The following is a 54,477-nucleotide window of genomic DNA, read 5'->3' on the forward strand; positions in this document are numbered from 1 at the left end:
AAACCCAAACCCAAACCCAAACCCAAACCCAAACCCAAACCCAAACCCAAACCCAAACCCAAACCCAAACCCAAACCCAAACCCAAACCCAAACCCAAACCCGAACCGGAACCCGAACCCGAACCCGAACCCGCCCCCCAAAAAACCAACGAGCCCCCCCATGCCCATATCCCTGCTACTCCACACCACCCACCTCGAAACCACCCGCACCCACTACCGCGACACCCTGGACTTCACCCTGACCGACACCGCCCAATCGACCCTCACCGCCACCCTGCAGGACGCCACCCTGGTATTCACCGAACAGAACCTCTGGCAGCACCCCATCGGCTGCTCGGGCACCTTCTACCTGATCGTCGAAGACGTCGATCGCTACTACCAGCAAGTCAAGGACCGCGCCGAAATCGCCTGGCCACTGCAGAACATGCCCCATGGCTCCCGCGAATTCGGCATCCGCGACTGCAACGGCTACTACCTGGCGTTCAGCCAGCACCAGGCCCGCTGATCAGCCGCCAGCAAAAGGCCGGGCAGGGGGCCTAGACTCGAGGGACCCCGCCCAGGAACCCGCGCACATGACCCCCAAGAACAGCATCTGCCTCTGGTACGACCACGACGCCGAAGAGGCCGCTAACTTCTACGCCAGCACCTTCCCCGACAGCCACGTCACTGCCGTGCACAAAGCCCCCGGCGACTACCCCTCGGGCAAGGCCGGCGATGTGATCACCGTCGAATTCACCGTGATGGGCATCCCCTGCATCGGCCTCAACGGCGGCAAGGCCTTTACCCACAGCGAGGCATTTTCGTTCCAGGTGGCTACCGACAGCCAGGAAGAAACCGACCGCTACTGGAACGCCATCGTCGGCAACGGCGGCCAGGCAAGCGTCTGCGGCTGGTGCAAGGACAAGTGGGGCCTGTCGTGGCAGATCAGCCCGCGAGTGCTCACCGATGCGGTGGCCAGCCCCGACCGCGCAGCCGCCAAGCGCGCCTTCGACGCGATGATGGGCATGACCAAGATCGATATCGCCGCCATCGAGAAAGCCCTCAAGGGCTAAGCGGCCCACCACTGGTCCGATTCATTGCGGCAGGCCAATAAAAACATATTTTGATGCTTAAATTACCCTTGTCGGTCCATCCATTACGAGGGTGTCGTCATGAACATCAAGATTGCCGCATTGCTGCTGCTCGCCCTGTGCGCACAGCCGGCCTGGAGCCAGGCCACTTCAACTGCTGCGCCCGCCGCAGAACCTGCAGCGCTGAGCACCCGCCTGGCCCTGCGCGGCCTGTGGGTCGAGCATGTGTTCTGGGTACGCAACTACGCCATGGCCAACCAGGCCGGCAACAAGGCCCAGGCCGATATCGCCGCCAAGCAGGTGGTCAGCAACGCCACCACCATCGCCAACAGCCTGGCGCCCTTGTACGGCCAGCCCGCAGCCGACCAACTGTTCAAGCTGCTGGGGGGCCACTGGGGCGCGGTGAAGCACTACAGCGACGCCACCGTGGCCAAGGACAAGGCCGGGCAGCAGGCGGCGGTCAACGAGTTGTCGGCCAATGCCAAGGCCATTGCAGCGTTTTTGTCCAAGGCCAACCCCTACCTGCCTGAGCAAACCCTGATTACCTTGCTCAGCGCCCACGGCGGCCATCACATTGCGCAAATCGACCAACTGGCCAAGGCCGACTACGCAGGCGAGGCGCAAACCTGGCAAATGATGCGTGAGCACATGCTGGTGCTGGCCGACGCCCTGGCCGGGGCGCTGGTCAAGCAGTTCCCCGACAAGTTCTAGGAGGCGCGCCATGCTCGAAGGTTTGGGGCGCACCCAGCGCGACCTGTTGTACGCCCTGTTGCACCAGCCGGGCGGCATGAGCATCGACGACCTGGCCCAGGCCCTGGCGGTCACCCGTACCGCAGTGCGCCAGCACCTGGCCGCGCTGGAGCGCGACGGCCTGGTGCAGCGTGGCGCCACCCGCCCCACGGGGCGGCGCCCCGAACAACTGCACCAGCTCACCGACCAGGCCCGCGAGCTGTTCCCGCGCCAGTACCCGCTGCTGGCCAACCTGCTGATCGAGCAGGTGGCCGGCCTGCTGGGGCATGAGGCGCTGCTGGCGTTGCTGCAGGGGTTGGGGCGCAAGCTGGCGGCAGACCTCGAGCACACCGTGGTGGACGAGGCGCGTATCGTCCAGCACATGAACCAGGCCGGCTATGAAGCGCAGGTGTTCTTCCGCTCGGCGGGCGAGCCGCAGATCGTCGCCCACAACTGCGTATTCCACCACCTGGCCAAGGTCCACCCGCTGGTGTGCGAGCTGGACCTGGCGCTGATCGGTGCCTTGGGTGGCGGCACCGCGCAGCACCTGGAGTGCATGCTGCGTGGTGGCCAGGTATGCCGCTTCGCCCTCAGCCCTGGGCAGCCGGCTGACGGGTCGCGTGCCAGCACAGCAGCGACCCCAGGGTAACCAGCAACGCCCCCTGCCAGAACTGCAGGGCCAAGGTGGCGCCCAGCCACAGTGCGGCAAAGCCGGCCGACAGCACCGGGGCGAAGTACGAGGCAGTGGCCAGCAGGGTCAGGTTGCCGCGCAGAATGCCGATGTTCCACAACGCATAGCCGCCGGCAATGGCCAGGCCCGCGCCCAGCAGTTCCAGGCTGGCCCGCGTGTGCGGGGCAGGCAGTACTTCATCGCTGAAGGCGTACTTCACCCACAGCACGGCGGCAGTCAGCAGGAAAAACAGCACCACGTGGTTCTGCCCGTTGGCATAGCGCCGGGTGACGTTGCAGTACAGCGCGAAGGTCACCGCGCAGGCCGCTGCCAACCCGTAGCCCAGCGGATTGGATGCAAGGTTGCTGGCCAGGCTGTCCAGCGACAGCCCGTCGGTGCTCACCACCCACAAAATGCCCAATAGCGCCAGGGCCGTGCCCGGTACGATGTACCAGCGCGCCGGCTGGCGGTTCATCGCGATCGCCAGCACCACGGTCAGGCTTGGCCACAGGTAGTTGACCACCATCAGCTGGATCGCCTGGCTACTGTCCAGGGCATAGCCCAGGGCCAGCGACAGGCAGATTTCGTAGGCGACGAACAGTACCGAGCCACTGACCAGGTAAAACGGCGTGGCCTTGCGCAGCCGCGGCTTGCCCAGCAGGGCCACCAGCAGCAGGGCGCCGAGGGTATAGATGAGCGCAGCACCGCCGATGGCGCCGAAATGCTGGCTGACGCTGCGGATCATGCCCGAAGCGGTGCTCCACAGCAGGATGGCGGCGAGGCCGCAGAAGGTGGCATTGCGCCCGGTGATCTTGGCCATGTTTGAGTTCGCGAGGAAAAGGCGCGAAGTCTAACGCGGTAGACAGTTTGTATACCATAGGCCGGGCGCATCCCTGCGCTCCCACAGAGGCGTGCATACCCCTGTAGGAGCCGGCTTGCCGGCGATAGGCCGGCAAGCCAGGTGCATCTTCAGAAGCTGTACTTGGCCGTCAGCATGAAATTGCGCGGGTCGCCAAAGGTATCGCCGCCGTAATCCACCGACTCGGAGATCGACGAGTAATACTTGCGATCGAAGATGTTGTTGGCGTTCAACTGCAGGTCCAGGTGCTGACTGACCTGGTAACCGGCCATCAGGTCGGTGACTGCATAGGCGCCTTGCTCCAGGCGGTAGTGGTTGATGCCATCCTTGAGCAATATGTCGTTGTACATGCGGCTCTGCCAGGTCAGGCCACCGCCCACCCGCAGTTTTTCCAGCGGGCCCTGGAAGCGGTAGGTGGTGAACAGCTTGAACTGGTGCTCGGGGGTGTCGCTGTTGAGCGGCTTGTTGATGTTGCCGGGGTTCTTTTCATCCTTGATGGTGTGCACGCGGGCATAGGTGTAGCCGCCACCGATCTGCCAGTTGTCGGTCAGCGCGCCTTGCAGCTCGAAGTCGATCCCCTGGCTGCGCACCTCGCCTGACGCCTCGTAGCAGGTCAGTTGCGGGCAGTTGACCACACCCACCTGGACCTGGCGGTTTTCCTGCTCGATGCGGAACACTGCAAGGCTGGCGTTGAGGGCGCCATCGAAGTACTCACCCTTGATCCCCACCTCGTAGTTCTTGCCGACGATCGGGATGATCGGCGTGCCGGAGGCATCGCGACCGTCCTGCGGGGTGAAGATGTCGGTGTAGCTCAGGTACACCGAGTGGTGTTCGTCGAGGTCGTAGATCAGCCCGCCGTAGCGGGTCACGTTGCGGGTGACCTTGTAGTCGCCACTGCCATCACCGTCGTGCTGGTCGTAGTCGTACCAGTCCAGGCGCCCGCCGAGGATCAGCTTGAGCGGGTCGGCCAGGCTCAGGCGGGTGGTGGCGTACACGCCTTCCTGCTCGATCACGTACTGGCTGTTGCTGCTGTGCAGGAAGTTCGGCTTGCCGCCGTTGAGCGGGTAGTTAGGGTCGTACGGGCTGTAGTCGCGTTGGTTCATGTCGTAGAGGCGCTTGCTGGCGCCGACCACCAGTTCGTGGCTGCGGCCCAGGGCCTGGAACGGGCCGCTGGCGAAGGCATCCACGCCCAGCTGGTTTTCGCGGTGGGCCGACTGGTAGGCCGTGCGGCTGAGGTCATTGCCCGCCCAGCGCGACTGGTACGAGCCGCGGAACAACGCATTCTGCTCGCTGTAGGTGGTGTTGACCTGCAACTTCCAGTCGTTGGCCAGTTGCTTGCGCACTTCGGCGAACAGGGTGTTGATCTCCTGGTCCTTGTTTTCCCAGTCGGTGGCCGGGTTATACGAGCGCGACAGGTCCAGGTGGTGGCCGTCGAGCCCGACCGGGATCGCCCCCCAGAAGAAATTGGTCTTGTCCTTCTGGTGGGAGATGCCGAGGGTGAGGGTGGTGTCGTCGCTCAGGTCCGCTTCGGTTACCGCATAGAACAGGTCATGGTTCTCGTCCTGGCCGTCGCGGAAGCTGCGGCTGGGGTTGTACGAGGCCACCACCCGGCCGCGCAGGGTGCCGCTGTCGTTGAGCGGGCTGGAGGCGTCGATCTCGCCGCGGTAGTTGTCCCAGCTGCCGAGCGCGCCGGTGAGGGTGACCTTCTGTTCGGCCAGCGGGCGCTTGCGCACCAGGTTGATGGCCGCCGACGGCGTGCCGGCACCTGTGACCAGGCCGGTGGAGCCGCGTACCACTTCGACCCGGTCGAACATCGCCAGGTTGGGCTGGGCGCCGACCACCCAGCCGGTGTAGGCGCTGGGGATGCCGTCGTACATGATGTTGTCGACATCGAAGCCACGGGCGGTGTAGGTCTGCCGGCCCGGGCCGTTGGACTGGTTGAGGAACAGCCCCGGCGTGTACTTGGCCACGTCGTTGATGCTCTTCATGTTCTGGTCGTCCATGCGCTGGCGGGTGATCACCGTCACCGCCTGGGGCGTTTCGCGCATGGTCAGTGGCAGTTTGGTAGCAGTGGACATGCTGCCGGTGGTGTACGACTGCGACCCTTCGGTAGTGCTGCCCAGGCTGCTGTCGTTGATGGCGGTGGCACCCAGTTCCATCACCGCAGGCGCTTGGGCCTGCTCTTCGGCGAATGCGGGTGGCAGGGCGGCCATGCAGATGGCCAAGGCCAGCAGGTTGGGCGTGAAGCGCTGGGGGGAAGGGCAGAGGGACATGCCTGGAAGGGTCCTTATTGCTAGTGCTTATGAGAACGATTAGCAATAATTTTGTCAGGATTTGTCAGTTTGTAACAGTCTGTATGGATATTAAGTTGACATTTTTTTCACATTTACCCACTCGTTTGAATGGCCATTTGCCATTGTTTTCGCAAGGGCTCAAGATCGCAAAGGGCATGCCGATACTGGGTAGATGGCAGCATATTCATCGCCAGGAGGCCGGTAATTTCATGAAGATCAGCGCTATTTCACCCCATTGTAGTGCCTCGGTCGAACAGGTACTCGAAGCCGTCAGCCTTGCGCCAGGGCAATTGATCGTGTTGCCGGGAGTGGCAGGTAATACACCGCCACCCGAAGCTGTTCAGGAGCGCCTCAAACCCGGCGCCTGGGCATACGTCGAGAGCTGGGCAGGTTCGCGCAGCGCAGGCAAGCCCAAGGGGCCGTCTAAGCGGGCGACACCCGACAAGCGAGGCACAGGTGAGGGCTGGGACGCGCCGCGAGCATTGCTGGTTTCGGCGGCCGAACAGATCGAACTGCCTGCGCAATGGTTCACCAGCCGACCGCTTCAGGGTGACTTGCAGGCGCTTCAGGACAGCCTCGCAGCACGCACCCATGTGATTGGCGGACGAGAGGTGACGTTTCTGTTGTGCGGTGAGATCAACGGAATCGACCTCAACGGTTGTCTGCGCTACGGGCAACCACTGCAATGCCCGGTACTGATCAATCCGGCGCATACCACCATGGGCCGTTGGCATTTGTTGAACCAGAAATTCGCTGCGCTTTCCCGGCAAGGGGTCGTGGTGCATGTGGCCAACAATGATCGGGCAAGCCTGGCCGCGACGACCGGCTTGCGCATCTATCACCATGGCAAGCGCATCGAACTCGATAGCTGCCACGAGTTGATCAGATCCTGCACTTACGAGGTGTGATGGCATGGGGTGGTTGTGCTTGCGTCCCGGTCAGCTTCCTTGCGGTCGGCTGATACGTTTACCAGGTTGCAACCCCACCTCCAGCGCCTGCCCATCGCGCTGTTTGCCCTGCCGGGCCTGGCCGACCAACTGTGGAATCAGCGGCCCCTCCGGCAGGTTGCGCCAGAAGCGCCCGGGCAAGTGCTGGCGCAGGGCATCCGGGTTGAGCCTGGCCGGGTTGAAGGTGTGCCGGTAGTAGGTCAGCCATAGCTCTGCGCCGGGGTCTTCGGCGTTGCGCGCCCAGTCTTGCCAGGCGGTTGGGCACTGGCGCCGGTAGTCGAGGGTTTGCCCGTCGTAGCGGATACCGTCGCGGGGCGTGGCGATCAGCCAGCGCTGGCGGCCCAGGCGCTCGGCAAAATGGCCGCTGGCGCTGTCGAGGATGTCGTGGGCCGGTTCGTGCCAGGCAATCAGGTCCAGTTGCAGCGACTCGGCCAGCGCCTCTGGCAAGGGCACGAAACGCACGAAGGCATGCAGATGGTGGGCTTCGCGGCCCACCTGGCGGATCCGCCGCTGCAGCTCGCTGCCCAGTCGCTCGCCGGCCAGCATGGCAGTGCGGTCGCCATGGGCGACCCGCCACAGCACCTCGTACAAAAGGTTCCAGCGCTGCTCGCCACGGTAGCGACCGGCTTGTTCCAATTGAGCGAGCAGCTCTGCCGGCACCCGTGCGCGGAACGGGCCGGGCCCCTCAGGCAAGGGCGTGACCACCGCCAGCAGGTCGCCCATCGGGCCTTGGCCCCAGGTGACCTCGGCCGGGTCGATGCCATGCCCGAGCAGGGTGCGCGCCTGGTTGCGCCAGGTGGCAAAGCAGTCGTCACAGTCGAGCGCGATCACCCCCACAGCCCCATCTGCAGCGGGGCCTGGGGTTCGCGCAGGCGCTCGCGCAACAGGCCGCTGCGCAGCTCCGCCTGGGCCGGGCGGTAGTCACTGGTGACGATGAACGGCCGGGCCTTTTCCAGCACGCAGCGCAGCTGGATCAGGTCGTCGTAGCGGATGCGCCGCTCACGACGCAGCGCCACCATGCGCTGCACGCTGCGCAGGCCAATGCCGGGGATGCGCGCCAGCAGCGCGGGTTCGGCGCGGTTCACATCCAGCGGGAACACCTCGCGGTTGGCCAGCGCCCAGGCAAGCTTGGGGTCGATGTCCAGCGCCAGGTTGCCCACCTCGCCCAGCAATTCACCGGCCTTGTAGCCATAGCCGCGCAGCAGGAAGTCGGCCTGGTACAGGCGGTGCTCGCGCAGCAGCGGCGGGGCGGCAAGGGGCACGCTGCCGGGGCTGTCGGGGATCGGGCTGAACGCCGAGTAGTACACGCGCTTGAGGCCGTAGCCCTGGTACAGCGACTCGGCGTTGCGCAGTAAGGTGCTGTCGTCGGTGGCGTCGGCGCCGACGATCACCTGGGTGCTTTGCCCGGCCGGGGTGAAGCGCGGCGCGCGGGGTTCGCCGGCCACTGCCTGCTGGCCCTGGTGAATCACGCCCATGGCCTGGCGAATGGTGCTGGCTTGTTTTTCCGGGGCCAGGCGCTTGAGGCTGGCGTCGGTGGGCAGCTCGATGTTGACGCTCAGGCGGTCGGCCAGGCGCCCGGCTTCTTCGATCAGCAGCGGGTCGGCATCGGGGATGGTCTTGAGGTGGATGTAACCACGGAAGTTGTGCTCCTCGCGCAGCAGGCGGGCCACGCGGATCAACTGCTCCATGGTGTAGTCGGCCGAGCGGATGATGCCGGAGCTTAAAAACAACCCACTGATGCAGTTGCGCCGGTAGAAGTCCAGGGTCAGGCGCACCACTTCCTCGGGGCTGAAGCGTGCCCGCGGCACGTTGCTGGAGCGGCGGTTGACGCAGTACTGGCAGTCGTAAAGGCAGAAGTTGGTCAGCAGTACCTTGAGCAGCGACACACAGCGCCCGTCGGGGGTGTAGCTGTGGCAGATACCCATGCCGTCGGTGGCGCCCAACCCGTCGCGCCCGCGCGAGCTACGCTTGGGCGCGCCGCTGCTGGCGCAAGAGGCGTCGTACTTGGCGGCGTCGGCGAGGATGCCGAGTTTGGCGATCAGTTGCATGGTGGGCTGACTCAGAATACTGAATATTCATACAGTATTTCAGGCTGTGCCTGATGGCAAGTGGCGGAATCGCAGCGTGGGAGCAACTGTCTTGCTCAATGGCGAAAAGCTGGCGCGGTCCCTGTGGGAGCGGGCTTGCCCGCGAAAAGGGCGACACGGTGTATGGCACGGGCTTTGCCCGTGTTCGCGGGGCAAGCCCGCTCCTACAGGGATCGCGCAGGCCTGCTGAGCTGCGCGGTGCCTGTGGGCTTGCCCCGCGATGGGGCCCTGCCAGGTAATCCACGTCATCCGTCAAACCCGAGCATTTCAGTCAGCTAAGCTACACCCCAGGCGTGATGCCCGATCATGGACAATCGCAAAGGGAGCACACATGAACATCAATAAAAAAACCTGGGCGCTGGCCACGCTATGCCTGGCCATGGGCTTGAGCACGGCCCAGGCCGCCGAAAGCAAAAAGGTCGACGTGCTGCTGGTGGGCGGCGGCATCATGAGCTCCACCCTGGCGGTGTGGCTCAACGAACTGGAGCCGGGCTGGTCGATGCAGATGGTCGAGCGCCTGGACAAGGTCGCCGAAGAAAGCTCCAACGGCTGGAACAACGCCGGCACCGGGCACTCGGCGCTGGCCGAGCTCAACTACACCCCCGAGAAGGACGGCAAGATCGACATCAGCAAGGCGGTGGAGATAAACGAGTCGTTCCAGGTCACCCGCCAGTTCCTCGCCTGGCAGGTGCGCCAGGGCGTGCTGAAGAACCCGCGTTCGTTCATCAACACCACGCCGCACATGAGCTTCGTTTGGGGCGATGACAATATCCGCTTTTTGAAAAAACGCTACGAGGCCCTGCAGCAGAGCCCGCTGTTCAAACCCATGCAGTTTTCCGAAGACCATGCGCAGATCGCCAAGTGGGTGCCGCTGATGATGGAGGGGCGCGACCCCAACCAGAAGCTTGCGGTCACCTGGACGCCCATCGGCACCGACGTCAACTTCGGCGAGATCACCCGCCAGTACGTGGGCTACCTGCAAACCCGGCCGAACTTCGACCTCAAGCTCTCCAGCGAAGTAGAGGACATCACCCGCAACCAGGACGGCAGCTGGCACGTCGAGTACAAGAACCTCAAGGATGGCAGCAAGGCGGCCACCGATGCCAAGTTCCTGTTCATCGGCGCCGGCGGCGCGGCATTGCCGCTGCTGCAGAAATCCGGCATCGATGAGGCCAAGGACTACGCGGGCTTCCCGGTGGGTGGCTCGTTCCTGGTCACCGACAACCCGGCCATCGCCCAGCGCCACATGGCCAAGGCCTACGGCATCGCCGCCACCGGGGCGCCGCCGATGTCGGTGCCGCACCTGGACACCCGGGTGCTCGACGGCAAACGCATGATCCTGTTCGGGCCGTTTGCCACCTTCTCCACCAAGTTCCTCAAGGAGGGCTCGTTGCTGGACCTGTTCGCCAGCATGTCGGTGCACAACAGCTGGCCGATGGTGCGGGTGGGTGTGCGCGAGTTCGACCTGGTGAAGTACCTGATCGGCCAGGTGCTGCAGTCTGACGATGACCGCTTCGCGGCCTTGCAGACTTACTTCCCGCAAGCGAAGAAGGAAGACTGGCGCCTGTGGCAGGCCGGGCAGCGGGTGCAGATCATCAAGAAGGACGAGAACCAGGGCGGGGTGCTCAAGCTGGGTACCGAGATCGTCGTCGCCAAGGACGGCAGCATCGCCGGCCTGCTGGGCGCCTCGCCGGGTGCCTCGACCGCGCCGCCGATCATGCTCGATCTGCTGGGCAAGGTGTTCAAGGATAAGCTGGCCACGCCCGAATGGCAGGCCAAGGTGCGGCAGATCGTGCCTTCATACGGCACACGGCTGAACGAGCACCCGGACAAGGTCGAGGAGGAATGGCGCTATACCAGCGAGGTATTGCAGCTGGCAGCGCCCAGCGAGGTGGCGGCGCCTTGAGCCATGATGGGTGGCTCCTGCCGGGTTGCGCGGTCCCCTGTAGGAGCCGGCTTGCCGGCAATGGCGTCATCACCGACAACACAACAATAGCCGTGAGGTTTCAGGAAGCGCGCTTGCGCGAAGCGTGCGGCCGGCCGGCGTAGCTGGACTGTTCGATGCGTGAAAAAGCCTTGATGGCGTGTTCGTTCAGAAAGCTGTCGTACTGGCTGGAGTTACGCAACTGCGCGAGCTTCTCGTCGGCAATGGCTTTGAAATGAGCCACGGTGGCGCTGAAGTCACTGGGTTTATCGGTCATTTCGCTATTCCTCATGATTGAGCGCAGCGTAGCCACGCGTCAGGTCGTAGGCAAGGCCGATGCCCTTGACCTGCCTGAAGCCGTCCAGCCCGTAGGCCGCGCGAGCCTGGGACAGCGGGTCCCTGATAACCACCCACTGCAGCCCCAGCATCAACGCATAGTAGCGTACAGCGCTGAGGCACAGTGGTGCCACATATCCCTTCGTGGCCAGGTGCTCGTTTGGGTTGCGTTGCAGATAGAGCACCATGATGCGGTCTTTGCTGCCCAGTGGCGAAGCCCAGCACAGACCGGCCAACTGCTGCTCATGCCACAGGGCGATATCCAGCGCGTTGCAGTGGGCTTGGCGCGCCTTCCAGCCTGGTACTCGTTCCCAGCCGAAGTCATGGGGCGCCGGGTGCCAGTGCTCATGGGCGGCAATGGCATAAGCGTCGATTTCGCCGATATTCAGCGAGCTGGCCAGGTGTGGAGCTTTGTCCCTTATCTCAAGCAACGCTTGACCGCGTGCGGCCTGCTTGAGCGCCGTCAGTTCGGCGAGTAGCCGTTCGTCCATCACATACCTTTTGAATGCAAGTGAAACAGGTGTGTGAAGGCTAGCGGCAAACGTTCTCACGCAGGCCTGTGAATGGCGCGGGCCATTTCACTGCTTTGCGTCAGAAAAGTCTGAGTGCGCCGTGCTGCGTATTGTTTGCCGCCTCAGCCCTCGCAAACCTCTCGCCGTACCCACCAGCGCCAGCCCAGCCGGGCCATGGCAATCCCCCAGTTGGCAACGGCCAGCAGCAGGATCAGTTGCAACAGCGCCGGCATGCCGGCTTGCACGATCACCCGCCCGGCCAGCCACGGGAAGCCGAACACCCCCACGAAGTACGCCAGGCTGAACAGCACCAGCGCCTGGGCCATGTGCCCGGCGGGTGCCTGGTTGGCGGCCTGGCCGTTGATCACCGAATAGGTCAGGCCATAGCCGACCCCCAAGGTCACCGCCGCCAGCAGGTAAGTGGCCGCGCTATGCACGGTGAAGCCCAGCATCAGCACCGCCAGCACCATCAGCCCGCTGAGCACGCAGGCGCTTACATAGGGGTCGCGCTTGACGATCAGCCCGGCCACCAGCAGCCGGCAGCCGATGGCGGCGCAGGTGAAACCGAGGAAGAACAGCGAATAGTCCAGCAGCCGCAGCGCGGCGTAGCTGGTCTGAAAGCTCGACAGCCCACCGAAGATCGCGCCGCCCAGGCCGACCATGATGATCGGGAACAGTGCCGGCGAGGCCATCACTTTCAGCACCGCAGCGGGGCTCAGCTTGCTCACGCTGACCGGCCCCTGGCCAGCTTGGGCCAAGGGAGCGGCCAGTACGCGGAACAACAAGCCACCGAGCAGGCTGGCGCCGGCGGCGGTGAGAAATGCGCTTTCCAGCGGCAAACCCAGGGCTTCGAAGGCGCGCCCGGTCAGCGGCCCGCTGCCGATACCAGTCATCATGCTGCCCGACAGCAGGGCGAAGTATTTCATCCGCCGTTCAGGCTCGATGGTCATCGCCACGACGATCGGGCCCAGCGTGTAAAAGGTGCCCCAGCCCAGGCCCAGCAGCAAGCCGAACGCCAGCAGCAGGTTGCCCTGTGCCGGGGCCCAGGCGAACCCCAGGCAAGCGGCGGCCAGCAGCAGGGCACTGCCGGCGATGGTGCGCGGCGCGCCGATGCGGTCGCTCAGGTGGCCGCAGCAGATCACCGCGACGAAGGTACTCAGCATGGCGCTGGAAATCACCAGGCCGGCGTCGGACTCGCTGCCGCCATGGGCCGCCAGCATCTTGGCCAGCAGGAAGGTCGCCCCGTAGGACAGCGACAGCAGAAAGCTTGCAAAGCAGAACAGCGCGAACAGGCGCTGGGAGGAGGGCGCAGGCATGGGGCTTCTCTTGTTATCGGCAGGGCAGTACCAGCTATACCAGAGCGAGAAGCCGTTTGCGTATGAAGATCAAGGACTTGAGGTTAGCCCCCGGTCACCTTAAAGGGCCTGGGGCTTTTTCAGCCCGGTCCACAGCAGAATGCCGGCCCCGGCCATGATGGCGATATCGGCCAGATTAAACACGCCGGTGTGCAGGGGGCCGAGGTTGAGCACCAGGTAGTCGACCACATGGCCGTCGCGAGTCACCCGGTCGATCAGGTTGGACAGCCCGCCCATGGCGATGAAGTACGCAGCGCCAGCCTTGAGCGGCGTGGCCTGCCAGTGGCGCAGCGCCCAGACGATGGCCCAGACACACACCACGCCCACTGCTGCCACGAAGATCAGTTGCTTCACCCAGGGCGACAGGCTCGCGCCCAGGCTGAGGAAAGCGCCCGGGTTGAGGCTCAGGGCCAGGTCCAGCCACAGGTGCTGGTTGCCGAATACGTAGCTGTGGCTTTTCAGCCCCACCAGGGCGATCAGCTTGACCCACTGGTCGAGGAGAATGAAGGCGACACCCAGGATCAGGGTGAGGGTACGGCTGGAGAGCATGCTGGCATTTCCTTCGCGGTGCGGGTGGGGCGGGCGGCGAAGATAGCGCAGGCGGGGCGGGACTTAAAGCCCGGTGGCGGTTCGGGCAGGTAATCCTGTGCTGGCCTCTTCGCGGGCAAGCCCGCTCCCACAGGGACCTCACGGCGCTCAGGCCTGAGGCTAGTTTCTGGGGCTGCCTGTGCTGGCCTCATCGCCGGCAAGCCGGCTCCTACAGGGACAGCGCAGGTTTGAGGCTCATGCGATCCCTGTGGGAGCGGGCTTGCCGGCGATGGGGCCGGGCCTGAAAAAACAAAAGGGGCGCCATGCGGCGCCCCCTTCTTCATACCGCTGATGATCAGGCTTCAGCGTCCCACGGACGGTCGCCTTTTTCATCTTTCACGCGGGTCGGCAGGCCCATCACGTCCAGCGCCTTGAGGAACGGCTCGGCCGGCAGCTCCTCGACGTTGACCATGCGCCCTGCATCCCACTCACCACGGGCCACCAGCAGGGCGGCCGCTACTGGCGGTACGCCGGCGGTGTAGGAGATGCCCTGGCTGTCGGTCTCGGCGTAGGCTTCTTCGTGGTCGGCCACGTTGTAGATGAACACCTCGCGCGGCTGGCCATCCTTGGTGCCCTTGACCAGGTCGCCGATGCAGGTCTTGCCGGTGTAGCCCGGGGCCAGCGAGGCCGGGTCCGGCAGCACGGCCTTGACCACTTTCAGCGGTACCACTTCCAGGCCTTCGGCGGTCTTCACCGGCTGCTCGCTGAGCAGGCCGAGGTTCTTCAGCACGGTGAACACGTTGATGTAGTGCTCGCCGAAGCTCATCCAGAAGCGCACGTTCGGCACGTTCAGGTTCTTCGAGATCGAGTGCACTTCATCGTGCCCGGTCAGGTACAGGTTTTGCGAACCCACCACCGGCAGGTCGTCGGTACGCTTGACCTCGAACATGGTGTTGCTGGTCCACTGACTGTTCTGCCAGCTCCACACCTGCCCGGTGAACTCGCGGAAGTTGATTTCCGGGTCGAAGTTGGTGGCGAAGTACTTGCCGTGGGAGCCGGCGTTCACGTCCAGGATGTCGATCGAGTCGATCTGGTCGAAGTACTGTTGCTGCGCGAGTTTCGCGTAGCTGTTCACCACACCCGGGTCGAAACCGACGCCGAGAATGGCGGTAATGTTCTTTTGTTGGCACTCTTCGAGGTGTTTCCACTCGTAGTTGCCGTACCACGGCGGGGTCTCGCAGATCTTGCCCGGCTCTTCGTGGATGGCGGTGTCAAGGTAAGCGACACCGGTATCGATGCAGGCACGCAGCACCGACATGTTGAGGAAGGCAGAACCGACGTTGATCACGATCTGCGATTCGGTCTCGCGGATCAGCGCCTTGGTTGCCTCGACATCGAGGGCATTGAGCGAGAAGGCCTGGATGTCGGCGGGTACCTTGAGGCTACCCTTGGCCTTGACGCTGTCGATGATGGCCTGGCATTTGGAGATGTTCCGTGACGCAATCGCAATACGACCCAACTCGTCGTTATGCTGTGCGCACTTGTGGGCCACCACCTTGGCGACACCTCCTGCACCAATGATAAGAACGTTCTTCTTCAATTCAGCTGCTCTCCTTCATGAAAGCCCGTCTTACGACAGGCTCGAAACGTAGTCTTCGAAACCGAACTCGCGCACCAGCTCGACGCTGCCGTCGAGTTGCTTGACCGCGATGGACGGCATTTTCAGACCGTTGAACCAGTTTTTCTTGACCATGGTGTAACCGGCCGTGTCGATGAACGACAGGCGATCGCCGATGGCCAGCGGCTTGTCGAACTGGTATTCGCCGAAGATGTCACCGGCCAGGCACGATTTGCCGCAGACCATGTAGGTGTGCTCGCCGTCGTTGGGGGCCATCTTGGCGTTGAGGCGGTAGATCAGCAGGTCGAGCAGGTGCGCTTCGATCGAGCTGTCGACCACGGCCAGGTGCTTGCCGTTGTACAGGGTGTCGAGCACGGTCACTTCCAGCGAGGCGCTGTTGGTGATGGCCGCTTCGCCTGGCTCCAGGTACACCTGCACGCCGTATTTTTCGGCGAAGGCTTTCAGACGTGCGCAGAAGGCGTCGACCGCGTAGTCGTCACCGGTGAAGTGGATGCCGCCACCCAGGCTGACCCACTCGACCTGGTGCAGCAGGTGGCCGAAGCGCTCCTCGATGTGGCTGAGCATCTTGTCGAACAGGCTGAAATCGCCGTTCTCGCAGTTGTTGTGGAACATGAAACCGGAGATCTGCCCGATCACCTGTTCGATCTTCGCAGGGTCCCACTCGCCCAGGCGGCTGAACGGGCGCGCCGGGTCGGCCAGCAGGTAGTCGGAGCTGCTCACTTGCGGGTTGACCCGCAGGCCGCGGATCTTGCCTTCGGACTGTTCGGCGAAGCGCTGCAGTTGGCCGATCGAGTTGAAGATGATCTTGTCGCAGTTGTCGAGCATCTCTTCGACTTCGTCGTCGGCCCAGGCCACGCTGTAGGCGTGGGTTTCGCCGGCGAACTTCTGGCGGCCGAGCTTGAGCTCGTACAGCGAGGAAGAAGTGGTGCCATCCATGTACTGCTGCATCAGGTCGAACACCGACCAGGTGGCGAAGCACTTGAGGGCGAGCAGGGCCTTGGCACCGGAGTGTTCGCGCACGTAGGCGATCTTCTCCATGTTGCTCAGCAGCTTGGTTTTGTCGATGAGGTAGTACGGCGTCTTGATCATTTAAAGGCCCCCGGCCAGGCCGGCCAAAAAAAGGACACGCATTGTGCCTTCACTTGCCGCAGTACGAAAGGGCGCAAGGCGCTTTTCGTCCGAGTTGCGGTTGTTTGCTGCCGGCCTTTCGCCGGCAAGCCCCTGCGCGCCGTCCCTGGCGCGGGTTCCGGCGGGCTGGCCGGGGGAGTTTTTTCTCGTTGGGGCGGGGTCAGTAGAACAGAGCAATGTGACCATTCTGATCAGCCCGTTGCAGGGGCGTGGAGAATCCGATGAGTGCGCAGTACAAGCTAGGCGACAAGGTGCGTTGGAACTGCGAGGCGGGGGTCATCCAAAAAGCTTGAGACTCTGGGGGCCCTAACTTGCTGCGCTGAGCCAACTTTTGAGAATACTCACCACCGCTGGCGCGAAAGGTTTCAGCCTGCCCTGCTCGGGGCGGTTAAGATCATCAATCACCGAAAGCAAAAGCTCGTCGTCTTCAAGTGGGGAGTTTGGGTCAAGTCCATTCTCTTGCAGCAGCCAGTGTGACAATTGCCTGCGTTTTTCCACCAATTGCTTGTTGTGATCCTCATGGTCGCCGAGGTTCAGCACGGCAATCGTCTGAACGGCCTTGGCGGAGAGACCTTTAACTCTGCCACTGATGAGGAATTTCAGTTCGGTCTCGCACTCATGCATCAGCGGAGTAACGGGGAGAGGGTGGTTTCCCTTGGCGGCATCGCACTGTCCCGGTGTCGTGCAACTGGCCACGATATTGTCAAATGCGAGGCTCAGTGGGCGGTTTTTGTCACGGCACTGCAGATGTTCATTCATGGTGCCGGGTTGCTCGCCGGTGATCTCGGCGCAGCAATAGGCGCACAGGTACAGCTGCTCGATAGTGCACGACTGTCTGATTGCTGCACGTACCAAGTGATCGAGGTCGTTGTAGTGCTTGCCAGGGTTTTTTGCCTTGAAGCGGGTCAGCACTTCTGGTTCTGCGCCCTTATCGATTTTTCTCAATGCGCAATTCCTGTTTGCGAAGGAACAGTTTGGCTTTGGTCAGCTCCAGATTCGACGGAGGGAGTTGTGCATCGAGGGTGTCGATGATCTGTCTAGCGTCCTCCAGGCGACTGTCCTGAATGGCATCCAGTGCATCGTTCAGCAGTGCGCCGATGTCCCGGTTGCGGACATGCGTATTCATAACGTCGAGCAAAACAGTATTGGCATCCTGGCCGAATTGAGAGGGCTTCCTTTCCAGAGTGCCATTGTTCAGGGAGAGTACTAGTACATCAGGGGAGTCGCTGATCACGAGGGGTGAATGGGTGGTCAGGATGAACTGGCAGTTGGGGAAAGTGCTCGTGAGATTACGGATGATTTCGCGCTGCCAGGTCGGGTGCAGGTGCATATCGATTTCGTCGATCAGGACGATGCCAACGCCGTGCAATGGATTTTCCAGACCAGGGTTCATCATCGCCAAGCGACGTGCAATATCGCCGACCAATGCCATCAGCGACTTTTCGCCTTGCGACAATTGCAGGATGTTCAGGGGCTGTTCGTTTTTGTCGACCATCAGTTGCAGGCGAGGCTTGCGTTGCACACGCAAGTTGGCGAAGCCTGGCATAAATCGTTCGATGGCTGAGCGGACGGCGGAAAGCTGTGCGTCCTTTGTACGTCCGGACCACTGGTGAAAATGGTTCTTGAGTTGTGCAGTAAGGTCCTCGGGCAGCGGCATAACAAACCCGTCAGCAAGGTCGCCATTTGTATCTCGGTTTCTGTCCAGGATGCTCATGGCAAAACGCTTGATATCGTGATCACTGATTACAGTATTGAATAGTTCTCTTGACCGTTCATTTTCATGATCCTCACGATCCCTGAACCATTCGAAAAATTTCGCGAAGCCAATCGATGGGCTGAGGAAGTCTTCATACCCCGACAGCTGGTCGAATGCATTTCTCCTTTTGGCTTTTAGAGGGGTTTCGAGCACCGAGCGCTCCACCGGATAGTGGGCCATGAGAGGAAGATTGCAGTCCTCCATGAGCGTCAGCCGTATCCGGTAAAGTTCGGTAGCATTCGCAATACCTTGTAAGGCTGTACGGTGTCTGGCGACCCTGCCTTGGCGCGTACGAGCCAGTGTCCACTGGTAAAAAGGCTCATCAGTCAAGTTATCTGCGACTTCGATTTCGACTGCTGCGGACTGCGTACCTTCCTTTATCAAGTGTTCAGCAATTGGGCTGCCACTCCCTTTCTCGCTGCGCAGGCGCGCGATAAACCAGCTCAGCGACGTTGCCAGTCCTTTCAGGATGGAAGTCTTGCCCGCCCCGTTATTACCGACCAGAACAACGACTTTGGCCGGGGTGGACTCATTCTCCATGAACGAAGCCGCCAGCGACTCGAAACGGCCATAGTTATGTAGCTGGAACGCTCTGATCTGCATATTCGCTTCCGGGGTTTGCCTTGCTTTGCAGGGAGGTTTCAGTCCCTGAAAAATTGCCAGAGCATAGCACGCCCCTTATTCCGTTTAGGACCTGTGCAAACGCATTGCAACAAATCATGGCCAGCACCTTCGGCTACCCGGCGTTGCTCGGCTTTACCGTATGCTGAGCGCCGAATCAGTCGATACAGGATCAAGTACTCTGATGAAAATAGGCGTGATCTCTGACACCCACGGGCTACTGCGCCCCGAGGCGGTGGCGGCGCTGCAAGGCTGCGCGCTGATCGTGCATGCCGGGGACATCGGCAAGCCAGAAGTGCTCGACGCGCTGCAGTCCATTGCGCCGCTTCAGGTGGTGCGCGGCAACAACGACCTGGGCCTGGCCTGGGCCGAGGGCCTGGCAGATGAGCTGCGTTTTTCCATCGAGGGCTGGCAGGTGCTGCTGGTGCACGATATCGCCGATGTGCCGCAATGCCTGGATGATGCGGTGCAGGTGGTGATCACCGGGCATTCGCACAAGCCGCTGATCGAATGGCGGGCAGGGCACTTGTACCTCAACCCGGGTAGCGCCGGGCCGAGGCGGTTCAAGTTGCCGGTGACGCTGGCGGTGGTCGAGGTCAGTGCCGCTGAGTTTCGACCAGAGCTGGTTACGTTGTTGGAGTGAAGGCCGCTTAACCTGTAGGAGCCGGCTTGCCGGCGATAGGGCCCTGTCAGGCCAGCAGGTCCTCATGGAACGCCCCGTACCCCAGCGTTGGGTGGGCGATCTGGATTTCCAGAATCCACAGCCCGGCCCCTGGTTGCCCTTCGAACGCGCCCAAGTCGCCGGCACGGTAGATGGAATGCGGAAAATCGCTGACCCGGTGGCCCTTGATCTCCATGTTCAGCACCCAGCCCATGGCCTGGGCGCGCTCGGCGGCGAAGTCGTACAGCGCGACCCCGGTCACGCCCTGGCTACGCCAGCAGGCTGCCACTTCGTCGAACAGGGCCTTCACCGCCGCCGCACAGGCGGTCATCTGCGGGTCGTTGCCGGTGACGAAGGTGGTACCGGCATCGCCTTCGTGGCCTTCCCACACCACACCCATGTCAATGAAGTAGATGTCCTGCTCGCCCAGCACCGGGTCGCCGTCGGAGCGCTGCTTGAAGGTCTTCAGGGTGTTGGCGCCGAAACGAATGTGCGTGGGGTGCCAGATGCGTTGCATGCCCAACTGCTCAAGTACCTGCTGGCCCAGGGCGCGGGCTTCGGACTCGCGCATGCCGGGGCGGATGCCTGCGGCGATACGCTCGACGGCCTGCCAGGTCATGCGCTGGGCGTGCTTCATCAGGTCCAGCTGGTACTGGGCACCTACGGCTTCCTTGGCGGCATGGTTCATGCCGGTACTCCTTTTCGTTGTATTTATTTTGATATAGCGATCAGGCGGTCTTGCCCACCGCCAGCGCGTCCGGGCGCAGGCTGCGCAGCAGCATGTCGACCATGGCCTGGGTCGAGGCTCGGCTGGGCCTGACCTGGCTGGCGCTGCCTGGTGCCTCGCCGAAGCGGAAGGTGGCCAGGGGTGTGGACCAGAGGAACACTAGCAGATGCTGCGGGCAGGCCCGGGCGATCAGCCCGCGGTCCATCCAGGCGCTGAGGCAGGCCAGGTTCTGGCGCACGCTCAGGCGCAGCTCCTCGGCGCTGTTGCCGGGTAGGTGGCGGGCGCCGTGCAGCATTTCTTTCAGCCACACCCGCGTGGCATGCGGGTGCTGGCGGGCGACTTCGGCCTTGGCCTTGAGGTAGCGCGGCAGGGCCTGTTTGGGGTGCAGGTCGGCGGCCAGGCGGCGCGAGGCCAGCAGCAGCGGCTGCATCACAAGCTCGAGCACAGCGACATACAGCAGGCGCTTGTTGCGAAAGTAGTAGAACACGTTGGGCCGGGGCAGCCCGGCGCGGGCGGCGATGGCGTCGATGCGCGCCGCGGCGAAGCCGTGTACGGCGAATTCCTCGCTGGCGGCCTCGAGGATCAGGTGCTGGTTGCGGTCACGGATACTGGACATGGCAGGGGACTTCTAAATCGCTGTATCAAAAAGTATATAGCGATAGAGGGCGGCTTTGCCATGCCGGTTGCCTGGGCAGGCCCCATCGCCGGCAAGCCGGCTCCTACGGGATCGCGCGAAGTCCGAACCAAGCGCCGTACCTGTGGGAGCGGCTTTAGCCGCGAAGCAGGCGCCGCGCTAGATGGCACCGGCTTCGCCGGTGTTCGCGGGTAAACCCGCTCCCACAGGCCCCTGCCAACTCAATGAGTTGTGTGTTGTTCCATGGAGCCGGCTTGCCGGCGATAGGGGTCAACTCATTGGCCGAGCCAGGCGCGCATCTGCGCAAGCGTGGCCGTCGCACCGCCACACACGATTACCAGCACATTGCCGTAGCCCTGCAACGCATCCGGCCGCTCCAGCAACGCCAGCGCCGCGCCGCAGGCCGGCTCCACCAGCAGGCGGTGCTCGTGCAGCAGCCGTTCGCAGGCCAGCAGGGCCTCGCGGTCGCTGACCAGGTGGCTGTACACCGGCTGCTCGCGGGTGCAGGCCAGCGCCCGCTCGGCTACCCGCTTGGCACCCAGCGAGGTGGCCACCGAGGTGATATCGGCAAGCTCCACGGTGTGCCCGGCAGCCATGGCCGCATGCAGCGAGGCAGCGCCCTCGGTTTCCACCGCCAGCACCGGCACGTCGCCCCAGCCATTGCGCTGCAAGCCCTCGACCACACCGCTGAGCAAACCGCCACCGCCCACCGACAGCACCAAGGCATCGGGCTTGAAGCCGGCCGCCGCCACCTCGTCGACCATGCTGGCATGGCCGGCCCACAGCAGCGGGTCGTCGAACGGGTGGATGAATGCGTCATCCGGGCCCAGCAGCGTCTGCGCATGGGCATTGGCTTCTTGCCAGGACGCGCCATGTACCACCACCGTGGCGTCTTCCAGGCGCAGCAGTTCTATGGCGCGTGCGCTGGTGGTCTCTGGTACCACCACGGTCACTGGTACGCCCAGCTGGCGCCCGGCGTAGGCCACTGCCAGCCCGGCGTTGCCACCCGACGACGACACAAAATGCCGGGCGCCGCGGGCGTGGTGGCTTTCACAGGCATGGCCGACCCCGCGCAGCTTGAACGAGCCGCAGGGCTGCAGGGCTTCGAGCTTGAGCCAGACCGCGCGCCCGGCGCTGAGCGACAGTGGGCGGGACTCGATCAGTGGCGTGTGGATGTGCAAGGGCATGGTGGCTCCGGTGTCAGTCGCGGGCAGCCGGGGCGTGTTCGCCGCGCAGCTGCTCCAGGTAGTTGTAGATGGTGTAGCGGGTCACCCCGAGGGCCTCGGCGGCCTTCTCGACGCCGCCCTTGACGATGAACAAGCCGCGCTCCTGCATCATGCGCACGGCCTGCACCTTGGCCTGCTTGTTCATCCGCCCCTGGCCGCTGCGTTGCAGCGCGGCCTGGATGATCTCGGCCATCAGCACCGCCATGTCGGCGGCCGGTTCCACGCTGCTGGCCTGGCCCGGACTGGCACCCAGCGGCTGGAAGTGCTTGATGAAAGCCATGGCCGCGTCCAGGCCGGTGACATCGGTGTTGATGCACAGGCTGGCGAACGGTTGGCCGTCGCGGTCACGGAAGATCGCCGTGGCGCTGCGCAGCTGCCGGCCCTTGAGGGTGGTGGGGTAGTCGGGCAGCACCACCGGTTCGCAGCCGGGCTGGCCGTCGGCGGCCTGCATCAGGGCCTTGAAACCTTGGTCCTGCTCGGGGGCGGCGAGGATCGGGCTGCCGACCTGGCGCCCGGACAGATGGCCGTTGGCGATGGCCACCACCGAATGTTCGGGGTGGTCGAGGTCATGCAAAAGGATTTCGACATTACGCGGGGCGACGCTGGCCAAGGCCTGGAGGGCGGCCTTGAGGACGGTGAAGGTGAACTGGCGCTCTTCGGCAGGGGTCATGCGGGCAGGCTCGAATCAACAGATGGTTGATTTTTGCATGCTTTGTTGAATTATTCCAGGCGGTCGAAAAGCATCGCGGGGCAAGCCCGCTCCCACGCGCAGCAGCGTGGGAGCGGGCTTTCCCCGCGATGATGTTGTCGTCAACCCAGCTTCGGCGTACGCGGCGGGATCATCCGGCGCGAACCTGTGGCCTCGAAGGCGGCGGCAAATTTCAACAGATTGTTGTCGCTGTACGCCCGGCCGGCGAAGGTCAGGCCCACCGGCATGCCGATATCGGCCATCACGCCCATCGGCACAGTGACGGTCGGCACGCCCAGGTGACGGATCGCCAGGTTGCCGTTGGCCACCCAGATGCCGTTGCTCCAGGCGATGTCCGCCGACTCCGGGTTGACGTCGGCATCTGCCGGGCCCACGTCGGCCACGGTGGGGAACAGCACCGCGTCCAGGCCCTGGGCGTCCATCCAGTCTTCGAGGTCGAGCTTGCGGGTGGCCTCCAGGCCGCGCAGGCCGTCCGGCACGGTGGCGATCTGGTCCCAGGTTTTCAGGCCGCGCTTGGCCATGTTGACGTACTCGTCCATGCCGGCAGCCAGGTCGTCTTCACGGTTGGGCAGGGTGCCTGGGTCGTGGGGGAAGATCTGCGGGCCGTCGACGTCGGCCAGGCGGTTGAGTTGCGGGTCGTCGTTGGCCCGCAGGAAGTCGTCGAACGCCCAGCCCGACAGCTCCCACAGCTCGTCATGCAGGAATTCCTTGCTGACCATGCCGCGGTTGTACACGGTGGGTGCACCCGGGCGGTCGCCCTCGCAGTTGGACACCAGCGGGAAGTCGGTCTCGACCACTTCGGCGCCGGCCGCTTCCAGGGCCTGGCGTGCCTGCTGCCACAGCGCGATCACGCTGGCGCGGGTGTTGATGCGCTGGCCGGTGGGGCCGCCGATGCCGGGCTTTTCCGAGGTGCCGGCTTGCTCGTCGGCATTGATGTACATGCGCGGCACGGCAAAGCGCTTGCCCTTGAGCGAGTCGGCTTGCACTGCCAGGTCCAGGTACGACGCCGGGCGCACGCTGGAGGCTGCCGGGATCGGCACCCAGGGTTGCAGGCGCCACAGGTCGCCGCGGCTGTCGCTGTCGTCGGCCACCACCACGTCGAGGATTTCCAGCAGGTCGGCCATGGTCCGGGCGTAGGGCACGACCACGTCCATGGTCGGGGTCAGCGGCCAGTTGCCGCGTACCGAGATTACCCCGCGCGACGGGGTGTAGGCGCACAGGCCGTTGTTCGAGGCCGGGCCGCGGCCGCTGGACCAGGTTTCTTCAGCCAGGCCGAAGGCGCTGTAGCTGGCAGCGGTGGCGGTGCCGGCGCCGTTGGAGGAGCCCGAGGCGAAGGGGGCGGTCAGGTAGTTGGCGTTGTACGGGCTTTCGGCACGGCCATACACGCCGCGCTGCATGCCGCCGTTGGCCATCGGTGGCATGTTGGTCTTGCCCAGGCAGATGGCGCCGCCGGCGCGCAGGCGCTCGACGGTGAAGGCATCGCGCTGGGCGACCAGGTGCTGGAACGCCGGGCTGCCGGAGGCAGCGGTCAGGCCCTTGACCAGGTAGCTGTCCTTGGCGGTGTAGGGGATGCCGTCCAGCGGGCCGAGGGTCTTGCCCTGGGCGCGGCGGGCGTCGGAAGCCTCGGCTTCCTTCAGTGCCTCGGAGTTGCGCACCACCACGGCGTTCAGTGCGGTGGCGGTGTGTTTGCCGTCAAAGGCGTCGATACGTGCCTGGTAGGCCTTGACCAGCTCCACGGCGGTCGTGCGGCCGGTCTCGAGCGCGTTGCGCAGCTCGGCAATGGAAACCTCGGTTACCTCGATCATGCTGTCACCACAGTTGTGCAGGTGGAAAAATCATGGCGGCGAGTGTAGCAAGAAGGTCTTGTTGCACGCAGGCATGCAGCGGGGAAATGGTTCGTTGCAGCGCGGCAGTCTGGGCGGTGTGCAGGGGCATGAATGCTGGCGTGGGAGCGGGCTTGCCCCGCGATACCGGCGCAGCCGGCGCCATCCATCGCGGGTCAAGCCCGCTCCCACAAGCCCTGTGCAGGCATCAATCCAGATCAGCCGCCGAATGCCGCTCCGGCACCTGGCTGTCTTCATCCCCCCAGGTGCGGTTGACCCGGGTGCCGCGCTGTACCGCCGGGCGCTGGGCGATGGTTTCGGCCCAGCGCTGCAGGTTGGGGTACTCGTGCACCGCGAGGAACTCGGCCGCGCCGTACAGGTTGCCGCGCACCAGCTGGCCGTACCAGGGCCATACGGCGATGTCGGCGATGCTGTAGTCGTCACCGCCCAGGTAGGCGCTGTCGGCCAGGCGCCGCTCCAGCACGTCGAGCTGACGTTTGGCCTCCATGGTGAAGCGGTTGATGGCGTACTCGAACTTCTCTGGCGCATACACGTAGAAGTGGCCGAATCCACCGCCCAGGTACGGCGCCGAACCCATTTGCCAGAACAACCAGTTGAGGCACTCGGTGCGTGCGGCGAGGGCCTTGGGCAGCAGGGCGCCGAACTTCTCGGCCAGGTACAGCAGGATCGAGCCGGACTCGAACACCCGCACCGGCGGTTCGACGCTGCGGTCGAGCAGGGCGGGGATTTTCGAGTTGGGGTTCACGCCGACGAAGCCACTGCCGAACTGATCGCCTTCGCCAATGCGGATCAGCCAGGCGTCGTACTCGGCGCCGGTGTGGCCGAGGGCGAGCAGCTCTTCGAGCAGGATGGTCACCTTCACGCCGTTGGGCGTGGCCAGCGAATACAGCTGCAGCGGGTGCTTGCCGACCGGCAGATCCTTGTCGTGGGTGGGGCCGGCGACCGGGCGGTTGATGCTGGCGAACTGGCCACCGGAGGCGGCTTCGTGCTTCCAGACCTTGGGGGGAACGTAGGGGGACTTGCTCATGGGCGCGATCTCCTGAAAGGCATGCTGCAGGCACGGTAGACGTGCATCTATGCCATGGGTTTGGTGGCGGGGGCAAATGGTTGGTTACCTGTGCTGGCCCTATCGCCGGCAAGCCGGCTCCTACAGGGGGCGCGTCAATTGGGATTGCGGCGATAGGGCCATCGCTCAGAACCGATAATCCACGGTGGCGAAATACGACCGCGGCGTGCCCAGCAGCCACTGCTCGCCACTGTAAGCCGACTGCGCGTACACCCGGTCGAACAGGTTGTTCACCTGCAGCCCCAGGCGCACGTCCGGCAGCACCTGCCAGCCGATATTGCCATCGACCACGGTGTAGCCCGGCACGCGCTGGCTGTTGGCGGTGTTGGCGTAGCGCTCGTCCACGTAGCGCAGGCCGATGCCGGCATCCACCGCCTGGCCGAAGCCTTTGCTCAGCCACAGGTTGGCGGTGCGCCGCGGTACGTCGGTGGGGCGGTTGCCGGCGCGGTCATAGGCGATGCCGCCGTTCACCTCGTCGAACTGGTCGTACTTGGCCCGCACCAGCGCGGCGTTGGCCGACAGCTGCCACTGGTTGCCCAGCGCCAGTTCCAGGCTGGCTTCCAGGCCGTCGGAGGTCTGCTGGCCGGCCTGCTGTTTGTCATGGGTAACCGGGTCGCTGACCAGCAGCTTCTTCTTGACGATGTGGTAGGCCGCCAGGGTCCATTCACCGCGCCCGTCCCAGAAGCGTTGCTTGAGGCCCAGTTCGGTCTGCTTGGCCTCGGTCAGGTCCAGGCTTTGCTCGGGGCGCAGGGTCAACAGGTCGCCGACGCCGTCCTCGCTGGTGGAAAACTGGCCATAAAGCGACAGGTCGTCGCTGAGCGCGTAAACCAGGCCCGCCCGCCAGTTGCCGCCGCGCAGGCTGCGGTCGTTGCGGGTGTTGTTGATCAGGTCGTCGCGGTCGATGTGGTTCTGGTCGCGGCGAATGCCGGTGACCAGCGCCAGGCGCTCGCTCAGTTGGGTGCGGTTTTCGGCGAACAGGGCGACGGTGCTGACCTTCGACAGCATCTGCGGCTGCGTCGGGCTGTTGCTGTGGAAGGGGCCGGGGGCAGGGCGCCACGGGTCGAGCGGGTCGCTGCTGCCGTCTTCGTAGGGGGAGTTGCTGTCGATGTTGAAGCGGATGCGGTTGGCCTCGACGCCCACCACGGTCTTGCTGGCAAGGCCCAGCAGGCTGTGGTCGAAGGTGAAGCTCTGGCGGTCGCCGACCTGCTCCTGGTTGTGGCGGATTTCCAGGAAGCTGTTGCGCTGCAGCACTGACGCTGAACGGTCCCAGCTGTAGCTTTCGGCGTTGCGCCAGTGGCGGCGGCTTTTGATGTAGTACAGCTGGTTGCTGGCCGACACGCTGTCGCTCAGGGCCCAGTCGGTGGTCAGGCGCGTCCATTCATCGTGGTAGCGCTGCACATCGTTGCTGACGTTGTAGTTCTTGTTGCGCAGGCTGTCGCGCAGGTGGCCGTCGATCAGCGGGATGCCGTAGTAGTTGGCCGGCTGCGCGTCACCGCGTTCGTGGGCCAGGGTGAAGCTCAGGTTGTCGCTGGCATCGAAGCGCAGGGCGGCGCTCAGGGCCAGGCTGCGTGACTCGGTGCGGTCAACGTAGCCGTTACCGGCTTGCTGGTTGAGGGTCAGGCGATAACTCAAGCGCTCGCTCAAGCTGCCGCCGCTGTCCAGGCCCAGTTGCTGGCGGTCCCACGAGCCGTAGCCCAGGCGCAGGTGGTTGCGCACCTCGCCGGTCAGCGGCTTTTTCGGGACCACGTTGACCGTCGCCCCGGTGGCGCCTTCGCCGTACAGCACCGAGGCCGGGCCGCGCAGCACATCGATGCGCTCGACCATCCACGGGTCTACCGGGAACGTCTGGGTGCCGGCACCGGTGTACAGGCGTGCGCCATCGAACAGGGTCATCACCGAGTTCTGCCCGGTAAAACCACGCGCCGACAGGCCGGTGCCACCGTCGCCTGGCGTGCCGATGAAGGTCAGGCCCGGGGTGCGGCTTACGGCGTCCTGCACGGTGGTGTTGTTGCGCTGCTGGATCTGCGCCTCGCTGAGGCTGGTGGTGCTGGCGGGGGTGTCCAGGGCGCTGAGGTTCAGGCGCGAGCCGGCCGGGGTTGGGGTGGCCAGGTCGATGCTGCGAGCCTCCTGGCTGTCGGTGACCGCGGTGGAGGGCAGGGTCAGGGGTTCGTCGGCCAGGGCCGGAAGGGCGACGGCCAAACAGGCGGCCAGGGGGTGAAGCTTGCTGAGTCGGGACATGTCGTTCCACTGCTGCAGGAAAGAATGCATCCCGGTGGAAAACACGCAAAGGCGAACCACGCACGCAGGCGCGCACGCGGATACCGGCCTGCGCCCGCCCACCGCGGGTTGCCAAGTAAGGCTTCAGGCCGGTCTCCGGGCTTGCGAGGGTCGTGAAGCCTTCACCTTCCCATGCCAAGGCACAGTGGTGTGTCGAAGGGTTCGCTCGCTTACCGTTGCGGGGGCAGCGCCGGACTTGTCGCCAAAAGCGACGCACCGGCTTCCCGTTTCACCCTGCGCACGGCGGCGCAGGACACCTGAAACTGGCGCGCATCTGACCACCAAAAGTGTGATGGGGCAATGGTTTAGCGGTTTTTACTGATTTTTTTCCGAACTTTTCCCAATGGCGTTGTCTCGAACGGCTGGTTCGTCATTCACCTACGTCATGGAGACTTTTGCCAATGTTCATCCGCAACCCGCTGCGCCACGCCTGCCTGCTGGCCCTGATGGGCGCGCCGCTAGCTGCCAGTGCCGCCCCCAGCACCGACCCGCTGTTCACCTTCGGCCTGCTGGGCTCGTACGACAGCTTCAAGTTCGAAGGCGGCAGCAGCTCGGACAAGCAGCACCTGGGCCAGGGCGGTGTGTTCGCCAGCTTCGGCAACAAGATGACTGCCGAGTCCGGGCTGATCTACCAACTGGGGGCCGAGGCCAAGTACGGCAAGAAGAACGACAACAAGCTCAAGGAGGCCCAGGCCGAGCTTGACCTGGGCTGGCGTGCGGCGCTGGATGCGCGCAACTTCGTCGATGTGACTGTGGGCGGCGGTTACAGCTGGACCCGCTTCGAGCCCGAGATCAACGACCTCGACACCCGCCTGACCTACAAGTCGCCGTTCGCCAAGGCGGCATTGGGCTACAACCACCAGTTCGATACCTCGACCCTGCGTGTCGAAGTGGGCGCCCGCCACACCCTCGACGGCCGTGCGCGCATCAAGGTGGACGACTTCGGCAGTGACAGCATCGACATGAAGGACCGCACCAACCCTTACGCCGAAGTCACCTTGCTGATGAACCGGCAGGGTGGCATGCCGGTGCAGGCCGGGGTGTATTACACCCGTACCGAGTACAAGGTTGATGGCGATTCGCCGGTACTGGACAACAACAAGCTCAAGCGTGATGAGTTTGGCGTGAAGGTCGGTTTGGCGTTCTGATCAAAGGGCCCTGTCGCCGGCAAGCCTGCGACAGGGCCGCTACAGGGCATCACCGCCCGCGCCGCCGCGACACCCGCGCCTCGATGTTCTTGCGCCCGATCAGCAGCGCAGGCTTTTCCACCACCGGCTCGTCGGCCAGCCACTTGTACATCACCAGGCAGTCCACCAGCCCCAGTTGGGCATGCCGGTAAGCCTTGGGCAAACGCCCGACCGTGTCGAAGCCAAGCTTGTGCCACAGCGCCACAGCCACCTCGTTGCTGGCCACCACCGAATTGAACTGCAACGCCAGAAAACCCTCTTGGCGCGCGAGCTTTTGCGAGTGCTCGCACATCAGCCGCGCCACGCCACGGCCACGGGCGTGCTCGCAGACCATGTAGCCGCAATTGCCCACATGGCTGCCGGGGCCGGCGGCGTTGGCTTTGAGGTAGTACGAGCCGAGCAGCTCGCCGTCCTCTTCGGCCACCAGGGTATGCAGGGGGGCTTGCAGCCACAGCTGGCGGGCCTGGCTTTGGTCGAGGGCGGGGTCGAAGGCGTAGGTCTGGCGGGCCTGGACGACGGCCTGGAAGGTGGGCCAGAAGCGTTCGAAGTCGTCCGGGGTCATGGGGCGGATGTGGATCATGCGGCTACCTGCGCGGGCTGGGCTGGCAAGTCTGGGCGGTGTAGCGGGCAGGTGCAAGCCTGTTTCGGCCCCATCGCCGGCAAGCCCGCTCCCACAGGTACAGCGCAGGTCTGAAAGGCCATGCGATACCTGTGGGAGCGGCTTCAGCCGCGAACACCGGCGTAGCCGGTGCCAGGCACCGCGTTGTCTGCTTCGCGGCTAAAGCCGCTCCCACAGGGACTGCATAAGCTTCAGGCCCGTGCCGTACCTGTAGGAGCCGGCTTGCCGGCGATGAGGCCGGTTCAGGCAGCACAAAACAGTTGCTCCCACAGGTACAGTGCTGGCTTCAGGCTTCGCGTGGTAAAGGCAACACCAGGCAGTTGCCCCCACAGGGTTGTGCCAATCAAGCCCCGGCCTTGCCCACCGCATCCAGCGCCCGGGCCGAGTACACCAGCGCCGCGCCGGCATTCATCGCCACCGCCACACCCAACGCCTCGGCGATTTCCTCGCGGGTGGCGCCATGCTTGACCGCCTGTTGCGAGTGCACGGCGATGCAGCCGTCGCAGCGGGTGGTCACCGCCACCGCCAGGCTGATCAGTTCGCGGGTTTTTGCGTCCAGGTGGTTGGTCTTGGCGCCGGCGCCGCTGGCGGTCATGTAGCCGGCCACGGTGTCGGGGGAGAGGTGCTTGAGGTCGCCGATACCGGCCATCAACTGCTTACGGTAGGCGTCCCAGTCCATCATGCTCATCGTCTTCACCTTGTCAGGTTGGCAACAGGAGCTTTCAGGCTAGTCGAGGTTGCGCAGAGCGTCTTGTGTGGCTGTGCTGCGTTGGCAGCACCCCTGTAGGAGCCGGCTTGCCGGCGATAGGGCCACCTGCTGCGGCACACCAGCATCGGGTGTTGCCGCTGCCGGCCTCATCGCCGGCAAGCCGGCTCCTACAGGGGGCGGCGGGTCAGATGTAGATGAACACCAGCACCAGCGCGGCGACCACGGCCCACTTTTCCAGATAGTAGCGGGTGCGGTTGCGCTTCTTCATGGCCTTGCCGCGCTCGCGAATCTTGTAGATGCGGGTGAACAGGCGGTTGATGCCGCCGGTCTTGTCGTTGGCATCGTTCGGTGCAGCGGCGGCGGCCATCACGTTGCGGCTGAACCAGCGGTTGAAGGCAGTCGCCCAGCGGTACTTGAGCGGGCGTTCGACATCGCAGAACAGGATGATGCGGTTGTGCTCGGTGGTGTTGGCGGCGTAGTGGATGTAAGTCTCGTCGAACATCACCGCCTCGCCGTCGCGCCAGGAGTACTTCTCGCCGTCGACGTCGATGTAGCAGCCGTCGTCGTTGGGGGTATCCAGGCCCAGGTGGTAGCGGTAGGAGCCGGCGTACGGGTCGCGGTGGCGCACCAGCTTGGCGCCCGGCGGCAGGGTGGCGAACATCGCCGCCTTGACCGTGCCGATGCCTTGCAGTAGCTCGGTGGTGCGCGGGCACAGGCTCATCGCCGACGGGTGGCTCTCGCCGTACCACTTCAGGTAGAAGCGCTTCCAGCCGGTCTTGAAGAACGAATTGAAACCGACGTCGTCATAATTGTCGGACTTCTTGATCTCGCCGGCGTGCAGCAGTTGCTGGGCTTCCTGGCGGATTTCCTGCCAGTTGTCCTTGAGCGGTTGCAGCTCGGGGAACGCCTCCACCGGCAGGTACGGCTTGGCCGGCTGCTTGGAGAACAGGTAGAGGAAGCTGTTGACCGGCGCCAGGAAGCTTGAGTGGTCACCGAGCTGGCGGGTGAGTTTGTGACGAACCCGACCGCGCAGGTGAACATAGGCGATCGAGAGGGCGAAGATCAGTACGATTGCAATTTTCATGGACGTTTACTTGTCGAAAAAATGGCCATGCGCCATGGCATAAGCCCGCCAGCATAAACTTCGCGGTCAGTATTGTTAAGAAAATTCCGGGCGACTTAGGTGTAATGGCCTACAGCTTGCGCAACCGTTTCAACCAAGGAGCAGCACATGGCCCAGGAACCACGCCCCAGCGGCGCCCCCTTCAAGCGGTTGTTCTTCGCCTTGCCGGTGGGCGAGGCCCAGCGCCGCGAGCTGGCCCGCTGGCGCCGCGGGCTGGGGTTGCGCAGCGGCAAGCCGGTGCCGGCCGACAACTTTCATGTCACCTTGCTGTTTTTGGGGGATGTCGATGCCGGGCAGGTGCCGGCGATCTGTGCGGCGGTCGAACGGCTGGAGCGCCCGGCGGCGCCGCTTCGGCTGCTGCTCGATCGGCTGCAAGTGTGGCCGCGGCCTGGGGCGTTGCTGCTGGCCCCGGAGCAGACGCCGCCGGCCTTGTTGCAGTTGGTGTACGGCTTGCAGCAGGCGCTGTTGCCGCTGAGGGTGCAGGTGGGCAGCCGCGAGTACCGGCCGCACCTGACGCTGTCGCGGGATTACCGCGGCCAGCCGCCAGAGGCCGGGGAGGCGCCGGAGTTCTTTCTCAGCGCCCGGCACTTCACCCTGTACGAGTCGCGCAAGGGGCAGTACTGGCCGCTGGCCGAGTGGGCGCTTGGGTAGCCTGCACCGGCCTCCCTGTAGGAGCCGGCTTGCCGGCGATCACCGGCAACGCCGGTGCCAGGCCACAGACCGATGTTGCCCGGGCTGGCCTCATCGCCGGCAAGCCGGCTCCTACAGGGGCAGCACTGGACTGATGGTCATCTGTAGGAGCGGGCTGGCCCCGCGATCACCGGCCAGGCCGGTGCCATGGCTTGCGGATTGCCGGCCTGCCGCATCGCGGGCAAACCCGCTCCCACGAACCCCTTCATATCAGCTGCCTGCCTTGCGCCCCTCAGAACGTCGGCGTGTATTTCACCGTGAACATGAAGTTACGCGGCTCGCCATAGTTGTTGCTGCCATTGAGCTGGTTGAACCCGGCTACCCAGTACTTCTTGTCGAACAGGTTGTTGCCGTTGACTGCCAGGCTCACCTCCGGGGTCAGCTGGTAGGCCAGGCGCGCGCTCCATACCGTGTAGCCGGCCACGGTGTAGGTGCGCTCGTAGCCCAGGGTGTGGCTCTGGGTGGTGAAGCCAAGGCCGGTGCTCCAGCGCTGGCCGTCCACCGGCAGGGTGTAGTCGGCCCAGGTGCGCAGCATGTGCTTGGGCGTCCACTGGCTGAACACCCGGCCCTTTTCGTCTGGGTCATCCATGAACTTGGTGGTGTTGTAGGTGTAGCCGGCAAACAGCTGCAGGCCGCTCAGCACCTCGCCACTGATTTCGGCTTCGATGCCCTGGCTGCGTACCTTGCCGGAGGCAGTGGAGCAGTACCAGTCGTCACAGGCAAAGCCTGAGGCCACATCGGTGATGGCGCGGTTTTCCTGATCGTAACGGAACACTGCCAGGGATGCGTTGACCCGGCCATCGAGCAGCTCGCCCTTGAGGCCGGTTTCATAGTTGCTGCCGACGATGGGCTTGAGCGGCACGTTGCCCACCGCGCGCTCGGTCTGCGGGGTGAACACGTCGGTGTAGCTGGCGTACCAGGCCCACTCGCGGGTCAGGTCGTAGACAAAACCTGCATACGGCGTCACCTGGCCGCTCTCGGTCATGCGGCTGGTGGGGTAGCGGGTGCCTGGGTCAGTGGGGCCGTTGAAGTCGATCGAGTCCCAGCTGTAGTCGAACCAGCTGACCCGGGTGCCGAGGATCAGCGTCAGGTCCTCGCGGGGCTTTACCCGCCAGGCGCCATACAGGCCTTTTTGGCGGATGTCGTAGGCGGCTTTGTTGGCGCGCCCGGCGACCCCGGCCAGCAGGCTGTCGCGGCTGGGTTCGGGGCGGTCATGGTCGATGTCGAAAATGTTGTCGCCGCTGGCGACGAAGTTGCGCCAGTAGGCGTCATCGGAGGTCAGCTTGGAGTAGTTGCCGCCCAGGGTGATTTCGTGGGCCAGGGGGCCGGTGTCGAAGTGGCCGACCACATTCATGTCCAGGCCCAGCTTGGTGTTGTGAAAGTCGGTGATCCAGTCGGCGTAGGTGAGCCCGCTGCCGTCGGCGGCCACGCCATCGCCTGTGGTCTGCACGCGCTGGTGGGTCGAGGTGTTGGTTTCGTCCATGCGCACGGCGGCGGCCTTGAACGTCCAGTCGTCGTTGAAGCGGTGCTCGAGGTCCAGGTAATAGGTGGTGACGTCGGTTTCGGCGCGGCTCCAGCGTGCACCGGTGTAGGTCGAGCGCGGCAGGTCGATGGCCTTGCCGTTGGCGTAGCGGGGCAGGCCGCGCAGCATCGGCCGCGATTGCTGGCGGTTGTAGCTGATACCGGCGCCGACGGTGGTGGCATCGTTGAGGTCGATGTCCAGCGCGCCGTACAGCGAGTGCGACTTGCTCCAGGCGTAGTCGATGAAACTGTCGCTCTGGTCTTCGTCGGCGACTATCCGCCCACGTACCTTGCCATCGCGGGTCAATGGCCCGCCGGCGTCCAGTTGCAGGCCGTAGTGGTCCCAGCTGCCGGCCTTGCCGGTGAGGGTCACGGTGGGCGCCGCCTGGCCGCGCTTGCGCACCAGGTTGATGGCGCCCCCCGGGCTGCCGGTGCCCTGCAGCAGGCCGGAGGCGCCGCGCAGCACTTCGACGCGGTCGAAGAACACCAGGTCCTGGGTGGCCCAGTTGCCCAGCGAGTAGTTGTTGCGCGGAATCGGCACGCCGTCGTACTGCCAGTCGTCGATCTGGAACCCGCGCGAGGTCACCACCACACCCGGCCCGATGCCCTGGGCGCCGACCACGCCGGTGGTGTGGTTGAGGGCGTCCTGCAGGTCGGTGATGCCCTGGTCGTCCAGTTGCTTGCGGGTGATGACGCTCACCGACTGGGGGATTTCCTTGAGGGTGTGGGTGCCCTTGCCCAGGGTCACCGCGCGCGCCGCATAGGAACCGCTGCCCTCACTGGTGGCGTCCAGGTAGTTGTCGGTGACGCTGGTGCTGCCCAGCTCCATTACACCGTCGTCAAGGCTGGTCGGGGCGACGGTGTAATGGCCGCTGCCGGTTACCCGCAACTGCAGGCCGCTACCGGCCAACGCTGCTTGCATGGCCTGCTCGGCGCTCATCTGGCCGGCCACGGCCGGCGCCTGCTTGCCGCGTACCAGCTCCGGCTCCAGGGCGATGATCACCCCGCTTTGGCTGGCGATGCGGTTGAGCGTGGTGGCAAGGCTTGCGGCGGGCAGGTCGAACGACAGGGACTGCGCCTGAACGAGCAGGCTGAAGCTGCTCAGGGCAACGGCAAAGGGCCAGGTGTTACGCACGGTTTTCTCCCGAAAAATGTGTGTGGTCAGGAGAGAGGTGCAACGAGAAATGAAAACCGGACACTGTTGCGAATGATTTTTATAAATATTTTTAAACCTGGCCCTTGGCGCCGATCAAGGTCAGCCATGGCCCGTAGTGCGCGATGCTGATCGGCAGGGTTTCGGCCAGGGCGGCCAGGGCCTGCTGCGGGTCATCCAGCGGGAACACCCCCTGCACCCGCAGGTTGCGCACCGCCGGCGCCAGGCGCAGGTAGCCGCGGTGGTAGGGGCGCAGGGCGTCGATGACCACCTGCAAGGGTTCATCGAGCACTTCGAGGCGCCCGTGCAGCCAGGCACCGCGTTGCTGTTGCTCGCCGCCCAGGCGCTCGATGCGGTCGCTGTACAGCAGCGCCGCCTGGCCTTGTTGCAGGTCTTGCCAGTGGCCGTCGGCAAGGCTTGCGCGCACGCTGTGCTCGAGCACCACTACCCGCGTGGCCTCGGCCTCCTGGCTGACCAAAAAGCGCGTGCCCAGCGCCTGCACCTGGCCCTGTGCGGTGCGCACCCGCAGCGGGCGCTGCGGGTCGCGGGCAACCTGAATCAGCATCTCGCCACGGCGCAGCACCAGCAGGCGCTGGCTGGCATCGAAGTACAGGTTCACGGCGCTGGCGCTGTTGAGGTTCAGGCGGCTGCCATCGGCCAGGGTGAAACCACGCCGCTCGCCGTTGCCGGTGTGCAGGTCGGCCAGCCAGTTCTGCCCGGCATCGCTGCGCCAGCCGGCCCACAGCGCGCCGCCGAACAGGCCGGCACCTGCCAATGCACCCAGTACCTCGCGGCGCGAATGGGTGGGCGTCAGCAGTGCCTGGCGGGCCGCGCCCGGGGCGTGTTGTTCCAGCGCCTGAAGCGCCGCTCGCGGGCGGCCCAGGCGCTGTTGCAGGCGGTCCCAGGCTTGTTGGTGCGTAGCGTCCTGCTGCAGCCAGTGGTTCAGGCGCTGTAACAGGGCGGCGTCGGGCTTGCTGGCGTTCAGTGCCACCATCCAGTCGATGGCCTGCTCGCTCACCGCGTCCAGGCTGCGGCTGCTCATGGCTGCACCTCGCTCAGGTAGCACTGGCGCAGGGCCTGTTTCATGTAGCGGCTGACGGTGCGCTCGCAAATGTGCAGGCGGGCGCCGATCTGTACGTAGCTCATGCCGTCGAGCTGGCTGTACAGGAACGCGGCCTTGACGATCGCCGGCAAGCCGTCGAGCACCTGGTCGATGGTCACCAGGGCCTCGATCAGCAGCAGTTGCTCTTCGGCTGACGGCGCCACCGGCTCCGGCAGCAGCGCCAGGCGTTCGAGGTAGGCCTGCTCCAGCTGGCGGCGGCGGTGGCGGTCGAAGATCAGCCGGCGCGCGATGGTCGACAGGTACGCCCGCGGCTGCTGGATGCTGTCGGGGTCAACCTTGGCGCCGAGCATCTGGCAGAACGCTTCGGCCGCAGTGTCTTCGGCGTCGGCGCGGTTGCGCAGGCGTTTGTGGATGTGTTGGAGCAGCCAGCGGTGATGGTCGCTGAAGAAGAAGCCCAGCTTGCGGGTCGAGGTGCTGTCCAACGGGCAGGTTCCGGCTGTGAGTGAAAATCGTTCTCAATAGTAGCCGGGACACTTGTCGCCTCGCAATGGGGGGGGGCTCACACCGCTGGCGGTGGTAGCGGTGTGAGCTTTTGGGTCAGGCACTGACCGCTTCGGTATCGAACAGTCCTTGGCCAAGGGCGTGGGCCTGGCGCAGCGCAGCGGCTTGCGGTGCGCTTTCGGTTTCGCTGAACAGCGTCGAGCTCAGCACCTGCGCGCCACAATAGTCGAAGATGCCGTGCTCGATCTGCACACGCATCGCTTCGGCGTAGCCATGGCGCTCGAAGGTACCGGCGTCGGCCCCGGCCACCCCGACCAGGTGCGCGGTCATGCCGTGCAGGCGTTTGGTAGTGGTGCCATCGGCGGCGTATTCGAAAGCCCAGCCGTTGCTGAACACGCGCTCCACCCAGCCCTTGAGCAGGGCTGGCAGCGACCACCAGTAGATGGGGTAGACCAGCACCAGGGTGTCGGCGCGGTCGATGCGCACCTGCTCGGCCAGCACGTCGGCCGGTGGTACGGCCAGGCGGCGGTGCACGGCATGGTCGGCCAGGCCGAAGCGTGGGTCGAAGCCTTCGCTGGCAAGGTCTGCCAGTTCACTGGTATGGCCTGCGGCAGCAAGACCAGCAGCCACCTGGTGGGCGAGGGCGTGGGTGAGGGATGCAGGGTCGTGGTGGCCGATGACAATCAGGGCATGCATGGCGAAGCCTCCTAAAAGCAGGGTGCACAGGGAGCGCGAGCGCTATATACTCGCAGTAAGTTACGATTGGTAAGTTACTTTTGGTAGGTAATCCATGTCAAGCGAAGACAACGCCGCCCCGCGTAAACGCCTGTCCCGTGAGCAGCGCCGCCGCCAGTTGCTGGAGGTGGCCTGGCAACTGGTGCGCGAGGAGGGCACCGAGGCCCTGAGCCTGGGGCGCCTGGCCGAGCAGGCCGGGGTGACCAAGCCGGTGGTGTACGACCACTTCGAGACCCGTGGCGGGTTGCTGGTGGCGCTGTACCAGGACTACGACGCGCGGCAGACCGCCATGCTCGAGGCCGCACTGGCCGGGTGCCCGGCCCAACTGCCGCAGCGGGCCTGGGTGATTGCCGAGGCTTGGGTCGATTGCGTGCTGAGCCAGGGGCGGGAGATCCCCGGGGTCAGCGCGGCGCTGGCCGGCTCGCCTGAGCTTGCAGCGCTCAAACAGGCTTACGAAGGGCCGTTTCTCGACAAGTGCCGGCAGGCCCTGGCGCCGTTTGCGCCGGGTGGGGATGTAGGGAACGCCGGGTTGCGTGTGCTGGTGGGGGCGGCCGATGCGCTGGCCCAGGCGGCGGCGAGTGGGGAGCTGGAGGCGGCGATGGCCAAGCAGGAGTTGCAGGCGACCATCGTGGCGATGGTGTTGCGCCAGTAGGGGCATCAACCTGCTTCGCGCATTTTGTAGGAGCGGCCTTGTGTCGCGAAAGGGCTGCGCAGCAGCCCCAGGATTCCAGCATCACGGCTGATAATGCCGGGGCCGCTTTGCGGCCCTTTCGCGACACAAGGCCGCTCCTACAGGGACCGCGCTGGATTCAGGCTTTGCACGATCCTGTGGGAGCGGGCTTGCCGGGGGCCAGCCACCGCGCTGCCTGCTTCGCGGCTAAAGCCGCTCCTACAGGGATCGCGTCAAATCGGCGATCTGGCTCCCTCAAACCGGCAAGCTCTGATACGGCTGCTCCTCCCCCGGGCTGCGCGCAAACTCGCGCTTGTACTCGCGGCTGAACTGCGAGGTGCTCTGGTAGCCCACCCGGTGCGCCACCTGCGCCACCCCCAGCCGTTCGCCAATCAGCATCTGCTGCGCCTTGAGCAGGCGCAGGCGCTTGAGGTACTGCATCGGCGCCAGGTCAGTTGCGCGCTTGAAGTGTTCATGGAAGGTCGACACGCTCATGTTGGCGCGGCTGGCCAGCTCGTCCACCCCCAGTGGCTCGGCGTAGTGGGCACGCAGGTAGGCCATGGCTGCACCGATGCGGGCGAAGTGCCCCTGCTGCTCCACCAGCGCCCGCAGCACCCCGGCCTGGGGCCCGCGCAACGCGGTGTAGAGCACCTCGCGCACCCGCGCCGGGCCCAGAACTCTGGCGTCCATCGGGTCCTGCAGGCACTGCAGCAGGCGCTCGACGCTGTCGCGCATCGGCGCATCCAGCGCCGCCGAGCTCATCGACTGCGGCGTCTGTACCTGCACCGCAGCGTCCGGCGCCAGGTGCATGCTCTGCACCAACTCGCTCAGCAAGGTGCGGTCGATGTCCACTGCCACCCCCAGTAACGGCGCTTGCGCGGTGGCGAAGGTTTCGCACATGAACGGCACCGACAGCGCCTGCACCAGGTAATGCCCGGCGCCGTACTCCAGCGTGCGCGGGCCCAGGCGCGCCAGCTTGCTGCCCTGGGCGAGGATGATCAGGCTCGGCTCGTAGATCTGCGGGCTGCTGGCCACGTAGTGGTCCCAGGTCAGCACCTGCACCTGGGGCAGGGCGGTGGGCACAAAGCCTGGGCGCGTGGCGAGGCTGCGGATCAGCGTGCAGAGCGTGGCGTTGGCATCCACGTGGCGGGTCAGTTGCATGGTCTACCTGGGGCAGAGAATCGGACAGTGCAATTTTCGCAGAATCGCCGCTGTACGCCAGACGCTCATGCGAAGTTCCGGAGAATCAGGCATGCATGCCGGAGAATCGGCGGTGGGCGCGGGCCGCGCCTGCGCGGAAAATGGCGCCACCTGAACCGTTTCACTCTCCGAGGTGCCCCCATGTATACCGCAATCGGTTACGCCGCCCAGACCCCCACCAGCCCCCTGGCCCCCATGACCTTCCAGCGCCGCAGCCCGCGCGCGGACGATGTGGCCATCGAGATTCTCTACTGTGGCGTGTGCCACTCCGACATCCACCAGGCGCGCAACGAGTGGGGCATTGCCGTGTACCCGCTGATGCCGGGCCACGAGATCGTCGGCCGGGTCACGGCGGTGGGCGAGAAGGTTACCGGCCACAAGGTCGGCGACCTGGTGGGTGTGGGCTGCATGGTCGATTCGTGCCGCCAGTGCGCTGCGTGCAGCCAGGATGAGGAGCAATACTGCCTCGCCGGCCCGACCATGACCTACGCCACCCCCGACCGGGTCGACGGCAGCAACACCATGGGCGGCTATTCCAGCAGCATCGTGGTCAGCGAGCACTTCGTGCTGCGCATTCCGCAAGGCCTGGACCTGGCCAGCGCCGCGCCGATCCTGTGTGCCGGCATCACCACCTACTCGCCGCTCAAGGCGCACGGTGTGGGCCCCGGCCACAAGGTCGGCGTGCTCGGCATGGGCGGCCTGGGCCACATGGGCATCAAGTTCGCCAAGGCCCTGGGCGCTGAAGTGACCCTGTTCACCCGCTCGGCAAGCAAGGCCGAAGAGGCCCGCCGCCAGGGCGCCGACCATGTGATCGTGTCCACCGACGCCGAGCAGATGGCCGCTGCTGCCGGCCACTTCGACTTCCTGCTCGACACCATTCCGGTGCAGCACGACCTCAACCCGTACCTGCAAACCCTCACCTTCGGTGGCGTGCACATTCTGGTGGGCCTGATCGAGCCGGTCGAGCCGCCGGTACATGCCGCCAACCTAGTGATGCAGCGCCGGGTGCTGGCCGGCTCGTTGATCGGCGGCATCGCCGAAACGCAAGAAGTGCTGGATTTCTGCGCCGAGCACGGCATCAGCTGCGATATCGAGATGCTCGACATCCGCAACATCAACCAGGCCTACGAGCGCATGATCGTGGGTGATGTGAAGTACCGTTTCGTTATCGACATGGCTACTTTGCAAGCTTGACGGCCTCGCGTCATGCCAGGCCCTTGATGACTGCGCAAAATCGCTTGCCTTGGACGGGGCGGTTGGCAGGTAGACCTTCGATGGTTACTATCGCCGCCGTCCCTGGCGCGCAAGGAATGCCGACATGTCCCAACTCTCCCCTCTGGTCTGTACCTTCAATGAAGGTAGCGTCAGTGTTCCTTCAGGCTACCGTGACAACACGGTCAATGCGCTTGTCCCAGGCGGGGCTGGCGGCGCGGCTTTCAATATTGCCCGTGATTGCCTGGAGGCGGACGAAGCGCTGCAGGCCTATGTCGAGCGTCAGCTCAAGCTGATGCGTCAGCATCTTTCCGGTTGGCAACAGCGCGATCGACTTGACGCCTGGCTGGGTGAGCAACGCCTACCGGGATTGCGCGTACAGGCCACCTACTTGCGTGGACAGCAACGCATCGACCAGGTTCAGGCGGTGTTCAGCCCTGTGCCGGGCCAGGTACTGGTGTTCACGGCAAGCCGCTCCGATAACCTGCACGAGCACGATTTGGAAACTTTCGACGCCCTACTGTCCAGCTTCGTGCCGGCCAGCTAAGCGAGGGCGAGCGATGTTCGAGGCGGCCCGGGTCGGCGACGAGATCGCCCACTCCAATGCGTTGGTCGGCATGATTGCCGGCACGGTAGTCGGTGGCTTGATCGCGGCGGCCGGCGGCATTGCCGCCAGTGCGCTGTTCGTTGCCGGGCTGGCGGCGTCCTGCATCGGCGTGGGCGTACTGCTGGTCGGGGCCAGTTTTCTAGTGGGTTACCTGACCGCAGAGGCTGCCACGGCAGCACGTGACAGCATCGCCGAGGCGGGGGCGGCGAGCAGCCGTGTGACGGGCAACCTGACCACCGGCTCCAGCAATGTCTTCATCAATGGTCGAGCCGCCACGATGGCGACGCTCAGCCAGCTTGCCTGTCGCGACGATGGCCCCACCCGTCAGATGGCCCAGGGCTCCTCGAAGGTGTTCATCAACGGCATGCCTGCCTCGCGGCTGGGCGACAGAACCAATTGCGATGCCAAAGTGGCCAGCGGGTCCGGCAATGTGTTCATTGGCGGGGAGGCTGTTGATACCTTGGTGATCGAGCCCGAAGTACCGCCCTGGTTGGGCAAGGTTTCTGACCTGACGCTGCTGCTGGCGGGGCTGTTGGGCGGTATCAGTGGGGCACCGGCCAAGCTGGGGGCATTGGCTCGCCTGCCAGGTATCGCCAAGCTGCTGCGAGTCGCCTGCCGCGTCGGGCGCGTAGGCCTAGCCGCGTCGGTGGGCGGTATTCTGGCGCGGCCTGTGGATGTGGTCAGTGGGCAGAAGTTTCTGGCCGGCGAGCAAGAGCTGGACTTCACCTTGCCAGGCCACCTGCCCCTTCGCTGGCAACGCTACTGGCGCAGTGGCGATGTGTTGGGCGGCGTGCTCGGTGCTGGGTGGAATATCTTCTGGGAAAGCTGGCTGGCACGCGGCGAAGACGGTGTACTTTGGCGTGCCCCTAACGGTGATTGCGTCGCGCTGCCGCTGCTGCCAGCCGGCGAGCGGTACTACTGTCCGCACCAGCAGCAATGGTTTGAGCACCAGCCGCAGGGCGGCTGGCTTATACGAGATGCTAGCGGGGAAACCTGGCACTACCCCGAGCTGCCCGCCGATGGTCGTGCCTACCTGCAGCGCCAGGCGTTGCCCTGCGGGCATGCCCTGGTGTTTGCCCGCCATGCGGACGGTAGCCTGCACGAACTGGTCGACAACAGCGGTTTGCGAGTGCAATGCCGATACCAGCAGGGTCGCCTGGCCGGCGCCTGGCTGCAGGATGGCACCTGCCTGGTGCAGTACGCCTATGACAGCACCGGCCAGCTATGCGAGGTGACCGGGCGGGGCGGGCTGCTGCTGCGCCGGTACACCTGGCAGGATGGCCTGATGGCCAGCCACGAAGACAGCCGCGGCCTGCGCTGCGAGTACCGCTGGCAGGAAATCGACCTGCTGCCCAGGGTGGTCGGCTATGCCAACAACGCCGGGGAGCGACTTGATATTCACTACGACTTTGCGGGCTTGCGCCGTCAAGTACATCGCGAAGATGGCGCCAGCGCATCCTGGTGTGTTGATGAGCACGGCAATGTGCTGGCATTCACTGATTTTGACGGGCGCACTACGAGCCTTGCGTATCAGGAAGGCATCCCAAGCGTATTCACCTTGCCGGGAGGCCGTAGCCTGCGTGTCGAGTGGGACGCGTTCGGGCGGGTGCTTGCCCAGACCGATGCGTTGGGCCAGCGCACGGCGTACCAGTGGCTGCGGCTGACCGACCGAGTGCTGCGTATCACCCACCCGGACGGCAGCAGTGAAGGTTACGAATACGACGATAAACTACGCCTGCTTAGCGAAACCGACGCGCTTGGACAGGTGCGCCGCTATGCGTATGCCGGCGCGCAGGCACCTGCTCCAGAGCGGATCATCGGCCCTGACGGCGGCGTGGTCCGGCTGCAGTGGACTGCGCAGGGCCTGTTGTGCGCCCGCACTGACTGTTCAGGGCATACCCAACGGCAGGCCTATGACCGATTCGGGCAACTGCTGCAGGTTGAAGACGCACTGGGCCAGAAAACCCGGCTGAGTTGGAGCGAGGCCGGGCAGTTGCTGGCCATTCAGGCAGCCGATGGCCGCTGCGAACGCTTCCAGTGGCGCGGCCAGGACCTGCTGGAGTCCTGGGCCGATGCACAGGGTGGGGTCATTAGCTGGCGCTACGACGTTTTGGGTGGTGTGCAGTCTCGCACTGACCGGCTGGGCAGGGTACTGCGCTGCCAGCACGATCCGCGTGGGCTGTTGCTGCGGCTGGACAACGGTAACGGCGGGCATTACCACTTCAGCCACGATGCCGCAGGCCGCTTGCTCGAGGAGCGCCGGCCCGACGGCACCGGTTACCGCTTGCAGTGGGATGATCGCGGGTTTGCATGCGCCCGTAGCGAGTTCGCCTGCACTGAGCAGGGCCAGCGGCTGGAGCGCCATACGCAGTTGTGGTTTGACGATGGCGGGCAGTTGCTGGGCCATGCCGATGACGACGCGCATTGGCGCTACCAGCGTGATGCGTGCGGGCGAGTGCTTGAGTTGCAGCGCACGCCCACGGTCAAAGGCTTGGCCATCGGCGTGGTACAGGATTGCCTCGCCTGGCGCTATGATCGAGCAGGGCAGATGCTCAGCGAGGAAGGGGCGCAGGGCACGATTGAATTTCAGTACGACGCCTTGGGTTACCTGAGTGGCCTGAAAACGCCGGCAGGTGATCGCCTGCAATGGCTGCGCTACGGGGCCGGGCATGCCCTGGCGATAGCCTTCAACGGGGAAGAAGTCAGTAGCTTCACGCGCGATGCATTGCACCGTGAACGCTCGCGTACCTTGGGCCCGCTGACCCAGCAGCGCAGCTTGGGCCCGGACGGTCAGTTGAGCGAGGTCTTCAGCCACCTTGGCGACCCGCAGGCGTGCCTGCTGACTCGCCAATACGGTTTTGATGGCCGTGCCTACCCCGCGACGATAACCGACAACCTGCGCGGTACGCAGCAGTTCGGGCATGACGCCGAGGGGCGCCTGGTGAGCCATGCCTTGCTTGAAACAGGACAAATGCAGGTGTTTCGTTTCGACGCTGCCGACAATTTGCTGGGTCGCCATGACCAGCAGGCCTACCCGGACAATCGGGTGGGCCAGGTACATGGGGTGGTTTGCCGCCATGATGCCTGGGGCAACCTGGTCGAGCGGCGCGACGGGGCGCTTTACCAGCACTATCGTTACGACGCTGGTAACCGCCTGCTGCACGCTCATGGCGTTGGACCGCAAGGGCGTTTCGAAGCGCACTACCAATATGATGCGCTGGGGCGACGGGTTGCCAAGCAGGTACGCATCGAGCAGGGCCAGGCGGCACAAACATCGCGGGTGAGCTTCACCTGGCAGGGCGGGCGCTTACTGCAGGAGCAAACGGAGCAGGGTGTTCGTCGTACCTACGTCTATGACCCGGCTGATGCTTGGAACCCGCTGGCGCGTATCGACCAGGCAGCCGGCGGTGAGGTGCTGGCGCGGTATTGGTTCCATACCGAAGTCAACGGCTTGCCCCTTGAACTTACCGATCAGCAGGGTGAGGTGCGATGGAGCGGCAGTTACCAACCTTGGGGCCAATTGGTGGGGCAGGTACCTGGTAGCCACCGGCTGCGCAGCGGCCAGGCGCCGATTGACCAGCCGCTGCGCTTTGCCGGGCAGTATCAAGATGGCGAAACCGGGTTGCACTACACGCTCAACCGTTATTACGACCCCGGTTGTGCGCGCTTTGTCAGCCAGGACCCGGTTGGCCTGCTGGGTGGGCTGAACCTTTACCAGTACGCACCAAGCCCGCTGCTGTGGATCGACCCGCTGGGCCTTGCGAACATACGGCTGCGCCACTACACCAGCAACAAAGGCTTCGCCGGCATCAAGGAGTCCGGGGTGATCAAGGCCAGCGATCAAAACTCGGTGTTTGCGGTAAAGGCCAAGGGCAAGCCGTTAAGTGGCCCCGATGCCGAGGACCGGTTCAAGATCAAGCGTGGGCATGGCCGCAACTATATCGAGTTCGATGTCGATGAAAGTCGCGCGGTGTTCCAGAAGAACCAACTGGGCGTAGAAGAGTACAAGATCAAGGGTGATGTGCATCTCGACCCGAAAACCACCAAGTTCATCAGCAGGTGCTAATTCGCATGGACACTCAGACACTCATGGGGCTGCTCGACGACATCGAGCAGATCGTGCCGGTTATCGACCATATCGGCTCGGGCTTCGACGATGCCGAGCAAACGGCGTTGGCATTGTTGCTGTTTTTCAAGCAGCGCAAGGTGCTGGACAGGCTTTCTGGCATGCGCAAGGCGTTGACCCTAGAGTTGCAGGCCCAGTTGTCGCCCGCGGCAATCGAGCAGTGGGAAGAAACCGAAATCGACTATTGGAAACCGCCCTACGGGCTGGACCGCGAGCAGTTGCTGAAACTGATCGACAAGAGCTGACCTGGTCGCCTTTGGGCCGCTGCAGTCTGGCGCCCTGGCAAGGCCGCTACCAAAGGATGGCGCCAAGCCTGAATCCTGCGTTGTGCCTATTGAGGCCGGCTTGCCGGCGATGAGGCCGGGCCTGCCTGAACAGACCTGACGGCCCCATCGCCGGCAAGCCGGCTCCTACAGGACCGCGACCAGCCTGAAACCTGCGCCTTACCAGGCCAACGGCCGCTCGAACCCCTTCCAGCACACCCAGCGCCGCACCTCGCCATGCGCCCCGGTACCGATCTGCCATGCCGGCCGCCGGGTATCCAGGGCAATCACCGAAATGAACCCTGCATAACTGGCCGCCACCAAGGTGCGCCCATCGGCACTGATGTCCATGGCGCTGATGGTCGAACCCAGAAAGTGCTGCCAGTGTTCCGCCCCGTCCTCACCGAACGCACGCAAGTAACCATGGGCATCGCCGACGATGTACTCGCCCTGGCGCGCCACACCGGCATACAGCCGGGCGCCGTCCTGCAGCACGGGCGTGCGCGCATCCTCGCTGTAGTGCTCGGTGTCCAGCCCCGGCAGGCCGGCTACCCGCACCCCGACGCTGGCGCCGTGGTAGAAGTGGCAGGCGTTGAGCAGCAGCTGGTCACCCGTCTGGTTGAACAACGCAAAATGCGGGTACTCGCTGGCCGGGCCGACCACTGCCAGCAGCTGCAGTTGCTCGCCCAGCACCAGGTGGCGCCCGCATTGCTCGCCCAGGGCGAGCAGCCGGCCGTCCGGTGACATCGCCACGTGCTGCATGCACAGGCCCAGGCCGACGTCGTCCGGGTCGGTGCCGGCGTCCAGTTCTTCGAGGATGTCCTCGGCGCGGGGCAGCAGGCGCGTGGCGCCGTCGGCGGTCAGCACGAAGATGCCGTCGCTGCTGGCCAGCAGCACCCGCTGGCCGTCAGGGAAGGGCAGCAGCGCGGTAGGGCGTGGCGGCATGTCCAGGGGCTCGAACGGGAAGCCTTCAGGCAGCCCCTCAAGGCCGTGGGGCCAGGGCAGGCGGGCCACCAGCGGGCCGCCCCAGCCATCGGTCACGCGCACGCCCTCGCTGTTGGCCAGGGCGTAGAAGCGCCGCTGCGGGCAGCGGCCGAAAAAATCGACGCCGATCACCGGAGTTACCGCATCGCCATCGAGGCGCAGCACCTGGCCCTTTTCGAACGGCTTGCCGATGCGTGCCAGCAGGCTGCCGTCATCGAGCAGTAACACCTGGTCAACCCCCTGGGCCTGTTCCTCCAGCAATGGCAGCAGCGGCAGGTGTGCCGGTGGCCAGGCCTCGCGGAACAGCTGGCGCTGCTGCTCGCTGGTGCCTGGCCGGTTGATCGCCACCAGCGCCGCGCGCCAGGCGTCGAGCAGGTGCGCAGTGTCGGGGGTGGCGGGTTCCTCGAGGTTGTCCCAACCTTGCGCGCGGCCTTGCGCCACATACAGGTTGATCGCCTCGGCGTAGGCCAGCACGGCCTCGCGCCACTGCTGCTGCGGGTGTTGCTTGTCCATGGGCGGATCGGGCTCCTTGTTCCGCGTTGTTGCTGGCAGTCGCGCCATAAAAGCGTGCATGGTACTCCGTCCGCCAGCGAGGTTGTGAGGCCCGGGCTTGATGCGTACCATGGCTGCATCCTACTAATAACCAAGCGTGCTTCGCCCAAGCCCCAGGCTGGCTGTCGATGCGCGTGCTGTTGCCTTGTCTGCGAGGAATGCGTTTTTCATGAATGGTCCGGTCCCCACCTCAATGCCGCCCACCGCCGGCAGCGGCAGTTGGCTGAGCGTCATCGCGCTGGCCCTGGCGGCGTTCATCTTCAATACCACCGAGTTCGTGCCGGTGGCGCTGCTCAGCGACATCGGCCGCAGCTTCGACATGAGCACCGCCCAGGTGGGCCTGATGCTGACCATCTACGCCTGGGTGGTGGCGCTGGCATCCTTGCCGATGATGCTGATGACCCGCAACGTCGAACGCCGCCGGCTGCTGTTGTTCGTGTTCCTGGTGTTCATCGTCAGCCACCTGCTGTCGTGGGTGGCGCAGAGCTTTGCCATGCTGCTGGTCAGCCGCATCGGCATTGCCCTGTCCCATGCCGTGTTCTGGGCCATCACCGCGTCCCTGGCGGTGCGTGTGGCGCCGCCGGGGCAGCAGGCCAAGGCCCTCGGGCTGCTGGCCACCGGCACAACGCTGGCGATGGTCATGGGTATCCCGCTGGGGCGGGTGGTGGGCGAGGCGCTGGGCTGGCGGGTGACCTTTTTGTGCATCGCCGGGGTGGCGCTGGCCACCATGCTGTGCCTGATGAAGTCGCTGCCGTTGCTGCCCAGCCAGAACTCGGGCTCGCTGCGCAGCCTGCCGATCTTGTTCAAGCGCCCGGCGCTGGTCATCACCTACCTGCTGGTGACCCTGGTGATTACCGCGCAGTTCACCGCCTACAGCTACATCGAGCCGTTCGCCCTGCATGTGGCGCAGATCGGCGGCGAGCGCACCACCTTGCTGCTGTTGCTGTTCGGCGGTGCCGGGGTGTTCGGTTCGCTGCTGTTCAGCCGCTACAGCGAACGCTTCCCCCATGGGTTTCTGCTGGGCGCCATCGGTGCGCTGGCGGCGTGCCTGCTGTTGCTGCTGCCGCTGTCGGGCAACTTCTACCTGTTTGCCGGTTTGAGCATGGTGTGGGGCGTGGCGATCTTGAGTTTCAGTCTGTCGCTGCAGTCCAAGACCCTGAAGCTGGCGTCCGATGCTACCGACGTGGCCATGGCGCTGTTCTCGGGCATCTACAACATCGGCATCGGCGGCGGTGCGCTGCTGGGCAGCATTGTCAGCAGCCAATTGGGCGTGGCTGATATCGGGTTGGTGGGGGGCGGTGTGGCGTTGGTCGGGTTGGCGCTGGCGTTGGCCGGCAGCCGGCGGTTGCGTTAGGCGGGCGCCGGCTTCATTGCAGGCTGGTGCCGAGGATCTTGTAAGATGCGCATGGCTGAAGGTCGGTGGGTTTCTGTGGGACGGTTTGTATATTGCGATGTGCGCTGTTGTTTGTTTTGAAAGTCGTACGCGCATTCATTATTTTTATTGACGCTTATTCACCTTTCCGCCCTTACGGCGGGTTACTTTTTTTCGTGGAAAAAAGTAACCAAAAACCGTGCGCTCCATTCATCCGGCCCCTGCGCTGCGCTCCGGGGTACCCTCACTCCGGAGCAAGCCCGGAGCGAGGGAACCCCCGAAGCGCAGCGTAGGGGGCCGGATGATGGGAGCAGGGCGGCTTTGGTTACTTTGGCCGGGGGCGCCGAGCCGCGACCAAAGTAACCCGCCGTAAGGGCGGAAAGGTGACGAAAAGCCGCTATCGTCAACGAATGCGCATACATCTCCAAAAGCAATCACCCTGGCCTATAACCCCGCCCGCCCCCCGGCAGCCAGGCACCAAACCACCCCCTACCGCAAAAACGGATTACGCAACCGTACCCAAACTACAGCCGGCAGCGCCATCAGCAGCCACTTCAGGTACTTGTTCACCCCGAACTGTTCGCACAGCACCCCAATGACCGTGCAAACCACGACCACCGCCATAAACTCGATCATCTTGTGCATGGAGATTGTTCCGTCATAGCCGCAAGTAAGAGGGCGCGCACTTTAGCAGGTGCATCCGGCGACGGCGTACACGGCATTGCGCAGTAACATTTTCAACCTTTACACCTGAGCCCCTTGGGCTAACGTCCCGGCTGCCCTCATTGCCCGGACCTCACCCCATGCCCACCTTCCACGGCGGTTGCCTGTGCGGCCGCATCCGCTTTCGTGCCAGCGGCACACCGCGCTTTCCCCACACCTGCTCCTGCCATATGTGCCAGCGCCACTCCGGCAGCCTGACCCTGTGCTGGGTCGAGTTCGACAAGATGGCGGTGCACTGGACCGGGGAGGGCGGGGCGCCCAGTTTGTACCGGTCATCCGAGCATTCCAGCCGGGCGTTCTGCCCCGCCTGTGGCAGCTCCCTCGGCGCCATCGACGACGCGCCCACCGTGGCCCTGCTGCTGGGCAGCTTCGACCGCAAGGGCGCCCCGGCACTGCGCCCGTTGAGCCATTCGTTCACCCCCTCGCGGCCACGCTGGTGGGGCGCTATTCTTGCCCGATGACCACCCAACCTGCCCAACGCCACCCATGCCCGCCCGGCGCCTGTGACTGCGGCCGTGAGCAACTGCTCGACGGCCCGGCCGAGGTGCAGCGCATCCTGCTGCTGACGCGTGATGAAGAAAAAAAGCTGCTCGAGCGCCTGGAAAACCTCAAGGACCTCGAAGACCTGCAGCGTCTGCAACAGCGCATGTACCAGAACCTCGGCCTGCGGGTGCACATCGCCCCCGGCTACAACGAGGTGCGCACCATGCGCGGCATCGTCATCGAGCTGGAAGCACTACCGGGGCTGTGCCGCAAGACCCGGCAGTCTATCCCTGCGGCGATTCGCCGGGGGTTGGAGCGTAACCCGCAAGTGGCGTTCAGGCTGCTGGACGCCCACGACCTGTTGCGTGACGCCTAGCGCATCGCCGCCAGCTTGATCCCAAACCCCACCAGGCAAGCCCCCGCCAACCGCTCCAGCAAGTTACTCACCCTTGGGTTGGCGCGCATGCGTTCGGCCAGATGGTGGGTCAGCAGCACCGCCACCAGCCCGTACAGGAAGGTCACCGTGGCCACAGTCACTGCCATGAAGGCGAAGGTGACCATGCCCTGGTGTTTCACCGGGTCGATGAACAGCGGAAAGAACGCCATGTAGAACATGATCGCCTTGGGGGTGAGCAGGGTGATCATCATGGTCTGGCGCAGGTAGCGGCCGTTGCTCATGCTGCTTTCCCGCGGCGCCGCACCGGGCTTGCTCAGCACCATGCGCAGGCCCAGCCAGGCCAGGTAAGCCGCACCGGCCCACTGCACCACATGGAAGGCCGCCGGGTACGCCGCCAGCAGCGTGGCAACACCCGCCACCGCCAGCCACATCAATACCTGATCACCCAGGATCACCCCGCAGGTGGCGGCCAGGCCGCCCTTGATGCCGCCCTTGCCGGTGGCGGTAATCAGGGCAAAGTTGCCAGGCCCCGGGATCGCCAGCAGGATGATGAAGGCAATCACGAAAGCGCCGTAGTCGGTCACGCCGAGCATGGGAAAGGTCTCCTGGGGCAGGTTGGCAGTCAGGCGTTGATATATGCCATCATCCGCGCCACTTGCAAAGCCGCAGCTCACACGGAGGTGAACCATGGCATTCAATGAACACGAGCGCAGCCAGCTGCTGGCGCTCAAGGGCGTCGGCCCGACAGTGCTGCAGCGCCTGGAGCAACTGGGCTACCACAACCTTGCGCAACTGGCCGAAGCGGACGCCGGGGATATCGTAACGGCCGCTGCCAGCTTGGTGGGCTCCAGCTGCTGGAAGAACAGCCCCCAGGCCCGCGCCGCCATCCAGGCCGCCATTGCTCATGCTCGGTTAATTTCCTGCGCACCTGCTTCGTCTTCCTGATAGCCGCCCCGCGCCCGGCGCGTCGGCCCCCATCATCCAAGGAGACAGGCAATGACTTCCGTATTCGACCGCGACGACATCGTGTTCCAGGTAGTGGTCAACCACGAAGAGCAATATTCCATCTGGCCCGACTACAAAGCCATCCCCAACGGCTGGCGCGCCGTGGGCAAGAGCGGCCTGAAAAAAGACTGCCTGGCCTACATCGACGAAGTCTGGACCGACATGCGCCCGCTGAGCCTGCGCCAGCAGATGGCAGCCGCGGCCCAGTGACAGTGGCCATGCTGAACCTGCTGTGCCTGCCGTACTCCGGGGCCAGCGCCATGGTCTACAGCCGCTGGCGGCGCAAGCTGCCGGCCTGGCTGCAGGTGCGCCCGGTGGAGCTGCCCGGGCGCGGTGCGCGTTTGGGCGAGGAACCCTTCACCGACATGCAGGCCCTGGCGCGCAAGCTGGCCGACGAGCAGCGCCTGGCCGCCGCTGCGCCCTATGCGCTGCTCGGCCATAGCCTGGGGGCGCTGCTGGCCTTCGAGCTGGCCCACGAACTGCAAGCGCTGGGTTGCCCGCCGCCGGTCGCATTGTTCGCCTGTGGCACGGCAGCGCCGACCCGCCGCGAGGACTACGACAACGGCAACTGGCGCGAACCCAAGAGCGACCCCGAGCTCAAGGCCGAGCTGCACAAGCTGGGCGGCACCCCGCAAGAGGTGCTGGCCAATGACGAGCTGATGAGCCTGACGCTGCCGGTGCTGCGTGCAGACTTCTTGCTGTGCGGGCGCTACGCCTACCGCCAGCGCCCGCCGCTGCGTTGCCCGTTGCATGTGCTGGGTGGCGAAAGCGACCGGGCGAATGCCGAGCAGTTGCAGGCCTGGGGCAAGGAAACTCTCGGCCCGTTCAGCCTGGACATGTTCCCCGGCGGGCACTTCTTCATCCATGAACATGAAGACGCGGTGCTGGGCTTGCTCAGTGCCACCCTCGAGCCGCACCGGCTCAGTGCTTGATTGACGCCTGCGTTTGCCTGGGGGAGGCTAGACGCTTTCCCAGGCAAGGCACAGACAATGCTGATTGACTCATCCAAGGCCACGCTGCTGGTGGTCGACATCCAGGAAAAACTCATCGGTGCCATGAGCGACCCCGCCGGCACCGCCGCCCGGGCCCGCTGGCTGCTGGCCGCCACCGCGGACCTCGAGTTGCCCACGGTTATTTCCGAGCAATACCCCAAAGGCCTGGGCCACACCCTCGAGGCGTTGAAGGCTGCCGCGCCTGCTGCTGAAATTGTCGAAAAACTGCATTTCTCCTGCGTCGCCGCCGAGTGCCTGCCGGCCAGCCTGCTGGCCCGCGAGCAGGTGATCGTGTGCGGCATGGAAACCCACGTCTGCGTGCTGCAGACCGTGCTTGGCCTGCGTGAGCTGGGCAAGCAGGTATTCGTGGTCGAGGATGCCTGCGACAGCCGCAGCGCCGCCAGCAAGGCAGCGGGCCTGGCGCGCATGCGTGACGCCGGGGCGCACATCGTCACCCGCGAAATGGTGCTGTTCGAGCTGATGGGCAGCGCCAGCCACCCGCAGTTCAGGCATATCAGCAAAACCTACCTGGTGGGTGAGCAGCCCTGAGGGAAGCAGTGATGGCTTAGTGCTACGCGGTGTTTTAAAGTGCAGGCGGATTTCATTACCGCCTACAGGAAGTTGCCATGAAGACCCGCGTCATGCTGTTCGCCTCGCTGTCCCTCTGCGCCCTTGCCCCGCAGGTACTGGCTGCCCCCGCCAAGCTTGCCGAGGTGTTCAATGGTGACATGCTCGGCACCAACCTGCGTTACTTCGAATCCAAGGCCGGCATTGCCCGCACCAGCAATGGCGACAGCCACAGCTACAAGGTGCAGGGCTGCGACATCACGGCCAATGCTGCCGGTGGCACCATCAGCGAATTGCGTCTCGAGCTGTCGCCCACCTGCAAGGCCGACCTGCACAGCTTCATCGGTGATTTTGCGCCCAAGGCTGGCCAGCCACTGACCTTCGGGGCGCTGGACCAGTCCACGGGCGGTGGCGGCATCGAGTTCTACGCCGACTGCCTGCAACTGTGCGGCAATGCTGCCGACCCGTCGGTGTATGGCCTGTGGGAAGGGCCGCGGGCCATCGACTTCATGCAGGTGCTGGTGGAAGCCAAACTGGTGGACGATGCGCCGATCAAGGCCGCAAGTGACTGGGCGCAAGCCATGACCCAGGCCAAGGGCGACGATTTTGTCACCGACACGCGCTTCAACTGCGAACGCACCTTCGATGCCCAGGCCTTGCAGGCGTTCGCCAAGGTGCAGGCCACTGCCGTCACCCTGGGTACCGAGCTGAGCAAACCCGGCTGCTGATTGAAAGTGCGCGCCCACCACCGCTAGGCTTGTGTCATGCAAAGTGGAGGGCGTGAATGATGAATGGGCGGTTTGCAGCGTTGACGGTGGCAGCCCTGGCCCTGCTTCAGGGCTGCGCCGGGCACCGCGAGGAGGCCCCTGAAGCGGACCCTGCCAAGGTCCGCGCCCAGTTGCTGCGGCTGCTGCCGGCGCAGGTCAAGGACCGCGAGGGCTGGGCCAAGGACATCCAGGTGGCATTCCAGGCCCAGGGCCTGGCCCCGAGCAAGGGCAACCTGTGCGCCGTGCTGGCGGTGACCGAGCAGGAGTCCACCTTCAACGCCGACCCGCAGGTGCCCAACCTGGGGCGCATCGCCCGTGAAGAGATCGACCGCCGCGCTGCGCGCCTGCACATCCCGAAACTGCTGGTGGACGGCGCGCTGCAAACCCCGTCGAGCAACGGCAAGAGCTACCAGCAACGGCTGCAGGCAGTGCGCAGCGAGAAACAGCTCAGCGCCCTGTACGACGAGGTGATCGGCCGCCTGCCCTTGGGCCGCACGCTACTGGACGGGCTCAACCCGGTGCACACCGGCGGGCCGATGCAGGTAAGCATCGACTTTGCCGAGCAGCACACCCAAGGCTACCCCTACGACTACCAGGGCACGGTGCGCCAGGAGGTGTTCAGCCGGCGTGGCGGGATGTACTTCGGTATCGCCCACCTGCTCGGTTACCCCACCCATTACGAGCGCCCGCTGTATCGCTTCGCCGACTTCAATGCCGGCTGGTACGCCAGCCGCAACGCGGCGTTTCAGGCTGCCCTGAGCCGCGTGACTGGTGCACCGCTGGCGCTGGACGGCGACCTGATCGCCCCCGGCGCGCTGATGCCGGGCAAGACCGAAACCGCCGCGCGCACGCTGGGGTCGAAGCTGGGCTTGCGCAACCCGCAGATTCGCTCGCAACTGGAGAGGGAGGGCAGCCTGGCCCTGGAAGAGACCGACCTGTACGAAGGCGTGTTCCGCCTGGCCGAAGCCAAGGCCGGTAAAGCGTTGCCAAGGGCGGTGCTGCCCGGTATCGAGCTGAAGAGCCCGAAGATCACCCGCAAGCTGACCACGGCGTGGTTCGCAGGCAGGGTGGATGAACGCTACCAGCGCTGCATGAAGCGCTGATCGCAAGGCCGTCGCGCGCCCCTGTAGGAGCGGCCTTGTGTCGCGAAAGGGGTGCGTAGCAGCCCCAGGATCTGCGCATCCTGCAAAATTGCCGGGGCCGCTGCGCGGCCCTTTCGCGACACAAGGCCGCTCCTACAGGCGGCCTCAGCCTTGCTGCAACGCCTTCACCACCTGCTCGACACTGCTCTTGAGCCCGGCCACGGTATCTTCCGGGTCGCTCTCCACCACCAGCAGCTTCGCCCCGCCTGCAGCAATGGCCTCGGCCACCATCGCATCGGGCTGGCGGTGGTGCAGCACCAGCGCCACATCCTGGCCCTTGAGGTTGTCGGTCAGCGCTTTGAGCGCCGCCTCATCCCACTTGTCATCGGCCGGCAACGGCTGCTCCACCACATCCAGGTTCAGCCCGCTGGCGAGGTAACCCAGGCGCTCGGACAAGGTCACCACGCTCAGGTTGTCGACCTCGGCCAGTTGCGTCTGGCTGCTGGCGGTCAGCTCCAGCATCTGGCGTTTGAGCGTGGCCAGGTTGGCCTGGATCTTCGGCTTTTCAGCAGGCG

Annotated in this window: 54 protein-coding genes and 1 riboswitch (1 of these 55 running past the window's edge); of the genes, 23 read left to right on the forward strand and 31 right to left on the reverse strand. The window is 64.7% G+C overall.

All coding sequences use genetic code 11. The features are described 5' to 3' along the window. Positions 1 to 160 precede the first annotated feature (160 nt). From ACI2KK_RS17085 to ACI2KK_RS17100, 4 genes are all read left to right on the forward strand, one after another. On the forward strand, positions 161 to 505 hold the full coding sequence (locus ACI2KK_RS17085) for a VOC family protein (RefSeq protein WP_404669774.1): 345 nt from the start codon (positions 161 to 163) through the stop codon (positions 503 to 505). Between the two features lie 67 nt (positions 506 to 572). After that, positions 573 to 1,052, forward strand: a complete 480-nt coding sequence (locus ACI2KK_RS17090; RefSeq protein ID WP_404669775.1) for a VOC family protein — start codon at positions 573 to 575, stop codon at positions 1,050 to 1,052. A 99-nt stretch (positions 1,053 to 1,151) separates the two neighbouring features. Beyond that, complete coding sequence (locus ACI2KK_RS17095; protein ID WP_404669776.1) at positions 1,152 to 1,781, forward strand: hypothetical protein; 630 nt, start codon at positions 1,152 to 1,154, stop codon at positions 1,779 to 1,781. Between the two features lie 10 nt (positions 1,782 to 1,791). Then, positions 1,792 to 2,448 (forward strand): helix-turn-helix transcriptional regulator, encoded by a 657-nt coding sequence (locus tag ACI2KK_RS17100; RefSeq protein ID WP_404669777.1) that lies wholly within the window; start codon positions 1,792 to 1,794, stop codon positions 2,446 to 2,448. Here the strand turns inward: ACI2KK_RS17100 and yddG are convergent. Both yddG and ACI2KK_RS17110 read right to left on the reverse strand, forming a co-directional pair. Continuing rightward, positions 2,390 to 3,289 (reverse strand): aromatic amino acid DMT transporter YddG, encoded by a 900-nt coding sequence (yddG, locus tag ACI2KK_RS17105; protein WP_404669778.1) that lies wholly within the window; start codon positions 3,287 to 3,289, stop codon positions 2,390 to 2,392. The genes ACI2KK_RS17100 and yddG overlap by 59 nt on opposite strands. A gap of 149 nt (positions 3,290 to 3,438) precedes the next feature. Then, entirely contained in the window at positions 3,439 to 5,601 is a 2,163-nt protein-coding gene (locus tag ACI2KK_RS17110; RefSeq protein ID WP_404669779.1) for a TonB-dependent siderophore receptor, read from the reverse strand. 83 nt (positions 5,602 to 5,684) lie between these two features. Here ACI2KK_RS17110 and ACI2KK_RS17115 point away from each other — a divergent pair, with 83 nt between their 5' ends. Continuing rightward, positions 5,685 to 6,530 carry a hypothetical protein gene (locus ACI2KK_RS17115; protein WP_404669780.1) on the forward strand — a complete coding sequence of 282 codons (846 nt, stop codon included), beginning with the start codon at positions 5,685 to 5,687 and terminating at the stop codon, positions 6,528 to 6,530. 30 nt (positions 6,531 to 6,560) lie between these two features. On the opposite strand, the gene ACI2KK_RS17120 is transcribed toward ACI2KK_RS17115, so the two are convergent. Continuing rightward, positions 6,561 to 7,406: a TIGR03915 family putative DNA repair protein gene (locus ACI2KK_RS17120; RefSeq protein WP_404669781.1), complete on the reverse strand. Its 846-nt coding sequence runs from the start codon at positions 7,404 to 7,406 to the stop codon at positions 6,561 to 6,563. Further along, positions 7,397 to 8,617, reverse strand: coding sequence for a putative DNA modification/repair radical SAM protein (locus tag ACI2KK_RS17125; protein WP_217839206.1), 1,221 nt, complete (start codon positions 8,615 to 8,617; stop codon positions 7,397 to 7,399). Before ACI2KK_RS17125 ends, ACI2KK_RS17120 begins: the two co-directional genes overlap by 10 nt. A gap of 370 nt (positions 8,618 to 8,987) precedes the next feature. Here ACI2KK_RS17125 and mqo point away from each other — a divergent pair, with 370 nt between their 5' ends. Further along, entirely contained in the window at positions 8,988 to 10,562 is a 1,575-nt protein-coding gene (gene mqo / locus ACI2KK_RS17130) for a malate dehydrogenase (quinone) (protein ID WP_404669782.1), read from the forward strand. A gap of 100 nt (positions 10,563 to 10,662) precedes the next feature. On the opposite strand, the gene ACI2KK_RS17135 is transcribed toward mqo, so the two are convergent. From ACI2KK_RS17135 to ACI2KK_RS17170, 8 genes are all read right to left on the reverse strand, one after another. Continuing rightward, on the reverse strand, positions 10,663 to 10,857 hold the full coding sequence (locus ACI2KK_RS17135) for a hypothetical protein (RefSeq protein WP_404669783.1): 195 nt from the start codon (positions 10,855 to 10,857) through the stop codon (positions 10,663 to 10,665). Positions 10,858 to 10,861: 4 nt separating this feature from the next. Further along, positions 10,862 to 11,407, reverse strand: coding sequence for a hypothetical protein (locus ACI2KK_RS17140; protein WP_404669784.1), 546 nt, complete (start codon positions 11,405 to 11,407; stop codon positions 10,862 to 10,864). A 143-nt stretch (positions 11,408 to 11,550) separates the two neighbouring features. After that, positions 11,551 to 12,744, reverse strand: a complete 1,194-nt coding sequence (locus tag ACI2KK_RS17145; RefSeq protein ID WP_404669785.1) for an MFS transporter — start codon at positions 12,742 to 12,744, stop codon at positions 11,551 to 11,553. Positions 12,745 to 12,843: 99 nt separating this feature from the next. Further along, positions 12,844 to 13,332, reverse strand: coding sequence for a signal peptidase II (locus tag ACI2KK_RS17150; RefSeq protein WP_404669786.1), 489 nt, complete (start codon positions 13,330 to 13,332; stop codon positions 12,844 to 12,846). 334 nt (positions 13,333 to 13,666) lie between these two features. Then, positions 13,667 to 14,911: a saccharopine dehydrogenase family protein gene (locus ACI2KK_RS17155; protein ID WP_404669787.1), complete on the reverse strand. Its 1,245-nt coding sequence runs from the start codon at positions 14,909 to 14,911 to the stop codon at positions 13,667 to 13,669. 30 nt (positions 14,912 to 14,941) lie between these two features. Further along, the gene (locus tag ACI2KK_RS17160) at positions 14,942 to 16,039 is read right to left on the reverse strand and encodes a carboxynorspermidine decarboxylase (protein ID WP_217839199.1); all 1,098 of its coding nucleotides are present in this window, start codon (positions 16,037 to 16,039) and stop codon (positions 14,942 to 14,944) included. Between the two features lie 345 nt (positions 16,040 to 16,384). Next, entirely contained in the window at positions 16,385 to 17,023 is a 639-nt protein-coding gene (locus tag ACI2KK_RS17165) for a TIGR02646 family protein (protein ID WP_404669788.1), read from the reverse strand. Beyond that, complete coding sequence (locus ACI2KK_RS17170; protein WP_404669789.1) at positions 17,007 to 18,437, reverse strand: AAA family ATPase; 1,431 nt, start codon at positions 18,435 to 18,437, stop codon at positions 17,007 to 17,009. Before ACI2KK_RS17170 ends, ACI2KK_RS17165 begins: the two co-directional genes overlap by 17 nt. 202 nt (positions 18,438 to 18,639) lie before the next feature. Here ACI2KK_RS17170 and ACI2KK_RS17175 point away from each other — a divergent pair, with 202 nt between their 5' ends. Continuing rightward, a complete protein-coding gene (locus ACI2KK_RS17175; RefSeq protein ID WP_404669790.1) occupies positions 18,640 to 19,098 on the forward strand; it encodes a metallophosphoesterase family protein in 459 nt (152 codons plus the stop codon). A 46-nt stretch (positions 19,099 to 19,144) separates the two neighbouring features. Here ACI2KK_RS17175 and ACI2KK_RS17180 read toward each other — a convergent pair whose 3' ends face one another. The 7 genes from ACI2KK_RS17180 to ACI2KK_RS17210 all read right to left on the reverse strand — a co-directional run bounded on the left by ACI2KK_RS17180 (position 19,145) and on the right by ACI2KK_RS17210 (position 27,560). Beyond that, positions 19,145 to 19,804: a M24 family metallopeptidase gene (locus ACI2KK_RS17180; protein WP_404669791.1), complete on the reverse strand. Its 660-nt coding sequence runs from the start codon at positions 19,802 to 19,804 to the stop codon at positions 19,145 to 19,147. A gap of 40 nt (positions 19,805 to 19,844) precedes the next feature. Further along, the gene (locus ACI2KK_RS17185; RefSeq protein WP_404669792.1) at positions 19,845 to 20,459 is read right to left on the reverse strand and encodes a TetR family transcriptional regulator C-terminal domain-containing protein; all 615 of its coding nucleotides are present in this window, start codon (positions 20,457 to 20,459) and stop codon (positions 19,845 to 19,847) included. 293 nt (positions 20,460 to 20,752) lie between these two features. Continuing rightward, on the reverse strand, positions 20,753 to 21,664 hold the full coding sequence (locus ACI2KK_RS17190; protein WP_404669793.1) for a pyridoxal-phosphate dependent enzyme: 912 nt from the start codon (positions 21,662 to 21,664) through the stop codon (positions 20,753 to 20,755). A gap of 13 nt (positions 21,665 to 21,677) precedes the next feature. Further along, positions 21,678 to 22,373 (reverse strand): transcriptional regulator, encoded by a 696-nt coding sequence (locus ACI2KK_RS17195; RefSeq protein ID WP_404669794.1) that lies wholly within the window; start codon positions 22,371 to 22,373, stop codon positions 21,678 to 21,680. Positions 22,374 to 22,513: 140 nt separating this feature from the next. Continuing rightward, a complete protein-coding gene (locus tag ACI2KK_RS17200) occupies positions 22,514 to 24,217 on the reverse strand; it encodes an amidase (protein ID WP_404669795.1) in 1,704 nt (567 codons plus the stop codon). Between the two features lie 226 nt (positions 24,218 to 24,443). Further along, positions 24,444 to 25,283: a glutathione-dependent disulfide-bond oxidoreductase gene (gene yghU, locus ACI2KK_RS17205; RefSeq protein ID WP_404669796.1), complete on the reverse strand. Its 840-nt coding sequence runs from the start codon at positions 25,281 to 25,283 to the stop codon at positions 24,444 to 24,446. 165 nt (positions 25,284 to 25,448) lie between these two features. After that, a complete protein-coding gene (locus ACI2KK_RS17210) occupies positions 25,449 to 27,560 on the reverse strand; it encodes a TonB-dependent receptor (RefSeq protein WP_404669797.1) in 2,112 nt (703 codons plus the stop codon). Between the two features lie 108 nt (positions 27,561 to 27,668). Beyond that, positions 27,669 to 27,875: riboswitch (cobalamin riboswitch) on the reverse strand. A gap of 125 nt (positions 27,876 to 28,000) precedes the next feature. Here ACI2KK_RS17210 and ACI2KK_RS17215 point away from each other — a divergent pair. Further along, complete coding sequence (locus tag ACI2KK_RS17215; protein ID WP_404669798.1) at positions 28,001 to 28,747, forward strand: outer membrane beta-barrel protein; 747 nt, start codon at positions 28,001 to 28,003, stop codon at positions 28,745 to 28,747. A gap of 49 nt (positions 28,748 to 28,796) precedes the next feature. Here the strand turns inward: ACI2KK_RS17215 and ACI2KK_RS17220 are convergent, their stop codons facing one another. The 3 genes from ACI2KK_RS17220 to lpxO all read right to left on the reverse strand — a co-directional run bounded on the left by ACI2KK_RS17220 (position 28,797) and on the right by lpxO (position 31,198). Continuing rightward, positions 28,797 to 29,366, reverse strand: a complete 570-nt coding sequence (locus ACI2KK_RS17220; RefSeq protein ID WP_404669799.1) for a GNAT family N-acetyltransferase — start codon at positions 29,364 to 29,366, stop codon at positions 28,797 to 28,799. 382 nt (positions 29,367 to 29,748) lie between these two features. Further along, the gene (locus ACI2KK_RS17225) at positions 29,749 to 30,093 is read right to left on the reverse strand and encodes a carboxymuconolactone decarboxylase family protein (RefSeq protein WP_217839187.1); all 345 of its coding nucleotides are present in this window, start codon (positions 30,091 to 30,093) and stop codon (positions 29,749 to 29,751) included. Positions 30,094 to 30,298: 205 nt separating this feature from the next. Next, positions 30,299 to 31,198 carry a lipid A hydroxylase LpxO gene (lpxO, locus tag ACI2KK_RS17230; RefSeq protein WP_217884682.1) on the reverse strand — a complete coding sequence of 300 codons (900 nt, stop codon included), beginning with the start codon at positions 31,196 to 31,198 and terminating at the stop codon, positions 30,299 to 30,301. 147 nt (positions 31,199 to 31,345) lie between these two features. On the opposite strand from lpxO, the gene thpR reads away from it, so the two are divergent. Further along, a complete protein-coding gene (gene thpR / locus ACI2KK_RS17235) occupies positions 31,346 to 31,888 on the forward strand; it encodes an RNA 2',3'-cyclic phosphodiesterase (RefSeq protein ID WP_404669800.1) in 543 nt (180 codons plus the stop codon). Positions 31,889 to 32,159: 271 nt separating this feature from the next. Here the strand turns inward: thpR and ACI2KK_RS17240 are convergent, their stop codons facing one another. From ACI2KK_RS17240 to ACI2KK_RS17255, 4 genes are all read right to left on the reverse strand, one after another. Further along, positions 32,160 to 34,583, reverse strand: coding sequence for a TonB-dependent siderophore receptor (locus tag ACI2KK_RS17240; RefSeq protein WP_404669801.1), 2,424 nt, complete (start codon positions 34,581 to 34,583; stop codon positions 32,160 to 32,162). A gap of 91 nt (positions 34,584 to 34,674) precedes the next feature. Beyond that, positions 34,675 to 35,643 (reverse strand): FecR family protein, encoded by a 969-nt coding sequence (locus tag ACI2KK_RS17245; protein ID WP_404669802.1) that lies wholly within the window; start codon positions 35,641 to 35,643, stop codon positions 34,675 to 34,677. Further along, positions 35,640 to 36,146, reverse strand: a complete 507-nt coding sequence (locus tag ACI2KK_RS17250; RefSeq protein WP_404669803.1) for a sigma-70 family RNA polymerase sigma factor — start codon at positions 36,144 to 36,146, stop codon at positions 35,640 to 35,642. Before ACI2KK_RS17250 ends, ACI2KK_RS17245 begins: the two co-directional genes overlap by 4 nt. Before the next feature lie 115 nt (positions 36,147 to 36,261). Further along, complete coding sequence (locus ACI2KK_RS17255; RefSeq protein WP_404669804.1) at positions 36,262 to 36,861, reverse strand: NAD(P)H-dependent oxidoreductase; 600 nt, start codon at positions 36,859 to 36,861, stop codon at positions 36,262 to 36,264. Between the two features lie 94 nt (positions 36,862 to 36,955). Here ACI2KK_RS17255 and ACI2KK_RS17260 point away from each other — a divergent pair, with 94 nt between their 5' ends. After that, on the forward strand, positions 36,956 to 37,552 hold the full coding sequence (locus ACI2KK_RS17260; RefSeq protein WP_404669805.1) for a TetR/AcrR family transcriptional regulator: 597 nt from the start codon (positions 36,956 to 36,958) through the stop codon (positions 37,550 to 37,552). A 273-nt stretch (positions 37,553 to 37,825) separates the two neighbouring features. Here the strand turns inward: ACI2KK_RS17260 and ACI2KK_RS17265 are convergent, their stop codons facing one another. Next, positions 37,826 to 38,731, reverse strand: coding sequence for an AraC family transcriptional regulator N-terminal domain-containing protein (locus tag ACI2KK_RS17265; RefSeq protein WP_404669806.1), 906 nt, complete (start codon positions 38,729 to 38,731; stop codon positions 37,826 to 37,828). A gap of 180 nt (positions 38,732 to 38,911) precedes the next feature. Here ACI2KK_RS17265 and ACI2KK_RS17270 point away from each other — a divergent pair, with 180 nt between their 5' ends. The 4 genes from ACI2KK_RS17270 (at position 38,912) to ACI2KK_RS17285 (ending at position 44,960) form a co-directional block, all read left to right on the forward strand. Continuing rightward, positions 38,912 to 39,964 carry an NAD(P)-dependent alcohol dehydrogenase gene (locus tag ACI2KK_RS17270; RefSeq protein ID WP_217839183.1) on the forward strand — a complete coding sequence of 351 codons (1,053 nt, stop codon included), beginning with the start codon at positions 38,912 to 38,914 and terminating at the stop codon, positions 39,962 to 39,964. A 124-nt stretch (positions 39,965 to 40,088) separates the two neighbouring features. Further along, on the forward strand, positions 40,089 to 40,529 hold the full coding sequence (locus tag ACI2KK_RS17275; protein ID WP_404669807.1) for a DcrB-related protein: 441 nt from the start codon (positions 40,089 to 40,091) through the stop codon (positions 40,527 to 40,529). Positions 40,530 to 40,542: 13 nt separating this feature from the next. Continuing rightward, entirely contained in the window at positions 40,543 to 44,655 is a 4,113-nt protein-coding gene (locus tag ACI2KK_RS17280; RefSeq protein WP_404669808.1) for an RHS repeat-associated core domain-containing protein, read from the forward strand. Positions 44,656 to 44,660: 5 nt separating this feature from the next. Continuing rightward, positions 44,661 to 44,960, forward strand: coding sequence for a hypothetical protein (locus ACI2KK_RS17285; protein ID WP_404669809.1), 300 nt, complete (start codon positions 44,661 to 44,663; stop codon positions 44,958 to 44,960). A 198-nt stretch (positions 44,961 to 45,158) separates the two neighbouring features. Here the strand turns inward: ACI2KK_RS17285 and ACI2KK_RS17290 are convergent, their stop codons facing one another. After that, entirely contained in the window at positions 45,159 to 46,475 is a 1,317-nt protein-coding gene (locus tag ACI2KK_RS17290) for a hypothetical protein (protein ID WP_404669810.1), read from the reverse strand. 208 nt (positions 46,476 to 46,683) lie between these two features. Between ACI2KK_RS17290 and ACI2KK_RS17295 the strand changes: the two genes are divergently transcribed. Then, positions 46,684 to 47,868 (forward strand): sugar transporter, encoded by a 1,185-nt coding sequence (locus ACI2KK_RS17295; RefSeq protein ID WP_404669811.1) that lies wholly within the window; start codon positions 46,684 to 46,686, stop codon positions 47,866 to 47,868. Between the two features lie 507 nt (positions 47,869 to 48,375). Here ACI2KK_RS17295 and ACI2KK_RS17300 read toward each other — a convergent pair. Continuing rightward, positions 48,376 to 48,531 carry a hypothetical protein gene (locus ACI2KK_RS17300; RefSeq protein ID WP_217884689.1) on the reverse strand — a complete coding sequence of 52 codons (156 nt, stop codon included), beginning with the start codon at positions 48,529 to 48,531 and terminating at the stop codon, positions 48,376 to 48,378. A gap of 158 nt (positions 48,532 to 48,689) precedes the next feature. Here ACI2KK_RS17300 and ACI2KK_RS17305 point away from each other — a divergent pair, with 158 nt between their 5' ends. Both ACI2KK_RS17305 and ACI2KK_RS17310 read left to right on the forward strand, forming a co-directional pair. Beyond that, positions 48,690 to 49,070: a GFA family protein gene (locus ACI2KK_RS17305; RefSeq protein ID WP_404669812.1), complete on the forward strand. Its 381-nt coding sequence runs from the start codon at positions 48,690 to 48,692 to the stop codon at positions 49,068 to 49,070. After that, a complete protein-coding gene (locus tag ACI2KK_RS17310; RefSeq protein ID WP_404669813.1) occupies positions 49,067 to 49,468 on the forward strand; it encodes a hypothetical protein in 402 nt (133 codons plus the stop codon). The genes ACI2KK_RS17305 and ACI2KK_RS17310 overlap by 4 nt, the downstream gene beginning before the upstream one ends. Here the strand turns inward: ACI2KK_RS17310 and ACI2KK_RS17315 are convergent. Next, positions 49,465 to 50,082 carry a LysE family transporter gene (locus ACI2KK_RS17315; protein ID WP_404669814.1) on the reverse strand — a complete coding sequence of 206 codons (618 nt, stop codon included), beginning with the start codon at positions 50,080 to 50,082 and terminating at the stop codon, positions 49,465 to 49,467. The two genes, ACI2KK_RS17310 and ACI2KK_RS17315, sit on opposite strands and share 4 nt — an antisense overlap. Before the next feature lie 94 nt (positions 50,083 to 50,176). Between ACI2KK_RS17315 and ACI2KK_RS17320 the strand changes: the two genes are divergently transcribed. The 6 genes from ACI2KK_RS17320 to ACI2KK_RS17345 all read left to right on the forward strand — a co-directional run bounded on the left by ACI2KK_RS17320 (position 50,177) and on the right by ACI2KK_RS17345 (position 53,923). Then, on the forward strand, positions 50,177 to 50,434 hold the full coding sequence (locus tag ACI2KK_RS17320; protein WP_404669815.1) for a helix-hairpin-helix domain-containing protein: 258 nt from the start codon (positions 50,177 to 50,179) through the stop codon (positions 50,432 to 50,434). A 51-nt stretch (positions 50,435 to 50,485) separates the two neighbouring features. Then, a complete protein-coding gene (locus ACI2KK_RS17325) occupies positions 50,486 to 50,704 on the forward strand; it encodes an MbtH family protein (protein WP_217839174.1) in 219 nt (72 codons plus the stop codon). A 2-nt stretch (positions 50,705 to 50,706) separates the two neighbouring features. Further along, the gene (locus ACI2KK_RS17330) at positions 50,707 to 51,426 is read left to right on the forward strand and encodes a thioesterase II family protein (protein WP_404669816.1); all 720 of its coding nucleotides are present in this window, start codon (positions 50,707 to 50,709) and stop codon (positions 51,424 to 51,426) included. Positions 51,427 to 51,483: 57 nt separating this feature from the next. After that, a complete protein-coding gene (locus ACI2KK_RS17335; RefSeq protein WP_369986967.1) occupies positions 51,484 to 52,035 on the forward strand; it encodes an isochorismatase family protein in 552 nt (183 codons plus the stop codon). A gap of 77 nt (positions 52,036 to 52,112) precedes the next feature. Beyond that, a complete protein-coding gene (locus ACI2KK_RS17340) occupies positions 52,113 to 52,781 on the forward strand; it encodes a hypothetical protein (RefSeq protein ID WP_404669817.1) in 669 nt (222 codons plus the stop codon). Between the two features lie 59 nt (positions 52,782 to 52,840). Beyond that, a complete protein-coding gene (locus ACI2KK_RS17345) occupies positions 52,841 to 53,923 on the forward strand; it encodes a DUF1615 domain-containing protein (protein ID WP_404669841.1) in 1,083 nt (360 codons plus the stop codon). A 144-nt stretch (positions 53,924 to 54,067) separates the two neighbouring features. Here the strand turns inward: ACI2KK_RS17345 and ACI2KK_RS17350 are convergent, their stop codons facing one another. Further along, positions 54,068 to 54,477 carry the 3' portion of a metal ABC transporter solute-binding protein, Zn/Mn family gene (locus ACI2KK_RS17350; protein ID WP_404669818.1) on the reverse strand. Its footprint extends 472 nt past the window's final position, so 410 of the gene's 882 nt are visible here — the last part of the coding sequence; the start codon falls outside the window, past its right edge; its stop codon occupies positions 54,068 to 54,070.

This window comes from Pseudomonas sp. NPDC089406 (assembly GCF_044900265.1).
GTDB classification, from domain to species: Bacteria; Pseudomonadota; Gammaproteobacteria; order Pseudomonadales; family Pseudomonadaceae; genus Aquipseudomonas; species Aquipseudomonas fakonensis.

Bases quoted from the DNA above. Each gene is read 5' to 3' on its own strand.
- ACI2KK_RS17085 (WP_404669774.1), top strand. From the start codon at position 161: ATGCCCATATCCCTGCTACTCCACACCACCCACCTCGAAACCACCCGC.
- ACI2KK_RS17090 (WP_404669775.1), top strand. From the start codon at position 573: ATGACCCCCAAGAACAGCATCTGCCTCTGGTACGACCACGACGCCGAA.
- ACI2KK_RS17095 (WP_404669776.1), top strand. From the start codon at position 1,152: ATGAACATCAAGATTGCCGCATTGCTGCTGCTCGCCCTGTGCGCACAG.
- ACI2KK_RS17100 (WP_404669777.1), top strand. From the start codon at position 1,792: ATGCTCGAAGGTTTGGGGCGCACCCAGCGCGACCTGTTGTACGCCCTG.
- yddG (WP_404669778.1), bottom strand. From the start codon at position 3,289: ATGGCCAAGATCACCGGGCGCAATGCCACCTTCTGCGGCCTCGCCGCC.
- ACI2KK_RS17110 (WP_404669779.1), bottom strand. From the start codon at position 5,601: ATGTCCCTCTGCCCTTCCCCCCAGCGCTTCACGCCCAACCTGCTGGCC.
- ACI2KK_RS17115 (WP_404669780.1), top strand. From the start codon at position 5,685: ATGGATATTAAGTTGACATTTTTTTCACATTTACCCACTCGTTTGAAT.
- ACI2KK_RS17125 (WP_217839206.1), bottom strand. From the start codon at position 8,617: ATGCAACTGATCGCCAAACTCGGCATCCTCGCCGACGCCGCCAAGTAC.
- mqo (WP_404669782.1), top strand. From the start codon at position 8,988: ATGAACATCAATAAAAAAACCTGGGCGCTGGCCACGCTATGCCTGGCC.
- ACI2KK_RS17135 (WP_404669783.1), bottom strand. From the start codon at position 10,857: ATGACCGATAAACCCAGTGACTTCAGCGCCACCGTGGCTCATTTCAAA.
- ACI2KK_RS17140 (WP_404669784.1), bottom strand. From the start codon at position 11,407: ATGGACGAACGGCTACTCGCCGAACTGACGGCGCTCAAGCAGGCCGCA.
- ACI2KK_RS17145 (WP_404669785.1), bottom strand. From the start codon at position 12,744: ATGCCTGCGCCCTCCTCCCAGCGCCTGTTCGCGCTGTTCTGCTTTGCA.
- ACI2KK_RS17150 (WP_404669786.1), bottom strand. From the start codon at position 13,332: ATGCTCTCCAGCCGTACCCTCACCCTGATCCTGGGTGTCGCCTTCATT.
- ACI2KK_RS17160 (WP_217839199.1), bottom strand. From the start codon at position 16,039: ATGATCAAGACGCCGTACTACCTCATCGACAAAACCAAGCTGCTGAGC.
- ACI2KK_RS17170 (WP_404669789.1), bottom strand. From the start codon at position 18,437: ATGCAGATCAGAGCGTTCCAGCTACATAACTATGGCCGTTTCGAGTCG.
- ACI2KK_RS17175 (WP_404669790.1), top strand. From the start codon at position 18,640: ATGAAAATAGGCGTGATCTCTGACACCCACGGGCTACTGCGCCCCGAG.
- ACI2KK_RS17180 (WP_404669791.1), bottom strand. From the start codon at position 19,804: ATGAACCATGCCGCCAAGGAAGCCGTAGGTGCCCAGTACCAGCTGGAC.
- ACI2KK_RS17185 (WP_404669792.1), bottom strand. From the start codon at position 20,459: ATGTCCAGTATCCGTGACCGCAACCAGCACCTGATCCTCGAGGCCGCC.
- ACI2KK_RS17190 (WP_404669793.1), bottom strand. From the start codon at position 21,664: ATGCCCTTGCACATCCACACGCCACTGATCGAGTCCCGCCCACTGTCG.
- ACI2KK_RS17195 (WP_404669794.1), bottom strand. From the start codon at position 22,373: ATGACCCCTGCCGAAGAGCGCCAGTTCACCTTCACCGTCCTCAAGGCC.
- ACI2KK_RS17200 (WP_404669795.1), bottom strand. From the start codon at position 24,217: ATGATCGAGGTAACCGAGGTTTCCATTGCCGAGCTGCGCAACGCGCTC.
- yghU (WP_404669796.1), bottom strand. From the start codon at position 25,283: ATGAGCAAGTCCCCCTACGTTCCCCCCAAGGTCTGGAAGCACGAAGCC.
- ACI2KK_RS17210 (WP_404669797.1), bottom strand. From the start codon at position 27,560: ATGTCCCGACTCAGCAAGCTTCACCCCCTGGCCGCCTGTTTGGCCGTC.
- ACI2KK_RS17215 (WP_404669798.1), top strand. From the start codon at position 28,001: ATGTTCATCCGCAACCCGCTGCGCCACGCCTGCCTGCTGGCCCTGATG.
- ACI2KK_RS17220 (WP_404669799.1), bottom strand. From the start codon at position 29,366: ATGATCCACATCCGCCCCATGACCCCGGACGACTTCGAACGCTTCTGG.
- ACI2KK_RS17225 (WP_217839187.1), bottom strand. From the start codon at position 30,093: ATGAGCATGATGGACTGGGACGCCTACCGTAAGCAGTTGATGGCCGGT.
- lpxO (WP_217884682.1), bottom strand. From the start codon at position 31,198: ATGAAAATTGCAATCGTACTGATCTTCGCCCTCTCGATCGCCTATGTT.
- thpR (WP_404669800.1), top strand. From the start codon at position 31,346: ATGGCCCAGGAACCACGCCCCAGCGGCGCCCCCTTCAAGCGGTTGTTC.
- ACI2KK_RS17245 (WP_404669802.1), bottom strand. From the start codon at position 35,643: ATGAGCAGCCGCAGCCTGGACGCGGTGAGCGAGCAGGCCATCGACTGG.
- ACI2KK_RS17255 (WP_404669804.1), bottom strand. From the start codon at position 36,861: ATGCATGCCCTGATTGTCATCGGCCACCACGACCCTGCATCCCTCACC.
- ACI2KK_RS17260 (WP_404669805.1), top strand. From the start codon at position 36,956: ATGTCAAGCGAAGACAACGCCGCCCCGCGTAAACGCCTGTCCCGTGAG.
- ACI2KK_RS17265 (WP_404669806.1), bottom strand. From the start codon at position 38,731: ATGCAACTGACCCGCCACGTGGATGCCAACGCCACGCTCTGCACGCTG.
- ACI2KK_RS17270 (WP_217839183.1), top strand. From the start codon at position 38,912: ATGTATACCGCAATCGGTTACGCCGCCCAGACCCCCACCAGCCCCCTG.
- ACI2KK_RS17275 (WP_404669807.1), top strand. From the start codon at position 40,089: ATGTCCCAACTCTCCCCTCTGGTCTGTACCTTCAATGAAGGTAGCGTC.
- ACI2KK_RS17280 (WP_404669808.1), top strand. From the start codon at position 40,543: ATGTTCGAGGCGGCCCGGGTCGGCGACGAGATCGCCCACTCCAATGCG.
- ACI2KK_RS17285 (WP_404669809.1), top strand. From the start codon at position 44,661: ATGGACACTCAGACACTCATGGGGCTGCTCGACGACATCGAGCAGATC.
- ACI2KK_RS17290 (WP_404669810.1), bottom strand. From the start codon at position 46,475: ATGGACAAGCAACACCCGCAGCAGCAGTGGCGCGAGGCCGTGCTGGCC.
- ACI2KK_RS17295 (WP_404669811.1), top strand. From the start codon at position 46,684: ATGAATGGTCCGGTCCCCACCTCAATGCCGCCCACCGCCGGCAGCGGC.
- ACI2KK_RS17300 (WP_217884689.1), bottom strand. From the start codon at position 48,531: ATGCACAAGATGATCGAGTTTATGGCGGTGGTCGTGGTTTGCACGGTC.
- ACI2KK_RS17305 (WP_404669812.1), top strand. From the start codon at position 48,690: ATGCCCACCTTCCACGGCGGTTGCCTGTGCGGCCGCATCCGCTTTCGT.
- ACI2KK_RS17310 (WP_404669813.1), top strand. From the start codon at position 49,067: ATGACCACCCAACCTGCCCAACGCCACCCATGCCCGCCCGGCGCCTGT.
- ACI2KK_RS17315 (WP_404669814.1), bottom strand. From the start codon at position 50,082: ATGCTCGGCGTGACCGACTACGGCGCTTTCGTGATTGCCTTCATCATC.
- ACI2KK_RS17320 (WP_404669815.1), top strand. From the start codon at position 50,177: ATGGCATTCAATGAACACGAGCGCAGCCAGCTGCTGGCGCTCAAGGGC.
- ACI2KK_RS17325 (WP_217839174.1), top strand. From the start codon at position 50,486: ATGACTTCCGTATTCGACCGCGACGACATCGTGTTCCAGGTAGTGGTC.
- ACI2KK_RS17335 (WP_369986967.1), top strand. From the start codon at position 51,484: ATGCTGATTGACTCATCCAAGGCCACGCTGCTGGTGGTCGACATCCAG.
- ACI2KK_RS17340 (WP_404669817.1), top strand. From the start codon at position 52,113: ATGAAGACCCGCGTCATGCTGTTCGCCTCGCTGTCCCTCTGCGCCCTT.
- ACI2KK_RS17345 (WP_404669841.1), top strand. From the start codon at position 52,841: ATGAATGGGCGGTTTGCAGCGTTGACGGTGGCAGCCCTGGCCCTGCTT.